This window comes from Yersinia frederiksenii ATCC 33641, from assembly GCF_000754805.1.
Taxonomy (GTDB): Bacteria; Pseudomonadota; Gammaproteobacteria; order Enterobacterales; family Enterobacteriaceae; genus Yersinia; species Yersinia frederiksenii.
Map to the genome: position 1 here is coordinate 3,719,346 of NZ_KN150731.1, position 57,671 is coordinate 3,777,016.

A 57,671-nucleotide genomic window follows, 5' to 3' on the forward strand; every position below is an offset into this window, starting at 1 on the left:
ATGCGATAGTGATGCTGATAAGGTTCAAAATGAATATCTGATGCCCGCTTCGCAATAGCTAACCTCAGTGTTTGGGTTATAAATTGAATAACAGGAATATCACTTTCATTATCCAGCAACTGTTCATCAGAATTCTGTAGTGATAGGTTTGACGATGCAGTCCCTGTCTGTTCCTGCCCTTTTATAAAAATCCCTTGATGGGTTTCCTTGAATTTAGTGTTCTCGAATAACTCCAGATTTAATGACTGTTCAATTTTGGCTTCTGGCCAATATTCCACTCTTATCTTACGGCCACAGGTAAAGCGCAGCGCTGTTAATAGCCCATCATCGACAGGATTTGATGAGGCGATAGATAAACTTTGTCCATCAAGTTTTAAGGCTATTGTTCGATGACGGCGACAAAGTGCATGTAATTCATCACTAATTGTTTGGGGTGAGGATGCCATAAATTCGGTCATTTTATTAAGGCCCTGTCATTGAAATGGAACACGTTCTTACAGTTATCAGCCAGGCTGTTATCTTTTGCTGTACATGTTCTTGTCCAGATGATATTTCCGCTCGGATTTAATTTTGGTGACATAGCCAACGTTAAACCGGTGAGAGTATGTTGACCTATCAACGTAATCACGCCCTTATCAATTGTTGTGGTGCTAACGTAACGTGACGTTTCTCCTTTAGGAATCCCATGCTTACCTGCACTACAGCTATCAAAGCTGGCATGCTCCATCGCACAAAGCTCTACTGCCATTTTGTAAGGAACGGCAGTTTGTAACATATCGGTCAGTGCTGCTTTCTGGATATAACGCTGATAGGACGGAATGCCAATGCCGCTGAGAACAGCAATGATGGCAATCGCAACCATCAATTCAATTAATGTAAAACCCTGTTGATTAGCCATATATCACTTTCCTTGTGTGTGAAAAAACGAGGTAAGAGTGAAACTTTTTGACTCATGGTGATAGGGGCATTACATTGATTTGCGGAGTGTATTGTCGAATATTTAGGCTGTTACAATGGCAGGACAGATAACTTCGGCGGGCTTCGCAAAACAGAGTCAGAGCCTGTTAATAGTTGTATTCCGCCGAAGATATTTTGCTAGGATTATTGAAAACGCATAGAAAGGTCTAAAGCAGTAATATGTTTGGTGAGTGCACCGACTGAAATGAAGTCAATGCCAGTTTCAGCATAGCTCCGCAGTGTTTCTAGTGTGACATTACCTGAAACTTCTAGTTGGGCGCTGTTCAAAGTCTTGGTAACTTCATCACGCATTTTTACCGCGTCATACATCATAGGAATGGTGAAGTTATCTAACATGATGATGTCAGCACCTGCTTCCAGTGCTTGCTGTAGTTCATCAAGGGATTCAACTTCAACCTCAACAGGGACATCAGCATGTATCCAAAATGCTTTGGCGACAGCTTCTTTGATAGACCCGGCAGCAATAATATGATTTTCTTTAATAAGAAAAGCATCGGATAAACCAAGTCGGTGGTTGCTACCACCACCACAAAGAACGGCATATTTTAACGCAGTACGCAGCCCTGGAAGTGTTTTTCGAGTATCGAGTAATTGAGTATTTAGCCCAGAGAGCAGTGCAACATAGCGGCTCACTTCAGTGGCAACACCTGATAGCGTTTGCAGGAAGTTAAGAGCAGTACGTTCACCTGTTAATAGGATACGGGCAGGTCCTGCCAGGTGGCAAAGCACCTGATTCGCAGTCAGTTTGTCGCCATCGTTAACGAGCCATTCAACTGATACCTGAGCTCCAAGTTGGATGAACACTTCATTCAACCAGCGTTGACCACAAAAAATACCGTCTTCGCGGGTAATAATCGTGGCCTTTGCGTGCTTATCTGCTGGCAGTAATTGTGCGGTGAGGTCACGGTCTGGATTGACCTCGCCGCCGAGGTCTTCACTCAAAGCCTGGGCAACAGTAGAAGGTATATCATATTGAATTCGTTCCAATAGCTCGGCGCGGCGGCTGTCGGCATTATAGCTGCGGGTCGGCATAGAAAACTCCGAAATGGCGGATGGATAGTTATCCAAACATGCTACTCTGTTGCAGACAGAAGTGCCATACACCCTTTGTACTTGCCGTCGCTGGCATTGACTTAGCTGGGTAAATTTATCGAGATGAGCGAGTTACTGGCTTATCTTTAAAACCAAGCCCTTTGGGGTTAAAAGAGCCGGTTGAAGTCTATGATTAGAGGGTTTAGATAAACAATGCAGTTAGATAATGGCTGGATTTCAGGGGTTAAACGAGTGGTTTCTCCCCATTTTGATCAGCGACCCGAAGGTGAAGACCCTTCTTTGTTGGTGATCCATAATATTAGTTTGCCTCCTGGTGAGTTCGGTGGCCCGTATATCGACCAACTATTTACCGGCACACTCAATGCTAACGAACACCCTTATTTTGCCGATATTGTTCACTTACGTGTTTCGGCTCACTGCCTGATTCGCCGAGATGGTGAAGTTATTCAATATGTTCCTTTTGATAAACGAGCCTGGCATGCCGGAGTATCAGCTTTTGCTGGGCGTGAGCGGTGTAACGATTTCTCTATTGGTATCGAGTTGGAAGGGACAGATGTGTTACCGTTTACGTCTGCACAATATCGCCGCCTAACCGAGATAAGTGCATTACTCTTTGCCCACTATCCAATAACCGCAGAACGGGTGACGGGCCATAGCGATATTGCGCCAGGCCGTAAAACTGATCCAGGTCCCGCTTTTGACTGGATATTGTATCAACAGCGTTTGGCAGCATTATCTCAGCCATTGTAATGAGCTGATAACTCAGTATTAACCAGAGGTTTATTGTCGAGTGCTTATTGGTTTTTAGCCTCGCCTAATATTGTTGTTTATGCATGCCGGGAGGCATACGCCCTGTTTCAGGGTTGGTTAAGTGCAAAGGGAGAATAAGAGCTAATGACACTGTTTACGCTGTTGCTGGTGCTTGCATGGGAGCGCTTATTTAAACTGGGCGAACATTGGCAGTTAGATCACCGCCTTGAAGTCGTATTTACGCGTTTACGTCACTTTTCGTTGGTACAAACGATTTTACTGACAGTGGTGTGGATGGCGGTGGTATGGCTGGTTTTACGGTTAGTGCAAAACATCTTGTTTGGTTTCCCTCTTTTACTGCTCTGGATATTGATTTGCCTATTGTGCATTGGGGCGGGGGGAATTCGTAGACATTACCGCGCTTATTTGAAAGCAGCCCGTCAGGGTGATGCTCATGCCACTGATAAAATGGCGGATGAACTCGCGCTTATCCATGGCTTACCGATGGATAGTGGTGAAAAGGTCAGATTGCAATCTCTGCAAAATGCCTTGCTATGGATAAACTTTCGTTATTATTTAGCACCTATTTTCTGGTTTGTGGTTTGCGCTAGCTACGGTCCGGTGGCGCTAGCGGGCTACGCAATGTTACGCGGATACCAAACCTGGCTGGCACGCCATCACACACCTTTACAGCGCTCTCAATCCGGTATTGATAGTATCTTGCATTGGCTGGACTGGATCCCCGTGCGGTTAGTGGGAGTCGCTTATGCATTATTGGGCCATGGTGAAAGGGCGCTACCGGCCTGGTTTGCTTCATTAGGGGATTTTCGTTCCCAACAATATCAGGTACTGACTCGCCTCGCCCAATATTCGTTAGCGCGAGAACCTCATTTAGATCCCGTACAAACACCGAGAGCCGCTGTTTCTATGGCGCGAAAAGTCACTCTGGCGGTGATTGTGGTTGTGGCGTTACTGACAATTTATGGTGCTTTGATATAACCGGTTGACTCACTGTACTGGCTGGAGTGCTTGCTTCCGGCCAGTACTATATCAATCACTCGGTCAAATGATGACAGCCAGTAACCCTGTATTTTAAACGATAGTAGCTGTATCTGCTGGTGGCTCACCGAATATCGGCATACCTTGTTCATCCCAACTTATAGTCTTGATTCGAGTATGGCGATTAGGGTCATAAAGTGGGTCGCCCTCAATTTCAGTGTAGTTGCGGGCGTGATAGACCAACATATCTTCACCGTGTTCATTGCGGGTAAAACTATTGTGACCAGGGCCAAATTGGCGATTCTGGTATTGAGTCCGAAATACAGGTTCTGGTGATTTATGCCATTGCGTCGCATCCAAAATATTACTGTTGATATCAGCCCAGAGCAGCCCAATACAGTAATTTTCATCGGTAGCACTGGCTGAATAACTAATAAAAATACGTTCTCCATGCTTAATAACTGCCGGGCCTTCATTGACCCAAAAACCGATGGTTTCCCAAGGTAGTTCAGGCTTACTCAGCATGACCGGCTCGCCTTTTAGTGTCCATGGGTTCTCCATTTCGGCAAGATACAAGTTTGAATTCCCTTGAATCTCCGGATCTTTTTGAGCCCATAAATAATAGTGTTTTCCGTTATGTTCAAAGTGTGTTGCATCCAACGAAAAACTGTCCAATGGTGTCGCGATACGCCCTTTTTCTATCCACTTGCCAGTGAGCGGATTGGTGGCATCACACTCTAGTGCAAACATACGATGCTGGAATAAACCCCCAGCGATTTCCGGTGAATGCGCTGCGGCAAAATAGAGATACCATTTGCCCTCAATGAAATGCAGTTCAGGTGCCCAAATTAATGCACTCATTGAGCCTTGTTGTGGCTTATTCCACACCGTTACTGCTTCAGCTTGAGCAAGTCCTGTTAGTGATTCTGCACGGCGTAATTCCAGACGGTCATATTCTGGTACTGAAGCAGTGAAATAATAATAACCATCAGTGTGCCGATAGATAAATGGATCTGCTCGCTGCTCAATCAATGGGTTAGGGTAGTTATACTCAGTCATACTGACTCCTTAGCTTCCAGTTGCTTACCAGTGCGATAGTCACTGAGTTCTTGATAGTTATGGCGGCGTTTTTCCAGATCGATTTGAATTTGTTTCATCAGATTACGGTCAACTTTCAATAAACGAACCACACCTGCGGTAATCAAATAGCCAATTCCAGGGATCACGGTGAACAGTAATACAATACTGTTTAATGCGCTTGGTGCCTGATTGATAGCATCCGCCTGATAACCCGTTGCTGATAATAGAAAACCGACCATAGCACCTGCGACAGCTAACCCGACTTTTAGGAAGAACAGGTTACCGGAGAAGCTGATGCCGGTGATGCGCTTACCGGTTTTCCATTCGCCGTAGTCATCAACATCAGCCATTAATGACCAGTGCAGTGGGGAAGGGATTTGATGCAGTATATTCAGCAGGAAGTAAGCCACCACAATCAATGAAGTCAGGTGTGGGTTGAGGAAATAGAAACTGCATGAGAAAATTGCCAGTATGATATTGGTCCAGAAAAAGACTTTTAATTTACAGAACTTATCTGTGAGAGGTTTCGCCAGTGCGCTGCCTATCATCATGCCGATAACGCCGAGGCTGATAAACAAACTGGCAAAGGAGAATGACTGTTGCATGACATAGGTGACGTAATACATCGTAGCAGCCATGCGGATAAAACCAGGGCATACGTTGCAGAATGTCAGCAGTAAAATACGAACCCATTGGTCATTTTTCCACACGTCGCGCAGGTCAGCTTTTAGGGCATCATTGGTTGGGATCGCGGGTTTAATTCGCTCCTTCACGGTGGCAAAGCAGAATAAGAACATGAAAAAGGCGATTGTCGCCAATACACCCATTGCCATTTGATATCCGCGAGCTTTATCCTCCCCACCAAACCATTCAGCCATTGGCAATAATGTCATTGATAATATCAAAGTGGCGATCCCAACCATAATAAAGCGATATGACTGGCAAGATACGCGCTCTTTAGGATCGGATGTAATCACGCCACCTAATGAGCAGTAAGGAATATTAATTGCGGTATAAGCAAGTGACATCAAAAAGTAAGTAGCGAAAGCATAGATAACTTTGCTGTTATAGGTCCATTCAGGTGTGGTAAACATTAGGACGCTGAATAAGACATAGGGCAGGGACATCCAAAGCAGATAGGGGCGAAAACGACCATAACGACTTTGTGTGCGGTCGGCGATAGCACCCATAATTGGATCAGTCACGGCATCGAGAACCCGGACTGAAAGCAGCAGAACACCCACTAATGCAGGTGCAAGACCGAAAATATCGGTATAGAAATAGTTGAGGAAAAGCATGATTGCGCCGCCAATCATATTGCAGCCAGCATCCCCCATCCCATACCCGATTTTTTCCTTCACTGTTAATGCGGTGTTCATGGATATTCTCTCCGTAATGGATCAAAAACAGTCATTGGGGATGGATTATTGCTGCATAACTGGCTGAGGCATCAGAAGTTTATGGTTATAGAGATGGACAAATGTGTCATCGCCATCGAAGTGTGAGCCAAATAGCAAAAAATAGATGCAAAAAATTGAACAGATAAGCAGTATCGAACTTGATTCTGTTTCAAATCCACAATTTACATTTGTCATGTAGAAAGATCAGTAAGTTATGAGGGGCTAGTCCCGGTCACAGAGAGATAGGTTTATTTTTGCTAAATAATAAAATAAATGAGCCAGCGCTGAAGGCTGGCTCATTAGAGACTATATGGTCAAATTTCCATGACTAGCAGGCGAATTTCTGCTATTAGGATTTTGCCCGTTGCTGGCGGTTTTTAAGGATATAACCGATAGCTAGAAGTAATACCCAGGCAGGGATCAATAAGACAGAAATCTGGATGCCTGGAGTCAAGTACATGATGACCAAGATACCGGTCAGGAACAGTAAGCATAAATAGTTACTGAACGGATACCAGAATGCTTTGAATTGTGGGATTACACCCTGACGATTCTTGGCTGCACGGAATTTAAGGTGCGCCAGACTAATCATTGCCCAGTTGATCACCAGTGCTGAAACCACTAATGCCATCAGCAATTCAAAAGCACGGCCCGGTAGCAGGTAGTTAATCAGGACACAGAACGCGGTGGCAAATGCAGAGACGGCGATAGCAATCACCGGGACCCCACGCCCATCAACTTTCAGCAGTATTTTCGGGCCATTACCTTGCTTGGCTAAACCGAACAACATGCGGCTGTTACAGTAAACACAGCTATTGTAAACCGACAATGCCGCAGTCAGTACCACGATATTCAATACCGTTGCGACCACGTTACTGTTCAATGCGTGGAAGATCAGAACAAACGGGCTGCCGCCTTCAACTACCTTACCCCATGGGTAAAGTGACAATAAGATAGCCAGGGAACCGATATAGAACAGTAGGATGCGGTAGATAACCTGATTGGTGGCCTTCGGGATACTTTTGGCTGGATTTTCTGCTTCTGCGGCGGTGATACCAACTAATTCAAGCCCACCGAAGGAGAACATAATGACCGCCATGGCCATCACCAGACCCATAATACCATTTGGGAAGAATCCTCCCTGCGCCCATAAGTTGGTTACAGTAGCCTCTGGGCCGCCTTGGCCACTCAGAAGCAGATAACCACCGAACAGGATCATCGCGATGATGGCAACCACTTTGATGATGGCAAACCAGAACTCCATCTCACCATAGACTTTGACGTTCGCCAGATTGATGGCATTGATGGCAAGGAAGAAGACGGCAGCAGATACCCATGTTGGGATCTCAGGCCACCAATATTGCACATAGATACCCACGGCAGTTAGTTCAGCCATGGCAACTAATACGTAGAGTACCCAGTAATTCCAGCCGGAAGCAAAACCGGCAAAGTTCCCCCAGTATTTATAAGCAAAGTGGCTGAAAGAACCTGCTACAGGCTCCTCGACCACCATTTCCCCCAATTGGCGCATGATCAGAAACGCGATAAAACCACCTATTGCATACCCCAGTAAGACTGAAGGTCCCGCCATTTTGATGGTTTGTGCAATACCAAGAAATAGTCCGGTACCAATAGCACCACCTAAGGCAATAAGCTGAATGTGGCGGTTTTTAAGCCCCCTCTTTAGCTCCGCACCTTCCTGTTGAACACTCATCGTTGCATCCTCTGTCGTTGTCACTTATTAGCTGGCTAAACGGGTGCCTTTTGCTATGTGTAATGTTTTGATTACATTATTGTATTATTTTATTTACGGTCGCTTTGTATGGAATTTACTGCCTTGGCTACCGTTTAAAAGAGAATAGTGGTAGGCGAGAATTATTGCATCTGGTTTTTATTTTAAACGGCGAATTTTTGGTCAAAATGCGAAGAAAAATGTTGATGCGTGATCAAGCGGTTGTTTTCCAGAAAAGGACTAATAAGCAGTTGTTGCACAAAAAGTCGCCAGTTAGCCATTTTTATAATGGTCATACCAGTGTTTTGCAGGGACTAAGGAGGAATAAGGAGTTTTCTTGTTTTTTAATGAATTTAAATTCGTAAAAATTGACTTTAAATTCATAAATAAAATGACTATAACGCTTCAGCTTGCCTAATTATCCGTTTCATAAAAGTTAAAACTCATTTATGTCAGGTAATGGTATTACCATCGCTACGTTATCACTTTGCACTGCTTTTTTAGTAAAGTTGTTAAAATGTGCTGGGTTTCATGATTTCGGTCAAGGTCCGTATGGACAGGTAGTGAATACTTTGTTACTTTATCGTCACGTTTTTGAAATTGGTATTACCAATTGACTCCGCGCTACTCGCAGAGACGATTCACTCAATACGGCTTACAGCGCGACTGACAATAAATTATGGCCTACAACAAAATCCGCCAACCCAAATTATCAGATGTTATTGAGCAGCAGCTCGAATACCTGATCTTGGAAGGGACGCTACGTCCAGGTGAGAAATTACTGCCTGAGCGCGAGTTGGCGAAGCAATTTGATGTTTCCCGACCTTCTCTGCGAGAAGCCATTCAGCGCTTAGAAGCTAAGGGATTGCTGCTGCGCCGTCAGGGTGGTGGTACTTTCGTGCAAACCAATCTGTGGCAAAGCTTTAGCGATCCGCTAGCCGAACTGCTGGCCGACCATCCAGAATCACAATTCGACCTGTTAGAAACTCGTCATGCCCTCGAAGGTGTTGCTGCTTATTATGCGGCCCTGCGGGGTACTGATGAAGATCTACAGCGTATTCGTGAATGCCATACCGTTATTCAGCAAGCACAGGACAGCGGTGATTTGGATGCCGAGGCTGATGCTGTCATGCAGTATCAAGTTGCGGTCACAGAGGCTGCACATAATGTGGTTTTACTGCATTTATTGCGTTGCATGGGGCCGATGCTGGAACAAAACGTTAAACAAAACTTTGAATTGCTTTACTCGCGCCGTGAAATGCTGGCAACGGTGAGCAGTCACCGCGCCAGGATTTTTGAGGCGATTGTGGCCCGCGAGCCAGAAAAAGCCCGCGAAGCTTCACACCGTCACTTGGCGTTTATTGAGGAGATTCTGTTGGACCTCAGTCGGGAGCACAGTCGCCGTGAGCGATCTTTGCGTCGGCTCCAACAGCGCAAGGACTAGAAACGAATCATTCAGGTTGCGCCTCTGCAAGACCTCAATAACTCGTTTTGTACCCTTTGTACTTGAAGATGCAGGGTTGTTAGCTGCGTGAACCCCCCGAATCACTTACTTGAGTAAGCCTATCGGGATTCGTTCTCTTGCTGTCTATCTGCAACTCCACTTCCTGTGGGTATAGGTTCTCATTTGAGAATCATTAGCGGCAACTAAACTGATGGGCCTATCTTCCGGTGTTTTCACCAGGGCACGTGCTTTAGCCCCGGGTTAAAGCACAGGAAGATAGGCTCCAAATAAACCATTAGAAACAGATAAGGAATACCACCATGTCAGAACGTTTAAATAATGACGTGGATCCGATCGAAACCCGCGACTGGCTACAGGCGATCGAATCGGTCATCCGTGAAGAGGGTGTTGAGCGTGCTCAGTATCTGATTGATCAGGTTTTGGGCGAAGCCCGTAAAGGTGGTGTGAGTGTTGCAGCAGGTTCTGCCAGCCGTGATTACATCAACACTATCGCAGTAGAAGACGAACCCGCTTACCCTGGCAACCTGGATCTGGAACGTCGCATTCGTTCTGCCATCCGTTGGAATGCTGTGATGACCGTGTTGCGTGCGTCGAAGAAAGATCTGGATTTGGGCGGTCATATGGCATCCTTCCAGTCTTCCGCTACCTTCTACGAGGTTTGCTTCAACCACTTCTTCCGTGCTCGTAACCAAAAAGACGGCGGCGATCTGGTTTACTTCCAGGGCCACATCTCTCCGGGCGTTTACGCACGTGCCTTCCTTGAAGGCCGCCTGACTCAAGAGCAAATGGATAACTTCCGCCAGGAAGTTCACGGTAAGGGGCTGTCTTCTTACCCGCATCCTAAACTGATGCCTGAGTTCTGGCAGTTCCCGACTGTCTCTATGGGCCTGGGCCCAATCAGTGCAATTTATCAGGCCAAGTTCCTGAAATACCTCTCTCACCGTGGTCTGAAAGACACTTCAGCACAGACCGTGTATGCCTTCTTGGGCGACGGCGAGATGGATGAGCCAGAATCTAAAGGTGCGATCACCATCGCGACCCGTGAAAAACTGGATAACTTGGTCTTCGTTATCAACTGTAACTTGCAGCGCCTTGATGGCCCGGTTACAGGTAACGGCAAAATCATTAATGAGCTGGAAGGTATCTTTAGTGGTGCTGGCTGGCAGGTGCTGAAAGTCATCTGGGGTAGTCGTTGGGATGAGCTGCTGCGTAAAGATACCAGCGGTAAACTGATCCAATTGATGAACGAAACTCTGGACGGCGACTACCAGACCTTCAAATCCAAAGATGGCGCTTATGTGCGTGAACACTTCTTCGGCCGTTTCCCAGAAACTGCTGCATTAGTGAAAGACATGAGCGACGACGAGATCTGGTCCCTGAACCGTGGTGGTCATGATCCGAAGAAAGTCTTTGCTGCACTGAAAAAAGCGCAAGAAACCACTGGCAAACCTACTGTTATCCTGGCCCACACCATTAAAGGTTACGGCATGGGCGAAACAGCTGAAGGTAAAAACATCGCTCACCAGGTGAAGAAAATGAACATGGAAGGGGTTCACCACTTCCGCGATCGTTTCAATGTGCCTGTTGCTGATGCTGATATCGAAAAACTGCCATACATCACCTTCGAGAAAGATTCCGAAGAGTACAAATATCTGCATGAACGTCGTCAGGCGCTGGAAGGCTATGTGCCAACTCGTATGCCTAAGTTCACTGAGAAGCTGGAAATCCCAGCATTGTCAGATTTCAGCTCATTGCTGGAAGAGCAGAATAAAGAAATCTCTACCACTATCGCTTTCGTCCGTGTGCTGAACGTGATGCTGAAGAATAAATCGATTAAAGATCGCATTGTTCCAATCATCGCCGATGAAGCCCGTACTTTCGGTATGGAAGGTCTGTTCCGTCAGATTGGTATTTACAGCCCGAATGGTCAGCAGTACACCCCGCAAGACCGTGAGCAGGTTGCATACTACAAAGAAGACGAAAAAGGCCAGATCCTGCAAGAAGGGATCAACGAACTGGGTGCTGCTTCATCATGGCTGGCTGCTGCGACTTCTTACAGCACCAATGATTTGCCAATGATTCCGTTCTACATCTACTACTCTATGTTCGGTTTCCAACGTATCGGCGACTTGTGCTGGGCAGCGGGTGACCAACAGGCACGTGGCTTCTTGATCGGCGGTACTTCAGGTCGTACAACACTGAATGGCGAAGGTCTGCAACATGAAGATGGTCATAGCCATATTCAGTCACTGACTATCCCGAACTGTATCTCTTATGATCCAGCCTATGCTTACGAAGTTGCTGTCATCATGCATGATGGTCTGGAACGTATGTACGGCGAAGCGCAGGAAAACGTTTATTACTACCTGACCACGCTGAACGAAAACTATCACATGCCAGCAATGCCACAGGGCGCAGAAGAAGGTATCCGTAAAGGTATCTACAAACTGGAAACTGTTGCAGGTAGCAAAGGCAAAGTGCAGTTGATGAGTTCAGGTGCGATCCTGCGCCACGTTCGTGAAGCGGCTCAGATTCTGGCTAACGACTACGGCGTAGGTTCTGATGTATACAGCGTAACTTCATTCACTGAACTGGCCCGTGATGGTCAAGATTGTGAGCGTTGGAATATGCTGCACCCAACAGAAACTCCACGTGTTCCTTATGTTGCTCAGGTGATGAACGACGCGCCAGCGGTTGCTTCAACTGACTACATGAAGTTGTTCGCTGAACAGATTCGTAACTTTATTCCTGCCAGCGAGTTCCGCGTTCTGGGTACAGATGGTTTCGGCCGCTCTGACAGCCGTGAGAACCTGCGTCACCACTTCGAAGTTGATTCTTCTTACGTTGTGGTTGCAGCTCTGGGTGAATTGGCTAAACGCGGTGACATCGACACCAGCGTAGTTGCACAAGCAATTACTAAGTTTGGTATCGACGCCGATAAAGTTAACCCGCGTCTGGCATAAGAGGTAAAGAACAAATGGCTATTGAAATTAACGTACCAGACATCGGTGCAGATGAAGTGGAAGTCACCGAAATTATGGTGAAAGTAGGCGATACCGTTGAAGCGGAACAATCGCTGATCACCGTTGAAGGTGATAAAGCTTCCATGGAAGTTCCTTCACCGCAGGCGGGTGTAGTTAAAGAAATCAAAATTGCAGTGGGCGATAAAGTCGCGACTGGCAAATTGATTATGGTCTTCGAAGCTGCGGGTAGCGAAGCCGCCCCAGCTAAAGCAGAAGAGAAACCAGCGGCCCCTGTTCAAGCAGCGGCTCCTGCGGCATCTGCTGTGAAAAATGTTGAAGTGCCTGACATTGGTAGTGATGAAGTTGAAGTCACTGAGGTGATGGTTAAAGTGGGCGATACTGTTGCCGCTGAACAATCTCTGATCACCGTAGAGGGCGATAAAGCTTCTATGGAAGTACCCGCACCATTTGCCGGTATAGTGAAAGAGATCAAAATCAATACTGGCGATAAAGTCAGTACCGGTTCTTTGATTATGGTCTTTGAAGTTGCCGGTGCTGCGGCACCAGCGGCGACTCCTGCTCCAACAGCAGCACCAACTGCGCCAGCAGCTCTTGCAGCTAAAAACGTTGAAGTGCCAGATATCGGCGGTGACGAAGTTGAAGTGACCGAAGTGATGGTTAAAGTGGGCGATAAAGTTGCCGCTGAACAATCACTGATTACCGTTGAAGGCGACAAAGCCTCAATGGAAGTACCAGCACCATTCGCCGGTACTGTAAAAGAGATCAAAATCAGCACCGGCGATAAAGTAAAAACCGGCTCTCTGATCATGGTGTTCGAAGTAGAAGGCGCCGCTCCTGCGGCCGCATCTACCGCGGCACCAGCCCAGCAAGCGGCTCCTGCTGCTACATCTGCCAAAGCGGCCGCAGCACCAGCAGCAAGCAAAGGTGAATTTGCTGAGAATGATGCCTACGTGCATGCCACGCCGGTTATCCGTCGTCTGGCCCGTGAATTCGGTGTGAATCTGGCGAAAGTGAAAGGGACTGGCCGTAAGGGTCGTATCCTGCGCGAAGACGTTCAGGCATACGTAAAAGATGCGGTTAAACGTGCTGAAGCGGCGCCAACTGCTGCTACCGGCGGCGCTTTGCCAGGCATGCTGCCGTGGCCGAAGGTTGATTTCAGTAAGTTCGGCGAAATCGAAGAAGTGGAATTGGGTCGTATCCAGAAAATCTCTGGTGCTAACCTGAGCCGTAACTGGGTCATGATCCCACATGTGACTCAATTCGATGAAGCGGATATCACTGAAGTTGAAGCATTCCGTAAGCAACAAAACATCGAAGCGGAGAAGAAGAAACAAGACCTGAAAATCACTCCGCTGGTATTCTTGATGAAGGCTGCAGCTAAGGCGTTGGAAGAGTTCCCTCGCTTTAACAGCTCCATTTCTGAAGATGGTCAGAAACTGACACTGAAGAAATACATCAATATCGGTGTTGCGGTTGATACGCCTAACGGTCTGGTTGTTCCGGTATTCCGCGACGTGAACAAAAAAGGTATTGTCGAGTTGTCTCGCGAGCTGTCTGTTATTTCCAAGAAAGCACGTGATGGCAAACTGACGGCATCTGACATGCAAGGTGGCTGTTTCACTATCTCCAGCCTGGGCGGCATCGGCGGTACAGCGTTTACGCCAATCGTTAATGCGCCAGAAGTGGCTATCTTGGGTGTATCAAAATCATCCATGAAGCCGGTTTGGAATGGTAAAGAGTTTGCTCCGCGTCTGATGCTACCTCTGTCTCTGTCCTTCGACCACCGGGTGATCGATGGCGCAGCTGGTGCTCGTTTCGCCGCGTATATCGCGACCATTATGGCTGATATTCGCCGTCTGGTCATGTAATCTCCTGGGCCGGCCTTGTGCCGGCCTCGTTGTTATACAGGCAGATACCGACAGATAAAGACACTTATATACCGAGTTTGTCGGGCTGTTACATTAGTCGACAAGGTTGTTGAGACACTCGTCACGCGATGCGGCTTTTCAGTTTGTTAACAATTCTGTAAACTTGCCGCGTGTCAGTATCCCTGAAAGTGTCTGTATCCAGGAATAGGCAAGAACGTCACGGTGGATGAGGGCGTTATGAAATTAATTAGCCTAAAAAATGACGTCAGACCCGCCGGACAAACAATTAAGAGGTCATGATGAGTACTGAAATTAAAACTCAGGTCGTGGTACTTGGGGCAGGCCCAGCAGGGTACTCTGCTGCTTTTCGTTGCGCGGATTTAGGTTTAGAAACCATTCTGGTTGAGCGTTATGCTACCCTCGGTGGTGTTTGCCTGAATGTGGGTTGTATCCCTTCTAAGGCATTGTTGCACGTTGCTAAAGTTATCGAAGAAGCCAAAGCACTGGCTGAACACGGTATCGTTTTTGGCGAGCCTAAGACTGACATTGATAAAGTTCGTGTCTGGAAAGAAAAAGTAATCAATCAGTTAACCGGTGGTTTGGCAGGTATGGCTAAAGGCCGTAAAGTCAAAGTGGTTAACGGTTTGGGTAAATTTACTGGCGCGAATACCTTGGTTGTTGAAGGTGAAAATGGCCCAACGACCATCACTTTCGATAATGCGATTATCGCAGCGGGTTCTCGTCCTATCCAACTGCCGTTTATTCCTCATGAAGACCCACGTGTTTGGGATTCAACTGACGCACTGGCACTGAAAACTGTTCCAGAACGCCTGCTGGTCATGGGTGGCGGTATCATCGGTCTGGAAATGGGGACGGTTTACCATGCCCTGGGTTCAAAAATCGATGTAGTGGAAATGGCTGATCAGGTTATTCCAGCAGCTGACAAAGACGTCGTGAAAGTCTTTACCAAACGCATTAGCAAGCAATTCAACCTGATGCTGGAAACCAAAGTGACAGCGGTAGAAGCCAAAGAAGACGGCATCTATGTCACAATGGAAGGCAAAAAAGCACCAGCAGAACCACAGCGCTATGATGCAGTATTGGTTGCTATTGGCCGCGTACCTAACGGTAAATTGTTGGATGCAGGTCAGGCTGGTGTTGAAGTTGACGAACGCGGCTTTATCCACGTTGATAAACAACTGCGCACTAACGTGCCGCACATCTTTGCCATCGGCGATATCGTCGGTCAGCCAATGCTGGCACACAAAGGTGTTCACGAAGGTCATGTTGCCGCTGAAGTTATTTCTGGCATGAAGCATTACTTCGATCCGAAAGTTATTCCATCCATTGCGTACACTGAACCAGAAGTCGCATGGGTTGGTTTGACCGAGAAAGAAGCAAAAGAAAAAGGCATTAGCTACGAAACCTCCACCTTCCCGTGGGCGGCATCGGGCCGTGCTATCGCTTCTGATTGTGCCGATGGTATGACTAAACTGATTTTCGACAAAGAGACTCACCGTATTATTGGTGGTGCTATTGTTGGCACTAACGGAGGCGAACTGTTAGGTGAAATCGGTCTGGCAATCGAGATGGGTTGTGATGCTGAAGATATCGCATTGACTATCCATGCTCACCCGACGCTGCACGAATCTGTTGGTTTGGCTGCCGAGATTTATGAAGGTAGCATTACCGACCTACCAAACCCAAAAGCGAAAAAGAAATAATTTCTTCTCGCTAATGTGTTTACTGAAATGGCTCCTGAAAAGGGGCCGTTTTTTTGTGCCGGAGTTGAGATGTCTCTCTGACTCTGAATAGGTACAAATTTACGACGCTGCTGGCGTATACAATGCGGACGAAGTGTTTTCTGGCGAGATAGCAAACATTCTGACTTTAACACTTTCGCCGTCGTCTGATTTTTTCACACTAACAACCAAGAAACGGCTTTTGGGTAAAAAAACCCTCTCCTCTTCAGTATCACCCAGTATCCGGGTTATATCGGTACTGTTAGTCCGCCCGTGTTGATATTTTATTGTATATATTACGTTGATTTGTTCATCAGTCAGTTCGTCAGTATTAAATTCGACAATGACTTCTTCGTCAGAAGTGGTGCTAAAAAAAGAATCTATTTCAATAACTGACTCGGCTACTACCTGAGAAAAAAATTCATCGCGATTTCTAACCTCACCCCGATATAGCTTACTCACGGTGCTTTCTCTTTCAGAAATAATTTCACCATTATCTCTAAGTGAAATGCTAATATCTGAATTCTGATTTAAGGCACTATATACCTCAGCTATTTCTATTTTTACCTCGTTGCTGATTTCCCCTGTGCGCATTGCCTTGTTTATTTCCAAATACCCATTCTCTTTATAGTTCCTGAGAGCATAGTACTCTCTAAAACTCACCTTTTCACAGGCGGATGAGGAATTGTAGTTTTCTATTTCCTCACTAATATCTAGTTGATTATTTTCCAGCGTTTTTTCATCATACAGACTTTTTATTTCGTCTATTATATCGTCAATATCGTCAGTATCTATGGATTCAGTTCTATTAATCAATCTAATATCGGCGTTGGTAGTTGATTCTGATTCTGCTGAATTTCCATTAGTATTAAAATTCTCTAGTTTAATTCGTTTAGCTGAGGGACCCGCATCTAATATTGGAGGGTCCGTATCCCCGAGTAGATAACCAATTTTTCCATTGACTCTTTGTAATCTCCCCGAGACTTTGGATTTAGGTTTAGGACTTGGGGGCAACAGTGGAGTGCGTTCAGAGTTTGGGTTTATACGAGGTGATGGTTTTGATACCGCAACTCTTGGTTTGGTAGCACTGATGCCAGGTCTGGTACCACTTGGGCTAGGTTTTCCAATACCGACTTTGAATCCTCTGGGCTGTGGTGTTGGCCCCATCGTCAATACACCCGTGCTGACTTCAAGAGCAATTTCTTCAGCTGATTTTGGCGGTGTATTTCCTTGATCCTTGGGGACCTTTTTACAAGGAACCCCCTGTTCCCATTTACAGTGTCGAGATTGATAAGTTGACCAACTCTCTTTATTAGACTGCCATATAGGTTGGGCTTCGCGTGAATTAGCCGTGTTGAGAAATAATAATGTGAGCAGCATTGTTAGTGACTTTGTTTTTGAGCTCATATTCACTCCGCGTGTGTTTAAATAACCCATTAGTTACATAAGAGACTGACTATTTGTAGCCGACATCTAATGGTAATTTAAATCAAGGCAGTAAACGTATTCTATTTTATATAATAGTTGCTGCTATTTCTGGATGATAAATAGCTATTGGTGCGGTTAATTAAGGGGGTTGTTAATTAAGGATAGATTCCTTCACGAATTTGGCTGGGGGTAAGATTAAATGTCCGACGCAGTGCCGTCGCAAAGTTGGCCGAGCTGGTATAGCCCGCAATGGTGGCGGCTTGATCAATACTAATACCTTCTTTTTGGAGTGCCAGCATGGCGCGTTTTAAGCGGCAATGGCGCAGGTATTCAAATACCGTGATGTTGTAGCTTTCCCGAAAACGCCGCTGCAAAGTACTTTGGCTCATATTGATCCTGCGGGCCAGCTCACTCATTGATAGATGGTCAGCCTCGCCACTTTCCAGCCAATCACGCACCTGTTGAATGCGATTTAATCCGCGCAGTGACATTTTTTTTTGCTGTTTTGTCTGCTGTTCCAGTGAGCTAAATGCTTCAATAATCAGGCCGATGCATTGTGTCTCGCAATGCAGTCGTTCCAAGGGGGTTGAGAAAGGGGGAGCGCTTGCTATTTTTTGAGCAATGGCTTGGGCATGGACTGATGGTTGCCATAAATGAATCGCCAGATGTTGTTGAGTAAAGTTGTATAACGCATCCCACGAGCCAGCTTGTGGTAGTAAATCGCCATACAGCCATTCACGGTCAAAGGTGAGTGTCAGGGTGCGTTCATGGCTGTTGTTCTTACCGTGACGAGTAAATAGGGTACTTTCAGTCAGTGATACCAGAGAGGCATTGCCTTTTTCTTGCAAATGCAGTTGCTGACCACCAAATGAGATATGCGCGCTGCCGCTGACGACAATCGCCAGTTTTAGCGCCGGATTGAGCTGATTCTGGGTTTTGATCTCAATGAGGTTAGTCACATTAGCAGTATGTAAAATCAGATGTGGATTCAGGCGCAATACCTGAAAATCACCAAATAGTACCGGGTCAGTCGACCATGATTTAGCGCCACTCATCTGGTAGTCACTAGCCACCAGATTCGATTGCTGCACAATTTGGTCGCGGTAAATGGGTTTGGCGGAGGGAGAAGCATTGCGTACCTTATCGTTTCCCTTTTCCAAACCCATACTGCGCAAATTATTTCTTTTCCCGGTAGACATGTTTTTATTCACCGCTGACATTGACGAACTCTCCACTGACATTGACGTTCTAACAAAGAGCTTTGCTGTTTACTCAAACCTTTTTTCTGATTGCAAATGTAACAATTAGCAAGATGAATTGATAATGAAAATAATTATCAATCTTGTTCGTTTTTGTTGCCCCATTAATAGATTGGTAGAGATTTTCCTCTGCTGACAGTTGCTGTGGGCTTTTGCATCGGGGAAAGTGTAATGAAACTAAAATGGCAGCGGCGCTCTCTGACGGCCTTGGCGAGCTTGATGGGTATCTGTATTGCGGCCCCGCTTTGGGCGCAGACACAAGATACTACTCCGGCAGGGTCTGATACAGCCGCGACAGAAAAAACACAAACTATACAGCAATCAGAATCCTCAGCAGCACAGGGCAAGGCGGCAACTGGCGATACCTTGGTTGTGACGGCGCAACAGCAAGTTCGTCAGGCTCTGGGGGCATCAACGATTACGGCGGAAGATATCCGCAAACGCCCTCCAGCGAATGATCTGTCCGAAATTATCCGTACCATGCCGGGGGTTAACCTGTCCGGTAACTCTGCCAGTGGTCAGCGCGGGAATAACCGTCAGATTGATATTCGCGGCATGGGGCCAGAAAATACACTGATTATGATCGACGGCATTCCAGTTTCGAGCCGCAATGCGGTGCGTTATGGTTGGCGTGGTGAGCGCGATACCCGTGGTGACACCAACTGGGTTCCTGCCAATATGGTAGAAAAAATCGAAGTGTTACGCGGCCCAGCGGCGGCTCGCTATGGTAATGGTGCTGCCGGTGGGGTGGTAAACATCATCACCAAACAGCCAGATAATGAGCTGCACGGTAGCTGGAATGCTTACATGAACCTGCCGCAGCACAGTGAAGAAGGGGCCACTCGCCGTACTGACTTCAGTCTTATGGGGCCATTAAGTGACACCTTCAGTTTCCGTTTATACGGTGGATACAATAAAACTGATGCTGATGATTGGGATATCAACTCTGGCCATGAGTCGGCCCGAACGGGTAATCAGGTCGGGACATTACCGGCAGGGCGTGAAGGGGTACGCAATAAAGATATCAATGGGTTACTGCGTTGGGATTTTGCAGTAGGTCAATCCTTGGAGTTTGAGGCAGGTTATAGCCGCCAGGGGAATATTTACGCGGGTGATACGCAAAACACCAACAGCAATGCCATTGTGCGCAGTTTATATGGTGCAGAAACCAACGTGATGTACCGCGATAACTTCTCACTCACACACCGTGGTTTTTGGGATAACGGCGTCAGCACTACCTCCTACGTTCGATATGAAGAGACGCGTAACTCGCGCATTAATGAGGGACTGGCGGGAGGGACGGAAGGTATCTTCTCAAATAGTCATTTCAGTACTATCAAGCTGGACAACTATTTGGCCCACTCCGAAGTTAACCTGCCATTTGATTGGGGTGTTAATCAGGTGCTGACTGTGGGTGCCGAATGGAATGATCAGAAAATGAATGACCCGACTTCCAATACTCAGACGACGGCGGAAGGTGGCAGTGTCAGTGGATTAACGGGCACAGGACGCAATACTCGCGCGTCAGCGCAGATAGCCTCGGTATTTGTTGAGAACAATATTGAGTTGACGGATACCACTATGCTCACCCCAGCGCTGCGTTTTGACCATCATAGTACTGCGGGCAGTAATTGGAGTCCGGGACTGAATTTGTCACAAGAATTGGGCGATTACTTCACCATGAAAATGGGTATCGCACGTTCTTATAAAGCGCCAAACCTCTACCAAACTAACCCTAACTATCTGTTATATAGCCGTGGTCAGGGTTGCTATGGCGGTGGCGGCAGCTGTTATCTGATGGGGAATGACTCTCTGTCGGCTGAAACCAGTGTCAACAAAGAGATTGGGTTTGAATTCCACAATGACGGCATTATTGCTGGTATCACTTACTTCCGTAATGATTATCGCAATAAGATTGAGCCGGGCTTGGTCTCGCTGGGTACAGCCAGTGGCGGGACCGGAGCTTATGCTAACTCCGATATCTTCCAGTGGGAGAATGTGCCGAAAGCATTGGTTGAAGGTCTGGAGGGGAACCTGACCGTGCCATTCACCGATACAGTGCAATGGAGCAGTAACCTGACTTACATGCTGGAATCAAAGAACAAAACTACCGGGGATTACTTATCCATCACCCCTGAGTTCACGTTGAACAGCTCACTTAGTTGGCAGGCGACGGATGATTTGTCCTTCCTGTCGACGGTGACATGGTATGGGCGTCAAAAACCAAAGAAATATGATTATCAGGGCCTGCCAGTTACCGGTACAGCACTCAATGAAGTCAGTCCATATGCGGTCTTTGGTCTGAGCACCAGCTACACCGTGACAAAAAATGTCAGTGTTACCACGGGTATCGAAAACCTGTTTGATAAACGCCAGTTCCGCGCGGGTAATGCTCAGAACGTGGCAAATATCGCCGGTGCTGGGGCTGCAACCTACAATGAGCCGGGTCGGACATTCTTTGTGAGTTTAAATACTCAATTCTAAAATTACCGCTCTACCAAGTGCAGAAACAGTCATTTTCGGCTGTTTCTGCTCTCTTTATCTCCACAATATTTTCCATTTGCTATTCACCACCGTAAAAATCCTATCAACAGCACGAGACAATCAGAGAGCGATGGTATCCATTCATTAGTTATGGTTATTATACCTGTCATCTTGCAATCAGCAGGTGTTTTTGCCTTTAGTGATGGGCTAACTGAGATCAGTTATCAATATGTAAGATGATTACACTGCGCTCAACGATTCAGCAAAAATTTAATGTTGCTTTTATGTGAACGAATTAACACTGAGTTTAAATACTGGTATGCTGGCTGAGCGAAACTGGGCATCTTACCTTACACCTACTGCATCAGTGATGATGGCTGGTGGTAACAATAAGCCTGGCAAAATAAATGATAATTAAAGCGAGGAGAGAGTCGTGCTAGAAGAATACCGTAAGCACGTAGCCGAGCGTGCTGCTGAGGGTATCGTCCCCAAGCCATTAGATGCGTCACAAATGGCAGCGCTGGTTGAGTCATTAAAAAATCCGCCTGCGGGCGAAGAAGAATTCTTGTTAGACCTGCTGATTAACCGTGTGCCACCTGGTGTTGATGAAGCAGCCTACGTTAAAGCCGGTTTTCTGGCTGCAATCGTTAAGGGCGAAGCCCACTCTCCCTTGATTACCGCAGAGAAAGCTATCGAACTGCTTGGTACCATGCAGGGCGGCTATAACATTCATCCGCTAATTGATGCATTAGATAATGAAAAGCTGGCACCGATTGCGGGCAAAGCGTTATCTCATACCTTGCTGATGTTTGATAACTTCTATGATGTAGAAGAAAAAGCCAAAGCCGGTAACCCGCACGCCAAGAAAGTGATGCAATCCTGGGCTGATGCCGAATGGTATCTTTCCCGCCCAGCCTTAGCTGAGAAAATCACCGTAACTGTGTTTAAAGTAACCGGTGAAACCAACACTGATGACTTGTCCCCGGCTCCTGATGCCTGGTCTCGTCCAGATATTCCATTGCATGCTTTGGCAATGCTCAAGAATGAGCGCGAAGGTATTCATCCGGACCAACCCGGTAGTGTTGGCCCAATCAAACAGATTGAAGAACTGAACAAAAAAGGCTTCCCGCTGGCTTATGTCGGTGATGTGGTCGGTACCGGTTCTTCCCGTAAATCCGCCACTAACTCTGTGCTGTGGTTTATGGGCGACGACATCCCTTACGTGCCGAACAAGCGCGGCGGCGGTGTGGTGCTGGGCAGCAAAATTGCGCCAATCTTCTTTAACACCATGGAAGACGCCGGTGCTCTGCCGATTGAAGTTGATGTTGCCAACATGAACATGGGCGATGTCATTGATATCTTCCCGTATCTGGGTGAAGTCCGTCGCCATGATACCGGTGAAATCTTAGCAACCTTCGAGCTTAAAACCGATGTATTGCTGGATGAAGTCCGTGCCGGTGGCCGTATTCCATTGATCGTGGGCCGTGGTTTGACCACGAAAGCGCGCGAATCTTTGGGCCTGCCTGTCAGTGAAGTATTCCGTGTGGCGAAGCCGGTTGCGAAAAGCAATAAAGGTTTCTCACTGGCACAGAAAATGGTGGGCCGCGCCTGTGGTGTTACCGGCGTGCGTCCGGGTGAATACTGTGAACCTAAAATGACCTCGGTCGGTTCGCAAGATACCACCGGGCCGATGACCCGTGACGAGCTGAAAGATTTGGCGTGTCTGGGCTTTTCCGCTGACTTGGTGATGCAGTCATTCTGTCATACTGCGGCTTATCCAAAGCCAGTTGACGTGACCACTCATCATACATTGCCAGACTTCATTATGAACCGTGGCGGTGTCTCTCTGCGCCCAGGCGACGGTATCATTCACTCATGGCTGAACCGTATGCTGTTGCCAGATACTGTTGGCACCGGCGGTGACTCCCATACTCGTTTCCCTATCGGGATTTCCTTCCCGGCGGGTTCAGGTTTGGTGGCGTTTGCGGCGGCAACAGGCGTAATGCCTCTGGACATGCCTGAATCGGTGTTGGTGCGCTTTAAAGGTGAAATGCAACCGGGTATTACCCTACGTGATTTGGTGCATGCTATCCCTTACTACGCGATTCAGGAAGGCCTGTTGACCGTTGAGAAGCAAGGCAAGAAGAACATATTCTCTGGCCGGATTCTGGAAATTGAAGGTCTGCCGGAGCTGAAAGTCGAGCAAGCGTTCGAACTGGCTGATGCTTCTGCCGAGCGCTCTGCTGCCGGTTGTACCATTAAATTGGATAAAGCGCCGATTATTGAATATCTTCAATCCAACATTGTCCTGTTGAAGTGGATGATTGCTGAAGGTTACGGCGACCGCCGGACACTGGAGCGTCGTGTTAATGGCATGGAAAGCTGGCTGGCGAATCCAAATCTGCTGGAAGGTGACGCCGATGCGGAATATGCCGCAGTGATCGAAATCGATCTGGCGCAGATAACCCAGCCGATTCTGTGCGCACCGAACGATCCAGATGATGCTCGTTTGTTGTCTGATGTTGCCAACAGCAAGATTGATGAAGTCTTTATCGGCTCATGCATGACCAACATTGGTCACTTCCGTGCCGCCGGTAAATTATTGGATCAACATAAAGGTCAGTTGCCAACCCGTCTGTGGGTTGCGCCACCAACCAAAATGGATGCCGCGCAGCTTACTGAAGAGGGCTATTACAGCGTCTTTGGCAAGAGTGGCGCACGTATCGAGATCCCTGGTTGTTCACTGTGCATGGGGAACCAGGCACGGGTTGCGGATGGCGCGACGGTTGTTTCTACTTCAACTCGTAACTTCCCGAACCGCTTAGGGACAGGGGCGAATGTTTATCTGGCTTCGGCTGAACTGGCGGCGATTGCATCACTGCTTGGGCGTCTGCCGACTCCTGATGAATATCAAACTTATATGGCTCAGGTTGATAAGACGGCGGCAGATACTTACCGCTATCTGAATTTTGATCAGTTGAGCCAATATACCGATAAAGCGGATGGCGTGATCTTCCAAACCGCCGTGTAAATCGCTATATTTCGCACCTGCTAAAAAGGAGGCCATTGGCCTCCTTTTTTTATGTTAAAAAAACGTTTTTAACCACATGTCTGATTGGAATTTTGCAGGTATTTACCGGCTTTGCGAGTTTGCGCCAAGTCAGGCTGCCAATAACGATTAAACTCATTAAAAGAGCATTAGGAGGGCGTGCTATGGATTATGAATTCTTGCGTGATTTAACAGGGCAAGTGCTCGTCAGATTCTCCATGGGGCATGAAGTGATCGGCCACTGGCTCAATGAAGAGATTAAAGGCGACTTGGCCAAACTAGACCAAATTGAAGCCGCCGCACATGAAGTTAAAGGCAGTGAACGCCAATGGCAACTGACCGGTCATGAATACACCTTGTGGCTGGACGGCGAAGAAGTGATGGTGCGAGCCAATCAACTGGACCTTGAAGGCGACGAGATGGAAGAAGGCATGAATTACTATGATGAAGAGAGCCTTTGCCTGTGTGGTCTGGAGGATTTCCTGTTAGTCCTAAAAGGCTATCGCAATTTTATTACATCCAATTAAGACAATTTATCCCCAAAGAACTTGGTGCCTTCCTGCGGCTTCAAGTTCGAAGGGGATTGCGGCTGGCAGACCAGCATAATAGTGAGCCGACCACCACCATCGCCACACCCGGCCAGAATGCGGGCGAGGGTAGGGTATTGAGCCATAAACTGGCAATCAGTATCGACAGCAATGGTGTGAAGTAAGAGAGGGCAGCGACCAGTGTGGCGTTGCCTTTTTTCATGGCGATATCCCAACACAGGTAGGCCAGTGCGGTGTTCGCCCCCATCAGCAGCAGCTCAAAAGTTGCGCGCGAGGTGAAATGCAACTTACCGGGTGTCAGCATGAAGAACATCACCCATAAGCACAGGGCGCAGGCGAGTAAAAAGAGCGGCAATGCGCCCGGTCCTTGGCTGTAGATCCGCACTAAATTGGAATAACCGGCCCAGGTAAAGGCGGCAATCAGTGCCAGACTGTAGGCCAGCGGGTTGCTACTAACATTAGCGCGCAGGACGTCAATATCCAGCCCATCGCCACCACTCACTACCCAGATAACGCCAAACAGCGCCAGAGCCGCCCCCGGCCACAGCCACCAACGCGCCTTAAGTTTGAGCAATGGTACCGCCAATAGCAGAGTCAGACTGGGCCACAGATAGTTAATCAAGCCAATCTCCAGTGTTTGTTGGCGGTCATTTGCCATGCCGATGGCTAAAGCAAAGGCCACCATATACACCACAAACAATAAACCACAGCCATACAGATAAGCGGGATGCTGCCCACGTAGCGTCGGTTTACCGGCGACCAACCACACCAATATCCCACTGACGGTATAAATTGCTGCACCCGCACCAAATGGCCCTAGCGTTTCAGATAATCCGCGCGTCAACGCGACACTCATGCTCCAAAGCAGGATTGCAATAATGCCATATAAGGTGGGAAGGCGGTTCATGAGTGGGAGATCGTCCTTGTGCAGCATTAGATTGAAAAATAGGATCTTCTTATACATCGTCTATCTGGATGATGGGAATAGCAACGTACAATTATTGATAAACCAGATCAGAGATTTGACACAATTTTATTAATTGCGGCTTCCTCTTAACAAGACGATATAAACATTATGGTTATCATGTTTTAGTCCATGATTGATGATTATTGTTTTAATAAACAACGGATTAAATAAGTAAATCAGCCAAACTACTCTAAGAATTCCACGTTGAATTGTGTAGCTTAGTCAGTGAGTTGTTCTCTCTGACAGATTCGCCGTTTTGTTATTCAACAGATTGCGAATTTGCTGCTAACCAACACAACACCAGGATGGTGATTTTATGGCTGGATTTGCTTATCGACTCAGGCGTATCGTCAGTTGGCCGTTGATATATATCATAGGTTTACAACCTTTACACCCGGCTATTGCTGCTGGTATTGAATCAGCACAGTCCCAAACTAAAGTCCAAATTCACAATCAGATTCCAGTGGTTAATATTGCTAGGCCAAATGCCTCCGGCGTCTCTCATAATCGCTACAGTGACTTTAATGTCCCCCCAGCACTGGCAAGAGCAGCAGGCGCAACTTAGCCGTGTGGCTGGGGCTTTAGCCGGAGCACTGGCGAGTGGTAAAGCTGAGGGTGCATATAGTGGCGCGGGTGCTGCCGAAGTTGTCGAGAGATTTAACCGCCAGTTGCATCTGGAAGAAATCAAGGCGATTAATGAACTGGCTCAAGGTAACAACATTAAGCAAGAACGCTTTATGGCCGCATCCTGCCGTCAGGTAAACTGTAGTGCGCAGGAGTCGCTCAATTCCAGTGAGCGTATTCGGGCTGAAGCGCTAATGGCGAAGTATCCTGAAACACCAGAAGAAGACAATATTCTGGCACGTTATTGGATACAAAAAGAAAAACAGCGTTTTGGCAATTACCCAGCTCTCACGGGTTTTGAACAAATCCAGTTATTTACTTATACTGATGCGGATAAACTTTCTGACAGCCAAGTTTTCGCGAAAAATCAGTGGGTTGAAGAAGTTCATAATTCTACCGGTTGGTCTAAAGAGACGATAGAAACCCTTGGGTTGTCAGTGTCTCTGGCAGCATCGTTACGAGGAAAAAGATTTGAGCAGAGAGCGTCGGTTTATCCAGCAGGAATTAGCTTTAGTATAAATCAGAAGCATCACTTAGCTAAGTTTGATGGGTTCTCTCAGAGAAAAGGTATTCACGGAACACACAATGCCAATGCTTTTAATCAGGCGGTATCTGTTAACGGAGTAAAGGTAATCAGCCGAGCATTTGGGCAAGTAAAAGGTATTACTCATGTCAAATATCAAATCCCAGCAAAAGATAGAACAGGAAATACCGTTGGATACAAAGCTGATATATTTGAAAAAACCCTCTATGATCCTAAGGTTTTTTCTGATGAGAAGATGTTAATGCTTGGGCAACAAGCAGCAGCAAATGGCTATCATTCAGCTAGAGATTCAGGTGTTAGAGAGTATAGAGCGGAATCTAGTGGTATAAAATTTCAAGTTTTTTTAGATCAACACTCTGGCACTGTGATTAACTTTTTTCCGGTAATTAAATGATGAACGAATATATTTTTAATAAAATAGATTGTGATAATGATAAATATTGGGTAATAAAAAGTTTTTTTAACTCACTTAATCTCTCTGAAAAATTACTTGATGGTGTAAGTAATATAATCAACAGAACTGGGTTTGTAATAAATGAGATGTATTGTCATTTCCCTGACTTGAATAACTATGATCCTGAATGGCACTTTGAGGGAATAATGTTTGGTGTTTGTGAGGATGAAATTGTTGTTCCTGAATCAGTTGGTTTCAGTTATGTCAGATTAGCCTGTGAAAAATATCTGCAACTTCATCCTGAGGATAGCGCTAAAGTTAGCACTCTACTTGCCCAACTGCCTTAACCTAAAATCCCGGCTAAAAACCGGGATTTCAAGTTGGATATCGCCCCTACCACATCACACTTCTGGCACATTACGGCCATAGTAGATTTCCTGCATTTCTTTATATAGCAGGCGGGTAATTCGCTCTCTTTCTTCCGGGCTTAGCTCTTCTGGCTTGGCATTAAACAGATAGTGCTTCAAATCGAAATCTTTCAGCATCATCTTGGTATGGAAGATATTTTCTTGATAAACATTCACATCCATCATGTGATAAAGCGACTTCATATCGTCAGACATAAAGTTCTGAATCGAGTTGATTTTGTGATCGATAAAATGTTTAACACCATTGATATCACGGGTAAAACCGCGCACACGGTAATCCATGGTGACGATATCAGATTCCAACTGATGGATAAGATAATTCAGTGCTTTCAGCGGTGAAATAACACCACAGGTAGAAACTTCAATATCTGCACGGAAAGTACATAACCCTTCCTCTGGGTGGCTTTCCGGGTAGGTATGGACGCAGATATGGCTCTTGTCCAGATGAGCAACCACCGCATTGGGCAATGGGCCTGGGTGCTCGGAGGTATCGACATCGCGCGGATCAACCGGCTCCTCGCTGACCAAAATGGTGACGCTAGCACCTTGAGGATCGTAATCCTGACGGGCGATATTCAAAATATTCGCACCAATGATCGAGCAGGTTTCGCTCAAGATCTCGGTCAGGCGATTGGCATTATACTGTTCGTCAATGTAGGCGATATAGCCATCGCGATCGTCTGCGGTTTTGGCATAACAAATATCGTAAATACAAAAACTCAGGCTTTTGGTCAGGTTGTTGAAGCCGTGTAGTTTAAGCTTGGACAATTTAGTTCACCTCCTTACGGATTATGCTCAACGAGTGGTCGTTAAGGCATCCAGCAGATACTGTGGCAAAGCAAAGCTGCCGACATGAATGGCTGGGTTATAGTAGCGGCAGGTCAGGCCGGCTTCTGCAAAACGTTGTTGCAGCGTGGTGATATCCAATTGACGCAACTGTGGGTTTTGTGTCGCCCAAGCGAAGGTCATGATACCACCGTAATATGTCGGAATTGCTGCCTGATAAAAACTGACATCTTTGAAATAGTGACTAAGCTTGTTATGGCTATCGACGGCTTCATCTTGTTGCAGGAAACATACTCCGTTTTGTGCCACAAAAATGCCGCCTTCGTTTAGGCTGCGGGCACATCCCTCGTAGAAAGCTGATGTGAACAAGCTTTCTCCTGGGCCAATAGGGTCGGTACAGTCAGAGATAATGACATCAAATTTTTCAGTGGTCTGGTTAACGAAATTGACGCCATCATCGATAACTAACTTGAAGCGGGGATCGTCATAGGCTCCGGCGCTATGATTTGGTAAATATTGGCGACAGAACTCGACGACACCAGCATCAATTTCTACCATGGTGATTTGGTCAATATTCTTATGGCGACTAACTTCACGCAGCATCGCGCCGTCACCGCCGCCGATGATAAGCACTTTCTTCGCCTGGCCATGGGCCAGCAAAGGGACGTGCGTCATCATTTCGTGATAGATAAATTCATCACGTTCAGTGGTTTGCACGACGCCGTCCAGAGCCATTACCCGACCCAGCACCGGGTTTTCAAAAATCACCAGATCCTGATGCTCGGTTTTTTCGCGGTACAGTATATTTTCTACTGAAAAATACTGGCCGAAGTTGGCATGTAATGTTTCATACCATAGTTCTTTCTGTGACATGTTCGGGGCTTCTCCTTCGCAGTAACAGCCATGAAAAATGGGGGCAACATAATAGCCAACTCTGCCAGAGGTTGCACGGCAGAATTTCAGGCTGAAAGGGTAAATGTGGGATCGTTAGTTAGCGTATGCCAATAAACTTAAAGAGTCACGGGCGAGAGACTTGCATTTAGTCGGAACGGGGATCGCGATACCACGCAAATCACGATAGCTCTCTTCACCCAAGGCTTTCATATTAAAGCTATTGTAATTACGCAGATCCCAGCGATTTTGCTGAGCAAAATAGACAATTGCCCGCTTGATTTCATTATTGGGTAACTCGTTATAACCGCAGTCATTTTTTAGATACACGAATACCGCAGTCAGATCCGCAAGATCTTCTGCTTCAGATTCACTTAATGCAGAACTGGCAGATGAGAATCCGCACAGAGTAAGCAGCAGCATAACTAACGTTGTTCTTTTCATAGCGGAAACAGGCTTGTTCATTGTAAACAGACGTTATCACACTGTGATGCGACAAAGTAAATTTTATTATCCTCCGTAATATAGATTGTTTCACCGAGTGATGGATTGTGCCTTGACCTTCCTGTTAGGGGAGGGTTTATGCTGATGCGTAATGCTGTTTCTGTGCCATATAGGCATCTACTGATAATCAAGAATGGAGACGACCATGCATCGCCGTGATTTTATCAAGTTAACGGCAGCTCTTGGAGCCGCCACTTCACTGCCTTTATGGAGCCGTGCGGCACTCGCCGCAGACTTTTCACCTTTACCTATCCCACCATTACTTCAGCCAGATGCTAACGGCAACATTAATCTGAATATCCAAACCGGCACCATGGCCTGGTTACCTGCTGCGGCAACACAGACTTGGGGTTATAACGGTAATTTACTGGGGCCAGCGATTCGTTTGCAACGTGGTAGACCGGTAACTATCCACGTGACTAACTCTTTGCCAGAGGCAACTACCGTGCATTGGCATGGTTTGGAGATCCCCGGTGAAGTCGACGGCGGGCCGCAAGCACTGATTCAGCCGGGAGCCAAACGTCAGGTCGCATTTACAGTAGAGCAACCGGCAGCGACCTGCTGGTTCCACCCACATACTCACGGTAAAACCGGCCATCAGGTAGCCATGGGTTTGGGGGGACTGGTATTGATTGATGATAGTGATAGCGAGAAATTACCTCTGCCGAAGCAGTGGGGCGTCGATGATATCCCGGTCATTTTGCAAGATAAACTCTTGGATAAAGATGGCCAGATTGATTATCAACTGGATGTGATGACCGCCGCCGTTGGCTGGTTTGGCGACCGGATGCTCACCAATGGTGCGAGTTACCCACAGCAAGTTACCCCGCGCGGCTGGGTGCGTCTGCGACTACTTAATGGCTGCAATGCGCGTTCGTTGAATCTGGCTCTCAGTGATGGTCGTCCGATGTATGTCATTGGTAGCGACGGTGGGTTATTGGCGGAGCCGGTAGCAGTGCGCGAGTTGCCGATATTGATGGGGGAGCGTTTTGAGGTGCTGGTGGATACTTCAGACGGCAAAGCGCTCGATTTGGTCACGTTACCGGTGACACAAATGGGGATGACATTGGCGCCATTTGATAAGCCGCTACCGGTATTGCGCATCCAACCCTCACTGGCTGCCGGCAGCAAAACTTTGCCAGACTCTTTGGTGGTGGTACCGGCGTTGGCGGATGCTACCGGCCTACAAGAGCGCTGGTTCCAGCTGATGATGGACCCGAAATTGGATATGCTGGGAATGCAAGCACTGATGAGCCGTTATGGTATGCAGGCCATGGCGGGAATGAATATGGATCACGGTGCTATGCAGGGCATGGATAGTGGTCATATGGCCGGTATGGCAAATATGAAAGGTATGGATCATGGCGCGATGAAAACTGCGCCAGCGTTTGATTTCAGCCATGCTAATACTATCAATGGCAAAGCCTTCTCAATGACTGAACCAGCATTTGATGCAAAACTTGGGCAATACGAGAAGTGGACCATTTCGGGTGAAGGCGACATGATGCTCCATCCCTTCCATGTTCATGGTACGCAGTTCCGTATTTTGAGCGAAAACGGCAAACCTCCAGCAGAGCATCGCCGTGGTTGGAAAGATACCGTGCGGGTAGAAGGTGCGCGCAGCGAGATATTGGTGTGCTTTAATCATTTGGCTCCTACCAATATGCCTTACATGGCCCACTGTCATCTGTTGGAACATGAAGATACGGGCATGATGTTGGGCTTTACCGTCAGCGCCTAGGGTTATCCACGGGTTTGGCGTTGCAGAGTGGTTAGCTGCGACGCCGACGTGGTGAGTCCGTCGCAACATGGTTTGGGCTATGGTAAACTCAGCGGCTTTCTTCCGGCAACCAACGTAAAAAAGCGACGTTAATACCTATGAAACACACTGTAGAAGTCATGATTTCCGAGCAGGAAGTCAAAATCCGAATTGCCGAATTAGGCCGCCAAATATCTGAACATTACCGCGAGAGTGGCAGTGAAATGGTGTTGGTCGGGTTGCTCCGTGGTTCATTTATGTTTATGGCTGACTTATGCCGCGCTATTGATGTTTCGCATGAAGTTGATTTTATGACGGCCTCCAGTTATGGCAATGGCATGAGCACCACCCGTGATGTCAAAATCCTCAAAGATCTGGATGAAGATATCCGTGGTAAAGATGTGCTTATCGTCGAAGATATAATCGATTCGGGTAATACATTAAGTAAAGTTCGTGAAATTTTGCAACTGCGTGGGCCGAAGTCATTGGCTATTTGCACACTGTTGGATAAACCAGAGCGCCGTGAAGTACAGGTGCCAGTAGAGTGGGTTGGTTTCGCCATTCCTGATGAGTTTGTAGTGGGCTATGGTATCGATTACGCGCAGCGTTATAGACATTTACCTTATGTTGGTAAAGTTGTGATGTTGGATGAGTAATTTGGGCTCGGCTACTGCGCGCTGGTACTTTAAGATTTTGATTTATCGGTGATATTCACTGGGAGAGGGCGCGTTTTAACGTACCCTCCCATAGCGATTAGCTTAGTCTTCTTTAGGGTCTTTAGGCAATAACTCAGCCATGGCTTTGCGATACACCTGTTCAAGTGCTTCCATGCTGGTAGCGGAGACTTCCAAATCCGTCAGTAGGCCGTCTTCAATACCATAGACCCAGCCGTGAATCATGGCTTTCTGCCCACGTTTCCAAGCGGAGCGGACAATAGTTGAATGACCCAAGTTATACACTTGCTCCACGACGTTGAGTTTACATAACATATTGCTACGTTCTTCAGCGGGCAGCCGGCCTAGTAGTGAGCTGTGTTTAAACCAAAGATCACGGATATGCAGTAGCCAGTTATCAATCAGCCCTAATTCGAGGTCTTTCTTGGTTGCCGCTTCAACACCGCCGCAACCGAGGTGACCACAGATAATGATATGCTCAACCTGTAGAACATCGATGGCGTATTGAACCACGGACAGGCAGTTTAGATCCGTATGGATAACCAGATTGGCAACGTTACGGTGAACAAATAATTCACCGGCTTTCAGGCCCGTCAGCTCTTCTGCCGGGACGCGGCTATCTGAACAGCCTATCCACAGGAAGCGAGGTTTCTGTGCTAGCGCCAGGTGCTCAAAAAAACCGGGGTCATCTTTACTGATAGCATTTGACCAAGTCCGGTTGTTCGCGATGAGCTTTTCTATTTCTTTCATAAATGTAAATAGCCTGTAATGAACGGATTGCGATAGGGTAATATACGGCAAGGATGACGATTTTGAAATCGGAACAGTTGTTCCTTTGGTAGCGCAATGTTGTCTGCGTAACATCTTCTCGGTATCGACCCAGACTCTCTTCTGCCCTCGTAACTTGCTCTGAAAAGGGTGGGTTAAGCCAGATATGGGTATGCTGTAACCACTGGGAAACTCATAGAATAAGGTTGTTTTTTACTTATGACATATGCACTGGAAATAACGCAGCTGACCAAAACCTATGCCGGTGGCGTTCAGGCACTGCGTGGTATTGATCTGCACGTAGAGGCAGGCGATTTTTATGCTTTGCTCGGGCCTAATGGGGCGGGGAAATCCACCACCATTGGCATTATCAGTTCATTGGTGAATAAAACCTCTGGCAAGGTGAAGGTTTTTGGTTACGACATCGATCAAGATATCGTCAACGCCAAGCGCCAGCTCGGATTAGTGCCACAAGAATTTAACTTCAACCCGTTTGAAACGGTGTTGCAGATTGTGATTACCCAAGCTGGGTATTACGGTGTTACGCGGCGTGAAGCGATACAACGAGCAGAGAAATATCTCAGCCAGTTAGATTTGTGGAGCAAACGTAATGAGCGCGCCATCCGTTTATCCGGCGGGATGAAACGCCGCTTAATGATAGCTCGCGCGCTGATGCATGAACCTAAGTTACTGATTCTGGATGAGCCAACCGCTGGGGTTGATATTGAACTACGTCGCTCTATGTGGGGGTTCTTAAAAGAGCTGAACGCGCAGGGAACGACGATTATTCTGACCACCCACTATCTGGAAGAGGCAGAAATGCTGTGCCGTAACATTGGTATTATCCAAAATGGTGAGTTGGTGGAAAATACCACTATGAAACAGTTGCTTGGCAAGCTAGAGTCAGAAACCTTCATCTTTGACTTGGGTATTAAAAGCCCGCTGCCGAAGCTGGAAGGGTATAGCTATCGCCTGACGGATACCTCAACACTGGAAGTCGATGTAAAGCGCGAGCAGGGCCTGAATGGTTTATTCAGTCAATTAAATGCTCAGGGAATTCAGGTACAGAGTATGCGCAACAAGGCCAACCGTCTGGAAGAGCTATTTGTCACCTTGGTTAATAGTAACGGGGGAGAAAAAGCATGAGCCGCCTGTATTGGGTAGCATTACAGAGTATCTGGATCAAAGAAATTACGCGTTTTGCCCGTATCTGGATTCAAACGCTGGTACCGCCAGTGATTACCATGTCGCTCTATTTCGTCATTTTCGGTAACCTGATTGGGTCGCGAATTGGTGATATGGGCGGTTTTAATTATATGCAGTTTATTGTTCCCGGCCTGATTATGATGGCGGTGATAACGAACTCATATGCCAACGTTGCGGCATCTTTCTTCGGGGCAAAATTCCAGCGCAGTATTGAAGAGCTGCTAGTGGCTCCAGTGCCCACCCACATTGTGATTATCGGTTATGTTGGTGGTGGCGTGGCGCGTGGGCTCTGTGTCGGTATTCTGGTTACCATTATTTCACTGTTCTTTGTGCCACTGCATGTTCACTCTTGGTCAATGATTGCACTGACATTAATGTTGACGGCGATTCTCTTCTCCCTTGGAGGGTTATTGAATGCTGTTTTTGCCAAAACCTTTGATGACATCAGTTTGGTGCCCACTTTTGTGCTGACACCGTTGACGTATCTGGGCGGGGTGTTTTACTCGTTAGCCTTACTGCCACCTTTTTGGCAGGCGGTCTCAAAACTTAACCCTATCGTGTACATGATTAGTGGCTTCCGTTACGGCTTCCTTGGCATTACTGATGTGCCACTGGTATTTACCATTGGCGTGTTAGTGGTATTTATCGCGGTATTTTATGCTTGGGCGTGGTATTTGATCGAGCGCGGGCGCGGTTTACGTACCTAGTTTTTTTGGTAATTGACGTTGCAGATGGGCCATGCTGCAACGTCAATTACCCGTGTTATTGGTCGGGATAGTAAATTATTAGTTAGTTAATTGTTGTTAATGCTGGAATTTAATCGTAATAAATAATGTCCTCGTCTAATATCAGCTTTCTCAAGTCTAATAGTCTCGTGCTATGCTGGCGCACCCGATTTTCTCCTTTTCAATTCAGCGCCGAATGCGCATAAGTAGAACGATAATGTGGCATAAAAACAGAATAGCTATTGGGATGCTACTCGGTGTTGTCATGTCGGTAATGATACCGGCAACGCATGCAGACCTTCTGCCAGATGAAGCAGCACTTACCCCTAAATATATGATTGCAGACCGTGATAGCGAAATATATTCATTGGTTGGCGATAAGGTCATTCCGGTCGGTGAGATTCAAGAAGACCAGATTCTTCAAGTTCTACCTGCGGCTGCGGAATACTATGAATTTAAATTTGGTAACGGCATTGGTTTTATTGATAAAGATGATCTGCGTGATATCAAGAAAGAAAGAAAAAACAATGACATATTGGGGGATCTAAATAAGCCTTTACCGAACCAAAATATCATTATCAAGCGTGAAACGCCGGTTTATCTTGCTGCAGATGTAGACAGTGAGCAATTTGCTACATTGGTTGAGAACTTGCGCTACCCGATAGTTGGTAAACTGAAAGACCGATTAAGTAATACTTGGTATCAGGTTAATATTGGCGATAGTTTGGGATATATCAGTAGCGCGGATGCCGAAATAGATAACGGCATTCCTATCCTGACTTATCACCATATGTTGAGAAATGAAGAAAATAAACGTTTTCTGAACACATCAACGACGACTTCGGATGCGGCGTTTAGTAACCAAATGACCTATCTCAAAGAGACGGGCTACGACACGATTTCTCTCTATCAGCTTGAAGGTTATCTCAATAATAAAATTAATCTGCCAGCGAAAGTGGTGGTATTGACATTCGATGATGGCCTTAAATCGGTCAATCGTTACGCGTATCCGATATTAAAAGAAAAGGGCTTCCGGGCAACGGCATTTATTATTTCTTCGCGTATTAAACGTCATCCACAGAAATGGAATCCTGACTCATTGCAGTTTATGAGTATTTCTGAATTAAAAGAGATCCAGGATGTATTTGATATTCAGTCTCATACCCATTTTTTACATCGCACAGATAATAAACGTAACCCCATTTTATTGAGCCGTTCTTATCATAATATTGTTTTTGATTTTGAGCATTCGCGCCGGGCATTATCTCAGTTTAATCCGCATGTGATTTTTCTGTCTTACCCCTTTGGCGGCTTTAATCAGATCGCTATTGATGCTGCAAAAAATGCAGGCTTCCATTTAGCGGTCACGACGGTACGGGGTAAGGTAAAGCCGGGTGATAATCCGTTTACTCTTAAGCGGCTTTATATTCTGCGTACAGATTCAATCCCGACCATGGCCGAGCGCATTGCTAATGAGCCAGGTCAGGTTCCAGCCCCAGCAGCACCGGCGGTGATGGAGTCTGATTAGCTGTTGCGTGGTTTTAGGGTATGAAAAAAGGCGCTTTAATTAAGCGCCTTTTTTATGGTGTAATTTCAAGCATGACTTGCGATTAGGCGACTTGAACCGGCACGGCCTTCGCTTTACGCTGCAACTGATTTTCACCTTCAAAATACGCCACTTTTGGGTGGTGCAGGCGGGCATCAGTATCAGACATCTGAACATAAGAGCAGATGATCAGTTTATCGCCGACGCAGGCACAACGTGCTGCGGCACCATTCACAGAGATAATCCGTGAACCGCGCTCGGCGGCAATCGCGTAAGTTGAAAAACGCTGACCATTATCAACGTTATAAATATCAATAGCTTCGTATTCTAGAATACCTGCAGCTTCCAAAAAATCCTGGTCAATAGCGCAGGAACCTTCATAGTGCAAATCAGCTTGAGTGACTTTGACCCGATGCAGTTTGCCTTGCAACATAGTGCGTATCATAACTCTTACCTTTGACCCCAGTTATTGCCCAGAATAAGTCTGGCAACCCATCCCCTCACCGACTGATTTAGGGAGAAGCACCCAGTTTTGCTGATTTTATATCACTTGTCTATGACTGACTTTATTGTATTGGCCCTAGGCCGATGCCTGTGTCGGGCCAGATAATCAGCTACACAAATCAACTTGTTGGTTATCAATCAGTCGTGCTTTACCCAACCAGGCGGCCATGAGAATAACCGCTTGCTCACTCTTGGCAGTCAACGGTAACAACGTTTGAGCATCGCGAATAAAAAGCTCATCAGGTGTAAAGCCAGCCTGGCGTAACTGCTCTGCGGTATCGGCCAGTAAATCATCAATATGCCGTTCACCCGCGGTTAGCTTCTCGGCTAATGCCTGCATTATTTTATAGAGCCGTGGTGCAATTTTCCGCTCTTCAGTCGTCAGATAACCATTGCGAGAGCTTAGCGCCAGGCCATCTTTTGCCCGCACAATGGGGACGCCAATAACATTGATGTCATAGCCCATATCCGCCACCATTTTGCGGATTAATGCCAGTTGCTGATAATCTTTTTCGCCAAAACAGGCCACATTTGGTTGAACCAGATTGAACAACTTACTGACGATTGTCGAGACGCCACGGAAATGGCCGGGGCGGCTGGCACCTTCCAAAATAGTAGATAGAGCGGGGACGTCAACATAGGTCTGGGCTTCCAATCCTGCCGGGTAAACATCGGCCGCCGCCGGAGCGAACACTAAGTCAACGCCGTGGCGGGTCAGCTTCTCGCAATCTTCTTGCAAAGTGCGCGGGTAGCGGGCTAAATCATCCGGGCGTTCAAATTGCAGTGGATTGACAAAAATACTCACGACCACAACATCGGCACGCATTTTGGCATCTTCGACCAAAGTCATATGCCCTTGGTGCAGGTTGCCCATGGTTGGCACCAGTGCAACTCGCTTGCCTTCATGACGCCAGCGATGGATTTGCTGGCGCAACAATGGCAAGGTTTCGATAATTAGCATCCTTTTCTCCGGTATACCCGTCATCTTTCAAGTTGCAGGTGTGTTGGCTGCACTCATTCACCCGAATCACTTACTGATGTAAGCTCATCGGGATTTTCTTGCTTGCCGCCTTCCTGCACCACGAAGTCTCTAGGGTGTAATAGCCATATTTAAGCAGTAAAAATTTACTGGAATGTATGTTCTTCAGCTGGATAGACGCTGCTCTCAACTTCTTGAATATAAAGCTGAATAGCGGTGCGAATATCACCGGCACTTTGTGCCAGGAAGTTTTTGCTAAATTTAGGTGTATGACCGCCAGTAATACCTAGCGCATCATGCATAACCAGAATTTGCCCATCAGTAACATTGCCTGCGCCAATACCAATCACCGGAATAGTCAGTGCTTCAGTGACTCGCTGGGCCAATTCTACCGGTACGCATTCCAGAACGAGCAGTTGCGCCCCTGCATTTTCCAGCGCCTGAGCATCTTTCAGCAGTTTGTTCGCCGCGACTTCTTCCCGGCCTTGCACTTTATAGCCGCCGAAAATATTGACCGATTGCGGTGTTAACCCTAAGTGCCCACAGACAGGAACTGCGCGCTCTGCCAGCATACGGATGGTGTCGCACAACCAACTGCCGCCTTCCAGTTTGACCATATTGGCCCCAGCTCGCATTAATTCTGCCGCGTTAGTGAATGTTTGCTCTGGTGTGGCATAACTCATGAAGGGCATATCCGCCAATAACAGGCAATGAGGCGCACCACGACGCACTGCGCGGGTATGATAAGCTACATCCGCGGTGGTCACTGGTAGGGTAGAATCGAAGCCTTGTAGTGTCATTCCGAGCGAATCACCCACCAGCAGAACCCCAATGCCCTGCTCAGCAAATAACTGAGCAAAGCTGGCATCATAGGCCGTGAGTGTGGCGAACTTACGTTTCTCTTGTTTCCATTGACGTAAGTGGCTCATGGTGGTGGCTTTCATCACTCTTTCTCCTGAAGTCGTCAGTTTAATAACGTCATTCTACTGTAACCGTAGCACAACGGCGAGTGGTGCTATTTTATGCATTTAATCATATAGATAGAGGGCTTATCCTCGGCTGATAGCTAAGAATGCAGCATAGAATAAAGAATTAAAGATAAAGGTGATATTAGATAGGGATGCAGGTTGGTGCTGGCAGACATCAGTTACCAAGGCACCAGACCATTTTTGTCTACGAGTTTAAGGCGCTCTGATAATAATTCGCCATCAGGGAAAATCAGGTCAGGCGCAATATCTACCAGTGGATAGAGCATAAACTCACGCTCTTTTAGACCATAGTGCGGCACAGTTAGGCGATCTGTGGTTATCACCTGATCGCCATACAGCATAATATCCAGATCCAGTGTCCGTGGCCCCCAGCGCTGCTCTTTTCTCACCCGACCTTGATTGCGCTCAATGGCTTGGGTGCAGTCCAACAACTGCTCTGGTGGAAGTGATGTATCCAAGGCTACCACAGCATTGAGGAAGTCTGGCTGGTCTTGCGGGCCTAAGGGTTTGGTGCGGTAAAACGGTGAACACGCCACTAACCGGGTGCGTGGTAGATGCTCCAGCGCTTCCAGTGCTGCTTTAACCTGTTGCAGTGGCATGGACTGATTACTGCCCAACGCGATATAGACCCGGATCATGATATAAATTATGCCCCTTCTTTACGTGGTGCTGCAGGCTTACGTGGGCGGCGAGGACGAGAGCGACGCGGCGCCGGATCCGCACCTAACGTGTTTAACATATTCTTTTGCTGTAATGGCGTAGCTTCCTGGAACTCTCCCCACCACTGCGCTAAACGCTGTAACTCATGGTTATTTTCCACTTCGGCACGCAGTGCTAGCAAGTCATAGGCCGCGCGGAATTTTGGATGTTCCATCAGCTTATGTGCTCGTTTGCCCTGACGGCGTGACAACCGCAATTGCAGTAGCCAGATATCGCGCACCAGTGAAGTAATCCGTTTTGGAATGGCCAGTGAACGGCACTCTTCATCAAGTACATCATTCATTGCCAGCGCGAAAGCATCGTAATAGGCCAGGCCACTTTCTTGCGTCAGTTTCTGTGCATGTTCAATGAGCGGATACCAAAGCATAGCGGCAAATAAGAATGCCGGATTGACGCGCTTATCATTATGCAAACGATGGTCAGTATTTTTCAAAACCTGAACCAGAATACGTTCCATTGGCGAATCGTGATGCTCGGTAAAATTACGGGCAATCAGCGGGAACAATGGTTGGAAAAGCTGATATTCACACAGTTTTAAGTAAGTTTTATAGCCATAACCAGACTGCAAGAGTTTGAGCGATTCTTCGAACAGACGAGCCGGTGGGATCTCGTGCAGCAGTGACGCCAAACGCGGGATCGGTTCGGCGGTTTCCGCGCTAATAGACATGTCCAATTTAGCGGCAAAACGTACAGCACGCAGCATCCGCACCGGATCTTCACGATAGCGGGTTTCAGGATCGCCAATCAGGCGGATGATCCCTTCTTTCAGATCGCGCAAGCCGCCAGTGTAGTCACGCAGTGCAAAATCAGAAATGCCATAGTAGAGGCTATTAATGGTGAAGTCGCGGCGCTGGGCATCATCTTCAATGGTGCCGAAAATATTGTCACGCAGCAGCATGCCATTTTGTGCCTGCTGGGAAGAGTTTTTATCGCTATCTTCCGCTTGCTGTTGTTCATGATGACCACGGAAAGTGGCAACTTCAATGATTTCCGGACCAAACATCACATGAGCCAGACGGAAACGGCGGCCTACCAGACGGCAGTTACGGAATAACTTGCGCACTTGTTCTGGTGTGGCACTGGTAGTGATATCGAAATCTTTCGGCTTTTTGCCCAGTAACAGGTCACGGACGCCACCACCGACCAGATAGGCTTCATAACCTGATTTATTCAGGCGATAGAGAACCTTCAGCGCATTATCGCTGATGTCTCTACGGGAAATATTGTGCTGATCTCGTGGAATAATTGTCATCGGACTCAGTTCCGAAGCAGGCCCCGCCTGATTTTTGCGGCCAGTATTTGTTCTGGCAGACCTTCTCTCTTTGCGGGCCACGTTATCTTCACCGGGCACTTTATCTTTACGGGCACTACTATCACGGGCCGTCTCATCACGGACAGCTTTACCATCGCGAGCGGATTTATCATCGCGAATCAGTACCTTACGGCAGAAATTGGCTACTCGGGTAAAAATGGTACACCTCGATAGTGGCAATATTTAACAAAACAACAGAAAAACAGCGGCTAATCATAGCTCACCGTGCTTCCTTTGAGAATGCCGTTGTGTTTTCAGTGGCGGCTATCGCCCCCTGAAGCGGAATTGCTGCCAATGTCCAATTTTCGACTGCAAAACGTAATAATAACGGCAAATCAAGATCTTGCCAGCATTCTGGCAGAGGTTGACGCAAAAACTTCAGTGCATCGATCAAAATTGGTCGCGGATCGCCCTTTGGCAGCGGTGGCGCATGGTTTTGCTTAGATAACTTATTACCATCAGGGTTCAGCGCCAGCGGTAGATGTAAATAACCGGGTGCTGGTTGCTGTAATAGCTGGTAGAGGGCTATCTGGCGCACTGTTGGCTCAATCAAATCGGCTCCACGCACAATCTCGGTTACGCCTTGAAAGGCATCATCGACTACCACCGCCAGATTATAGGCAAACAGGCCATCGCGCCTACGAATAATAAAATCTTCTTCTGCCAGCGCTGGCACGGCATGCAACTCACCCAGTAATTTATCATAAAAGGAATAAACCGGTTGAGTCTGTCGTAAACGGATAGCCGCGCCATCAGCAGGTAAATGACGTTCACGGCAATAACCGTCATATAACCCACCAATTTGTTGAATACGGCTGCGGGTACAGGTGCAGTAATAGCTCAGCCCTTGTTGTTTCAGCCACTCTAAGGCTGCGCGATAGGCTTCATGACGCCGAGATTGGTAAATAACAGGACCATCCCACTGCAAGCCATAGTGCTCGAGTGTGGTTAAAATACGGGCGGCGGCACCGGGGATTTCACGAGGAGGGTCAATATCTTCAATGCGAACCAACCAGCTCCCACCTTGAGCGCGGGCTTGCAGGTAACTTCCGAGTGCGGCAATCAGCGAACCGAAATGCAAATCCCCGGACGGTGATGGCGCAAAACGCCCGACATAGTGGGTTGGCTTCAGAGCTGCTTGTTGGGTAATAAATCGCTGAGTATTGATAGCTTCAGGCATATAAGGAAAGGGAGGTTCAACGTGATAAATACGGCACCAGAAATCACTCTGGCACCGTATTATTGCTGTATTAGCCTGCCATCTGCTTTTCGCGGATTTCGGCTAAGGTTTTACAGTCAATGCACAAATCTGCTGTTGGTCGCGCTTCCAGACGGCGAATACCAATCTCGACGCCACAAGACTCGCAGAAACCGAAATCGTCATCTTCAACTTTTTTCAGTGTCTTCTCGATCTTTTTAATCAGCTTACGCTCACGGTCGCGGTTACGAAGTTCAAGACTAAACTCTTCTTCCTGCGCGGCACGGTCTACCGGATCGGGGAAATTAGCAGCTTCGTCTTGCATGTGCGATACAGTACGATCCACTTCATCCCTGAGCTGGTTGCGCCATGCTTCAAGAATCAGCTTGAAATGCGACAGCTGGGCGGCATTCATATACTCTTCGCCTGGCTTCTCTTGGTACGGTTCCACCCCAGCGATGGCGAGAATGCTCAAGGACGAGGTTTTACGTTTTTGCCCTTCTTGCATGATGCTTCTCCTACATTCATACGCACTATCGAAATCCCCAATGCGGGGAAAAATCAGGCCGCTATAAATAACAGAAGGAAGGTAGGTTGGCAATTATTCCTGTCGCCTGCTTGACAATGGTGTGAAGGAAGGCGTATTTGGCGAGCGGCTTTACCCAATAGTTGCTTCTTTATTAAGCATTATGGATTGAGCTTTTCGTCCAGTAATAACGGTAAACGAGCATCCAGCGCGATACCGTCAGGCGATAGTTGAAAACCGTAGCAAATCACCTCCACTCCTGCTTGCTGAGCCTGGGCCAGCAATTCTGCATAGCGATTGTCAATGTGTCGGGCCGCAGCGACTTGCTTGATGCCCGTATGCAATACGGCAAAAAAAAGTACCGCCCGGTGACCGCTGGCAACCATGCTTTGTAACTCCCTGAGATGTTTCTGACCCCGCAGGGTGACGGCATCCGGGAAATACCCACACTGTTGCTGTAATAAGGTAACCGACTTGACTTCAATATAGCAGTTAGACCTATTTTCTGCCTGCAATAACAAGTCTATACGGCTGTTCTCGTCCCCATACTTAATCTCTCTTTTGACAGAAGTGTAACCAGATAATTCAACTATGTGGTTATTATCTATCGCAGAACTGACTAACTCATTGGCACGTAAGGTATTTACGCATATCCAATCACCGGTTTGGGTCTGTGTTAATTCCCAACTATGAGGATACTTACGTTTCGGGTTATCCGAGGTCGAATACCAGACCGTATCTCCTGGAGTTGCACAACCGGTCATCGCTCCAGTATTAGCGCAATGAATAGTTAATGTTTCTCCGGCGGGCGTCACAATATCAGCTAAAAAGCGTTTATACCGCAGGATAAGTGTGGCCGGTTGTAACCGGGGATTAAACGACAGTAATTGGGGATGAGAAAATGACTGTGGGTTAGCTGCCATCTAATGTCCTTTCGCTGCTAACCAGTGGCCAGCTTTGCACGATGTTATAACGGGTACGCCCGCGCACGAATACCGATTCATATAATGAAAAATGGCTTGCACGGAAGCTTTCGTTTGCGGTTTTGGCCGGTATCGCGACCGGGCGGGTAGCGCCACGTAACAAGCTTACATGGGGATGAAAGGGTAGCGGTGATTGGTAACAGCCGCTGCGGGCCGCTTGAGAGCGCAGTAACTGAGCCAACTGCAACAGGCCGCGTGGCGGATTTTTGCACCCCAGCCAGACCACACCGGAACTGGGCCAATGGCCGATATCATCCAGTGTTACGTCAAAACCTGGCTGACTGATGCGCCCGGCTTGTTGCTGCAATACTTGAGCTTTGGCGGCACTGACCTCCCCGAGGAACGCCAGCGTCAGATGAAGATTGGCCGCAGCAATAGGATGGCCAGCCTCTGGCGGGAAGTTATCAGCTCGCCACTGTACAATGCGCCGCTGCATGGTTTTCGGCAGTGTCAGAGCAAAGAACAGGCGACGAGGACTCGCTGTCTTCGGCATGGTTTTGCTCACGATTGCTTTATCAACAACATTAATCATCAGGTTGGAATAATCACTCGGCTAAATACGCTATACGGCCATGATGTTACAATGGCTGATGATAAAAGTAGAGGGAATGGAGAAGAATGTGGTGGTGAGTCAGAGAGAAAGTGATGCGCAGATGGTCGCTTTACCAGTAGGTGAAGTGCTCAGCGAGATATTGTCTGCATTGCGCACCTCACCGCAAGTTTTGCTCCATGCTCCCACTGGGGCTGGGAAATCGACGTGGTTACCGCTGCAAATCCTGCAATGCAGTGAGTTTATTGATGGCCGCATTATCATGCTGGAACCGCGGCGGCTGGCGGCAAAAAATGTAGCATACCGGTTGGCGCAACAACTGGGTGAGCAACCGGGTCAGACCGTGGGCTATCGCATGCGAGCCGAAAGCAAAAGCGGGCCGAATACACGTCTGGAAGTGGTCACTGAAGGTATTTTGACACGCATGCTGCAGCAAGATGCGGAGCTTACGGGAGTCTCTTTGGTTATTCTCGATGAGTTTCATGAGCGCAGTTTGCAGGCCGATCTAGCGCTGGCGCTGTTGCTGGATGTGCAGCAGGGGCTTCGTGATGACCTCAAGCTGCTGATCATGTCCGCGACGTTGGATAATCAGCGTCTGTCTGCGCTATTGCCCTCGGCACCGGCCATTGTTTCCGCTGGGCGCAGTTTTCCTGTGGAACGTAGCTATCAGCCGCTGTCTAGCCATGAGCGGCTAGAAGATGGAGTCGCTAACCGGGTTAAGCGCTTATTGAACGAGCAAACTGGCTCTTTGCTGCTATTTTTACCCGGCGTCGGGGAAATTCATCGAGTCATCGAGCGGCTGGATGGTGAGGTTGCCAGTGATACCGACCTTTGCCCACTGTACGGCGCTTTACCGCTCAGTGAACAGCAAAAAGCGATTCAACCGGCCCCGGCAGGGCGGCGCAAAGTGGTGCTGGCGACCAATATTGCTGAAACCAGTCTGACCATCGAAGGGATCCGGTTGGTTGTTGATAGTGGTTTGGAACGGGTGGCGCGCTTTGATGTCAAAAATGGTCTGACCCGCTTGGTGACACAGCGGATAAGCCAGGCCTCAATGGTACAGCGCGCCGGGCGTGCCGGGCGGCTAGAGCCGGGTATCTGCTGGCATCTATTTGCTAAAGAGCAGGCCGAGCGAGCGGCGCAATACAGCGAGCCGGAAATTGTTAACAGTGATTTATGCAGTCTGTGGCTGGAGTTGTTGAACTGGGGATGTCAGGATGCAAACCAGCTCAGCTGGCTTGATCAACCGCCACTGGCAGCACTGTCCGTCGCCAGTGATTTATTGCAGCAGTTGGGGGCTATCGATGCCAATGGTCAACTAACTGGCTCCGGGCGTGCAATGGCGAACTTGGGGTGTGAACCGCGTTTGGCCGCTATGCTCTGTTTTGCTGCCGGACAAAGCCCGGATGCGCTGGCAACTGCGGCACTGCTGGCCGCCATTCTGGAGGAGCCTCCTCGCTCCGGTCAGATTAATCTTCACCACTGGCTTAGCTGCCCACAGCCCCATTGGCAGCGGCGGGCAAGGCAACTGACACAAAGAATTAATGCTCGTGTTGGAGCCGTCGATAGCGATCTTGCCGGTCAATTATTGGCGCTGGCCTATCCGGATCGCATTGCGAGTGCTCGAGGACAAGATAGCCGCTATCTATTGGCTAATGGCATGGGGGCTGTAATGGCGCAAGACGAGGCGCTGTCACGCACTCCCTGGTTGGTGGCTGCCAGCTTATTACAAAGCAACAGCGGGCCGGATGCGCGCATTTTACTGGCGCTGCCCATTGATGTTGAACAATTGGCGAAGCAATTGCCCCGTCTGGTTGAAGAACGGACAGCAGTGGAGTGGGATGAAGAAAAGGGCACATTGCGTGCCTGGCGGCGCTGGCAAATCGGGCGCTTGACCCTACGAGCACAACCGTTGGCAAAACCGAGTGATGAGGCATTGCAATCAGCTTTATTGAACTGGGTACGTGAGCAAGGATTGCAAGTGCTTAATTGGGATGAGAATGCTGAACAGTTCCGCACCCGGCTACATTGCGCTAACCTCTGGTTGTCTGAAGAGCCTTGGCCAGCTGTCGATGACGACAGTTTACTGGGCCAGCTTGAACTATGGCTACTGCCGTCATTGTCCGGAGTGCGGGATTTGCGCCGATTACGGCAAGTGAATATCTCGGAAGCACTTACTCGCTTGTTAAGCTGGCAGTTACGTCAACGGCTGGATACTGAGCTACCAACTCATTACACTGTGCCGACAGGTAGCCGCCTGCCAATCCGTTATTATGTCGACCGACCACCGGTGCTGGCGGTGCGTTTGCAAGAGGTTTTTGGTGAACAGCATAGCCCGATGTTAGCGGGTGGGCGGGTCGCGGTGGTACTTGAATTGCTTTCCCCGGCCCATCGACCACTACAGATTACTGGTGATTTGGCCGCTTTCTGGCAGGGGGCATACCGCGAGGTGCAAAAAGAGATGAAAGGGCGCTATCCCAAACATGTTTGGCCAGATGACCCTGCCAATGCTCAGCCAACTCGCAGAACCAAAAAGTATCAGGATAAGTGATACACAGGGCTAAGAGCCCATAATTTCAGATGTTTCCCCTTTCTATTTGGTTAATTGGGGGACACATTAAGCCGCAATAATCGCCAATGCGCGTGGAGAGAAATACATGTCTGGGGATGACCGCGAGCCAATAGGGCGCAAGGGCAAGAAAGCCCAACCCAAAGCTGCACCAAAACGACCATTGCGTCGGCGGCGTGATGAAGATGAATATGAAGAAGAATATTTAGATGACGATGACCAAGACGATGATGACTATGACGACGAGGAAGAACCGATGCCAAGAAAGGTAGCATCACGTCCACCCCGCAAAAAACGCCGTTGGCTTGGCCTATTTATCAAACTGTTCTTGGTTGGTGCAGTGGTATTGGCTATTTATGGTGTTTACCTCGACTCGCAAATTCGTAGCCGTATTGATGGCAAGGTGTGGCAACTGCCAGCGGCCGTATATGGCCGTATGGTTAGCCTTGAACCGGGAATGTCCTACAGCAAAAAAGAGATGATCGATTTGCTGGAAGGAATGCAATACCGCCAGGTTACACGGATGACTCGCCCAGGTGAATTCACTGTGCAGGGCGATAGCATTGATATCTTGCGGCGCCCGTTTGATTTCCCTGATGCAAAAGAGGGCCAGATCCGTGCGCGCTTGATCTTTAAAGATGATCGTCTGGCGCGGATCGAAAATTTGGATAATCAGCGTGATTTTGGCTTCCTGCGTCTCGATCCTAAGCTGATTACCATGTTGCAATCACCTAATGGTGAGCAGCGCCTGTTTGTGCCACGCGCCGGTTTCCCTGATTTACTGGTCGATACTTTGCTGGCGACAGAAGACCGTCACTTTTACGAGCACGATGGTATCAGCCCTTATTCTATTGGCCGCGCGGTCGTTGCCAACCTGACTGCTGGCAAAGCAGTGCAGGGGGGCAGTACACTGACTCAGCAGTTAGTCAAAAACCTGTTCCTGACCAACGAACGTTCACTGTGGCGTAAACTTAACGAAGCCTATATGGCGCTGTTAGTGGATTACCGTTATAGCAAAGACCGTATTTTGGAGCTGTATCTGAACGAAGTGTATCTTGGGCAGAGTGGCAGTGATCAAATTCGTGGTTTCCCGTTAGCAAGTTTGTATTACTTTGGTCGTCCGGTGAATGAGCTGAGCCTTGACCAGCAAGCTATGCTGGTGGGGATGGTGAAAGGGGCGTCGCTGTATAACCCATGGCGTAATCCGACACTGGCGCTTGAACGGCGTAATTTGGTGCTGCGTTTGCTGCAGAATCAGGGGGTCATTGACGGCGAACTCTATACCATGCTGAGCGCCCGTCCACTCGGGGTGCAGCCGAAAGGCGGGGTTATCACGCCTCAGCCTGCTTTTATGCAGATGGTGCGTCAGGAACTACAGCAGAAGCTGGGTGACAAAATCAATGATTTGTCCGGCGTGAAAATTTTCACCACGCTAGACCCGGTTTCACAAGATGCGGCAGAAAAAGCCATCGAAGATGGGATCCCGGCGCTGAAAGCAGCCCGTCATCTGGATGATTTGGAAGCGGCAATGGTGATTGTTGACCGCTTTAGTGGTGAAGTTCGTGCCATGGTTGGCGGCGCTCAGCCACAATTTGCCGGGTTTAACCGGGCCATGCAGGCTCGCCGTTTGGTGGGCTCACTTGCCAAGCCACCAACTTATCTGGCCGCCTTGAGTGAGCCGGATAAATATCGACTCAATACTTGGTTGTCGGACCAACCGTTGTCGATCAAATTACCTAACGGCTCAACATGGCAGCCGAAAAACTATGATCGCCAGTTCCGTGGTCAGGTGATGTTAATCGACGCTCTGGCGAACTCTTTGAATGTGCCAACCGTCAATCTGGGCATGTCCGTTGGGTTGGATCAAATTAGCGCTATGTTGCAACGTCTGGGTATCCCGAAAACGGCAATTAACCCGGTTCCGGCCATGTTACTGGGGGCAATTGACCTGACGCCAGTTGAAGTGGCACAGGAATACCAAACTATCGCCAGTGGCGGGAATCGCGCGCCATTATCTGCTGTGCGTTCGGTGATGGCTGAAGATGGCACGGTGCTGTATCAGAGCTTCCCACAGGCGGAGCGAATGGTTCCGGCACAGGCGGCTTATCTGACACTGTACGCCATGCAACAAGGGGTGGCTCGCGGGACATCGCGCTCATTATCAGTGAAATTCTCTAAATACAATCTGGCGGCGAAAACCGGTACCACCAATGACCTGCGTGATAGTTGGTTTGCCGGTATTGATGGCAAGGAAGTCGCCATTGCCTGGGTGGGACGTGACAACAATGGTCCGGCCAAATTGACCGGGGCTAACGGGGCACTGACCTTGTATCGCCGCTATCTTGAGAACCAAACGCCGTTGCCGCTGGTATTGCAACCACCAGAGGGGATTAGCCAGATGAGTATTGATTCGGCGGGGAACTTTGTCTGTGGCGACGGGAGCGGCATGCGTTCGATTCCGGTTTGGACTGAGAACCCGCAAGGGTTGTGTCAGGCCGCTCAGCCAGCAGAGCAAGCCAAACCTGATGGCGATGGTGTCGCGGGTTGGATCAAAGATATGTTCGGCCAGTAATCATGTTATAGGGATGGGCACCGGTATGGTGCCCATCCACATCCCAATATATTCTTCTGCTTTACCCTCCCACGGCACTATTGGCTATATCCCCCTTTAAGTCGGCAGGCTTAGCGCTTGCAGTTCGCGGTGGGTTACGCATAAACTATTCTCTTTGAGAATTATTATCGTTTCGATTCACTTTCTCGTTATTTATCGATAACGTTTGGGTTGCAATAACGACAGCATCCGTTAACAACATGAGTTAACAATGATATCCGTTAACTTTTAATCGCAGGGCACCATCTTGGACCAACAGGCAAGCCAATCCAGCATATTCACACTCCGTGAGCTGAGTTTTTCGGTTCCCGGTCGAACCTTATTACAGCCACTGTCACTCACTTTTCCACAAGGGAAAGTCTGCGGGCTTATCGGCCACAATGGTTCTGGTAAATCGACACTATTAAAAATGCTGGGCCGTCATCAACCTCCCTCCAGTGGAGAGGCTTTGCTCAATGATGTGCCACTGGCGCTGTGGGACAGTAAAGCTTTTGCCCGTGAAGTGGCTTATTTACCTCAGCAATTACCGGCGGCAGAGGGGATGACGGTGCGCGAGTTGGTGGCGATAGGCCGCTATCCTTGGCATGGCGCTTTAGGTCGTTTTCGTCAGAAAGATAGTGAGCAAGTGGAAGAGGCGATTGCGCTGGTAGATTTAAAACCACTGGCAAATCGCTTGGTGGACAGCTTATCTGGTGGTGAGCGCCAACGCGTCTGGCTGGCAATGATGGTTGCGCAAAATAGCCGTTGTCTGCTGCTTGATGAACCCACTTCGGCACTGGATATTGCTCATCAGGTTGAAGTGTTGGGGCTGATTCAGCGTCTCAGCCATGAGCGCGGTCTGACAGTTATTGCGGTATTACACGATATTAATATGGCGGCCCGTTATTGCGACTATTTGGTGGCATTGCGTGGCGGCGAGATGATAGCGCAAGGCCCGGCAGACAGTCTGATGCAATCCACAGTGCTGGAACAAATTTACGGCATTCCGATGGGAATATTACCGCATCCGGCCGGTGGTGCGCCGGTAAGTTTCGTTTATTAATGAAAGCCTATTTACCCATGGAACAGTCCCATTTGACAGCACCGGATCACACCCGGCGCAGACTACTCACCGCATTGGCATTATCGCCGTTACTCTATTCATTGCCGGGATGGGCAGTGAACCACCCTAAAGTTGATAGCCGCCGGGTGGTGGCACTGGAGTGGATGCCTGTTGAGCTACTGCTGGCTCTAGGGGTTACTCCCTACGGCGTGGCGGATATACATACTTATCGTTTATGGGTGGAAGAGCCAGAACTGCCAGCCAGTGTCATTGATGTTGGGTTGCGCACAGAACCCAATTTGGAGTTGCTCCAGCAAATGGCGCCGTCACTGATCCTGATGTCCGAAGGGTTTGGCCCCTCGCCAGAAAAACTCGCGCCTATCGCTCCTTCAATGAGTTTCTCTTTTAATAAAGAGGGCAGTTCACCGCTGATAACAGGCAAAGACTCGTTGCGTGCGTTGGGTCAGCGTTTGGGGTTGGAAGCTGCGGCAGAACAACATATCAACGATTTTAACCACTTTATGCAAGCGGCTCGGCAGCGCCTATTTGATGATGGAAAAACATCATTATTGATGTTTACGCTATTAGATACTCGCCATGCCTTGATTATTGGGCAAGGTAGCTTGTTCCAGGATGTATTAAACGAATTGAATATCAAAAACGCCTGGCAAGGTGAGACCAATCTCTGGGGCAGCACTGTAGTTGGTATTGAACGTTTAGCCACGATAAAACCGACCCGAGCAATTTGTTTTGTTCATGGTAATAGTGAAATGTTACAGCAGGTTAGCAATACGCCATTATGGCAATCAATGTCGTTTGTGCGCCAAAACCAATTGCAGATACTGCCAGCAGCTTGGTTCTATGGCGCGACATTATCAGCTATGCGATTTGTGCGCCTCTTGGAGTCGGTTTGGGGTAAAACTTCATGATGGCCACGAACCTACGTAAAAGCTGGCTTATGCCTGCCTGCTTACTTATCTTGCTGCTGATTATCGCCGTGGCGCTGACACTGCATAATTTTAATCAGGTATTACCAGCCGCGCTTTGGGGTACTGCTTTATGGCAACCCGACAGCGACGATGTGCGGCAAATGTTATTTCATTACAGCCAACTTCCCCGCTTGGCTGTAGCTCTGCTCACTGGTGCGGGATTGGGGCTGGTGGGCGTTTTGTTCCAGCAAGTATTACGTAACCCACTGGCTGAACCGGCAACTCTGGGCGTGGCTGCGGGGGCTCAGCTTGGCCTGACTGTTGCTACGTTGTGGATGTTTCCCGGTGGTGAACTGACCCGCCAACTGGCTGCTATGGCAGGCGGCATTATTATTGGCGTACTGGTATTTGGCGTGGCTTGGGGCAAACGGATGTCGCCAGTAACGCTAATTTTGGCGGGGTTGGTGCTAGGGCTTTACTGTAGCGCGGTCAGTAATCTGCTGGCGCTCTTTAATTATGACCAACTGCAAGGGCTATTCCTCTGGAGCAGTGGTGCACTGAATCAGCAGGATTGGAGTACGGTGCAGTTTTTGCTACCCCGATTGCTAATCACCAGTGTCTTAGCGGCATTATTAATTCGCCCACTCACTTTGTTGGGGCTGGATGATGGTGTTGCTCGCAATCTGGGATTAGGGTTGTCATTGGCACGATTGAGTGCTTTGGGGCTGGCTATAATTTTCAGCGCCATGTTGGTTAACGCTGTTGGTGTGATTGGTTTTATCGGTCTATTCGCTCCGCTGTTGGCGAAAATTTTGGGTGCCAGACGGCTATCGCAGCGCTTGATTTTGGCCCCAATATTAGGGGCTTTGCTGCTCTGGGTTACGGATCAAAGTATCCTCTGGCTGGCACAAGTTTGGCAAGAGATCCCGACGGGGGCAGCAACTGCGTTGATTGGCGCGCCGCTATTGCTATGGCTATTACCGCGCTTACATAGTGCAACCGCACCTAGCATGGATTTTGGCGACAATGTCCCGGCTGAGCGGCACCATTTGGTATGGTGGGTGAGCGGCGGTTTGCTGTTGCTACTGGCCGGGTTAACGCTGGCGCTGATGTTTGGTCGTGACAGCCAGGGCTGGAGTTGGATTTCTGGTGATAATGCTCAGGCGTTATTGCATTGGCGCTGGCCGCGGGTATTGGCAGCATTAGCTGCCGGTATGATGCTGGCGGTGGCAGGAACATTAATCCAAAAACTGACGGGTAATCCAATGGCGAGCCCCGAAGTACTGGGTATTAGCTCCGGGGCTTCATTTGGCGTGGTGATAATGATGTTTATCGTGCCTGGCAATGCGCTGGCATGGCTGTTACCCGCCGGGAGCTTGGGAGCCGCGACCACCTTATTACTGATTTTGGTGGTTGCTGGGCGAGGTGGGTTCTCTCCTGGCAGAATGTTATTGGCAGGGATCGCGCTGAGCACTGCCTTTACTACGGTGATTACCATGTTGCTGGCCAGTGGTGATCCTCGGATGCGTGGTTTGCTGGCATGGATCTCCGGTTCTACCTATGGCGTTGATGGCCCACAGGCACTGAGTACCGGTTTCATCGCCTTGGCACTGATGGCTCTGGCACCCCTGTGCCGTCGCTGGCTCATGATTTTGCCGTTGGGCAGTGTGACAGCCAGGGCATTAGGAGTGGCACTGGCTCCCAGCCGGTTAGCTATCTTACTGTTGGCGGCCACAATGACAGCAGCTGCCACGTTGACGGTGGGGCCGTTAAGCTTCGTCGGATTGATGGCTCCACATATGGCTCGTATGCTGGGCTTCCGCCGTGCTATTCCACAACTGTTTATCGCTGCTATTTTGGGTGGTTTGCTCATGGTCTTCGCCGATTGGTGCGGTCGGATGCTGCTATTCCCGAATCAGATCCCCGCGGGGTTGTTAGCTACTTTCATTGGCGCCCCCTATTTTGTTTATTTATTGCGTAAACAGGGGCGATAACAGCATATTATCGATAGACACTTACCCATGCGGGGTAGGTGTCTATTTAATAAGAGGTATTGCACACCTATATCTTTATGCTAATGTAAAAATAATCAACAAAATCTCTGTTGGTTATTCTTATGTTAATCACAATCTAATTTATTGAGATATTATTTAGTTAATAAATACAGCTTATTTTGCTGTTTTTCCTTGTTTATTTTATAAAGTAACTTGTGGGTGAGTTAGTGATGATTATATTAGAGGGATATAATATGACTGAAATAAATTATGAGGAACACAATTATAGATTTAATAATGTTGAAAGGAAAGGTATTACCAGAACGGTATTAATTTATAGCTTATTCGTTTTAATCTTTGGCATATTACTCAATGCCGATATATTGACTGATTTTTTAGCTATTTTTTCAAATGCTATTCAACCGGTAATCAATAGCATAGTCAATCATTGTCCAATTGAGGTTGAAATTCCATCTATTCCTATGGGGCCGAGTTGGAATGGTAGTAACGGTAATGCGTCACAATATATTGAGATACCTGAGTTGCGTAATAATATTAATCGATAGTAAATTTAATCTGTATTTTTTAGAAGGCATGATTTTATTTTTAACCATCTCCTAGATTCAGAAGATGGTTAAAATAGTCATTGATATTACAGTTGAGCGAAGCACCGACGAGCTGCATCTACAGTCTTCTGAATATCTTCTTTGCTGTGCGCAACTGACATAAAACCAGCTTCAAAAGCAGATGGTGCCAGATAAACACCTTCTTCTAGCATCAGATGGAAGAAGCGCTTGAAACGTTCAACATCACAATTCATTACATCCTGATAGCAGGTCACGGTTTCGGCATTGGTAAAGAATATACCGAACATCCCGCCGACATGATTAACCACCAATGGAATATTCTCGGCTTTTGCGGCATGTAGCAGACCACTAGCCAGTGAGTCGGTCAACTCTGTCAGGGTTTCATGAATACCTACCTGAGCGACCTCAGTTAGACAAGCAAAACCTGCAGCCATTGCGATTGGGTTACCAGAGAGAGTGCCAGCCTGATAAACCGGGCCTGTTGGTGCCAGTGCATCCATCACATCACGACGGCCACCGAACGCACCGACTGGCATACCACCACCGATGATTTTACCCAGACAGGTCAGGTCAGGGATAACGTCGTAATAGTCTTGCGCCCCGGCTAAGGCCACACGAAAACCGGTCATGACCTCATCAATGATCAGTAGCGCGCCAAATTCATCACAGAGTGCGCGCAGGCCTGAGAGGAACCCCGGCAATGGTGGCACACAATTCATATTACCGGCGACAGGCTCGACAATAATACAGGCGACTTCTTGTGGATACTGCTCAAAGGCTTCGCGCACCGAGGCAAGGTCGTTATAGGTACAGGTCAACGTGTGTTTGGCGAAATCAGCGGGTACACCCGGTGAGTTTGGTTGACCGAGGGTCAGAGCGCCGGAGCCAGCTTTAACCAGCAGGCAATCTGCATGGCCGTGGTAGCAGCCTTCAAACTTGATAATCTTATCGCGGCCAGTGAAACCGCGAGCCAGACGAATAGCACTCATGGTCGCTTCAGTGCCGGAGTTAACCATCCGTACCATATCCATGGTTGGCACTAAATTTGTGACTAACTCAGCCATTTTGACTTCCATTTCGGTTGGCGCGCCAAAGCTCAGCCCGCGCTCGACGGCTTCAATCACGGCCTGACGAATTGCCGGATGATTGTGGCCTAAGACCATCGGTCCCCAGGAGCCAACATAATCAATATAGGCTTTACCATCCACATCAAATAGATAAGCCCCATCAGCACGTTCAATAAATAGTGGCACGCCACCGACACCGGTGAATGCACGCACTGGAGAGTTAACCCCGCCTGGGATCAACTGTTTTGCCTGGGCATACAGACTTTCGGATTTACTCATAAACGGGCTCCTGAATTGGGCTTGGTGACATTAGTGTTAGTAACATCAGCCTTAGTAATAAAGAATGCGGCTTATTCTAAAGAACTGGCTGCGGTTATCAAATGATTGGGCGTATTTAACTGCAAGCTTGCGTAACGTGCCGCAAATTGGATCTATGGCGGTTTACAGGATCGGCTCGTTTTATCGGCGTTTAAGCAAGCACATTATGGCGGTGTAGGCTAGAATCAGCCTATCGCGCATTTGTATTACTTATTGTTTAACTGACAAGTATATAAACCATGACTGATTCAACGCAGAATATATCCGCTCAAAACGTTCCTGAACTTAAACGTGGCCGCTTTATTAATGCATTGGTTAACCGCGACAAAACTCCCTTAGTGATTCTTATCATGGCCGCCCTCGTCGGCGTAGTGACTGGCTTATTGGGGGTTGGATTTGATCGTGGTGTTGATTGGATTACGCAACAAAGACTGGCAACCCTGGCTAAAGTGGCGGATGTTGCCATTTTTGTTTGGCCGCTGGCTTTTATTATATCGGCTCTACTGGCAATGGTTGGGTATTTCTTAGTGCGCCGTTTTGCGCCGGAAGCCGGTGGTTCAGGGATACCGGAAATTGAGGGGGCAATGGAAGAGATGCGCCCGGTTCGTTGGTGGCGGGTCATTCCGGTTAAGTTCATTGGTGGGCTGGGTACGTTAGGGGCTGGCATGGTGTTAGGCCGAGAAGGACCGATGGTGCAAATGGGGGGGAATAGTGGGCGGATGATTGTCGATATTTTCCGTTTACGTAGCCCTGAAGCGCGCCACTCATTATTGGCAACCGGTGCTGCTGCTGGGCTCTCTGCGGCTTTTAATGCTCCGCTGGCCGGGATTTTATTCGTCATTGAAGAGATGCGCTCGCAGTTTCGCTATAGTCTGGTGTCAATCAAAGCAGTATTTGTTGGTGTTATTACCTCGACCATTGTTTACCGCTATTTTAATGGTGAAAGGGCGGTTATCGATGTGGGTAAGCTCAGTGATGTCCCACTGAATACCCTGTGGCTCTATTTGTTGCTGGGCATTATTTTCGGTGCTGTTGGTGTGATGTTCAACGCGCTGATATTTCGTACACAAGATATGTTTATGCGTTTCCACGGTGGCGATTGGCGCAAACTGGTATTGATCGGTGGCCTGCTGGGGGGAATGTGTGGTTTATTGACATTGATTCATGGCGATGCAGTGGGCGGCGGTTTTGCATTAATCCCAATTGCGGTAGCCGGTAATTTTAGTGTTGGCATGTTGCTGTTCATTTTTATTGCCAGGGTGATCACCACTTTGCTGTGCTTTGGCTCTGGTGCGCCAGGGGGAATATTTGCACCGATGCTGGCTTTAGGCACCATTTTGGGAACCGCCTTTGGCTTATCCTGCGCACATTTTTTCCCGCAATACAGTATTGATGCTGGCACTTTCGCCATTGCCGGAATGGGCGCACTGTTTGCCGCTTCGGTACGTGCTCCCCTGACAGGGATCGTGCTGGTACTGGAGATGACTGATAATTATCAGCTCATTTTGCCGATGATTGTGACTTGTCTAGGAGCAACCCTGTTAGCTCAGTTTATGGGGGGTAAGCCCTTGTATTCAGCTATTTTAGCCCGCACATTACAAAGACAAGAGCAGGCAGCAAACGAGGCTGCGGCGCAACAAGCAGTAGTTGAAAGTCCCGCTCAAACAGGTAGATAATATATAACATTGGCCAGCAATACTTGAATGAAATACTCAGGTATTAGATAATTGATAAATAGGCCCGTTATCTTTTTAAAGTATATTGGCTATAGATCAGGCTGCCATTGTAGTAACCTGCAACTCGAACACCGGTTGGGAGTAATAGTATGAGCGACGAAACAGTACTGCCCCTGCAGTTTACCGAGGCGGCGGCAAAAAAAGTTAAACTGCTGATTTCAGATGAGGAAAATCCAAATCTGAAGCTGAGGGTTTACATTACCGGTGGCGGATGCAGTGGGTTTCAGTACGGCTTTACCTTTGATGATCAAATCAACGATGGCGATATGACCATTGAAAAACAAGGTGTTGAGCTGGTTGTTGATCCAATGAGCCTACAATATCTGGTCGGCGGTGCAGTAGATTACACCGAAGGGTTAGAAGGCTCGCGTTTTATCGTGACGAACCCGAATGCGAAGAGTACCTGCGGGTGCGGCTCTTCT

At 48.0% G+C, this 57,671-nt stretch carries 46 protein-coding genes and 1 pseudogene (2 of these 47 cut by a window edge); 24 read left to right on the forward strand and 23 right to left on the reverse strand.

The genetic code is table 11. From position 1 onward, the window contains the following. From gspE to nadC, 3 genes are all read right to left on the reverse strand, one after another. Window positions 1-458, reverse strand: partial view of a type II secretion system protein GspE gene (gene gspE, locus DJ58_RS05370; RefSeq protein ID WP_032909968.1) — the 5' end (the start) only. The gene continues 1,063 nt to the left of window position 1, outside the view; 458 of the gene's 1,521 nt are visible here — the first part of the coding sequence; its start codon is at window positions 456-458; its stop codon lies beyond the left edge, outside the window. Beyond that, complete coding sequence (gene ppdD, locus DJ58_RS05365) at window positions 455-898, reverse strand: prepilin peptidase-dependent pilin (RefSeq protein ID WP_004706209.1); 444 nt, start codon at window positions 896-898, stop codon at window positions 455-457. Before ppdD ends, gspE begins: the two co-directional genes overlap by 4 nt. A gap of 203 nt (window positions 899-1,101) precedes the next feature. After that, on the reverse strand, window positions 1,102-2,010 hold the full coding sequence (gene nadC, locus DJ58_RS05360; RefSeq protein ID WP_004706210.1) for a carboxylating nicotinate-nucleotide diphosphorylase: 909 nt from the start codon (window positions 2,008-2,010) through the stop codon (window positions 1,102-1,104). Window positions 2,011-2,223: 213 nt separating this feature from the next. Between nadC and ampD the strand changes: the two genes are divergently transcribed. Together ampD and ampE are read left to right on the forward strand one after the other, a co-directional pair. Further along, on the forward strand, window positions 2,224-2,781 hold the full coding sequence (gene ampD / locus DJ58_RS05355; protein WP_004706211.1) for a 1,6-anhydro-N-acetylmuramyl-L-alanine amidase AmpD: 558 nt from the start codon (window positions 2,224-2,226) through the stop codon (window positions 2,779-2,781). A 144-nt stretch (window positions 2,782-2,925) separates the two neighbouring features. Further along, on the forward strand, window positions 2,926-3,780 hold the full coding sequence (gene ampE / locus DJ58_RS05350) for a beta-lactamase regulator AmpE (protein ID WP_004706212.1): 855 nt from the start codon (window positions 2,926-2,928) through the stop codon (window positions 3,778-3,780). 93 nt (window positions 3,781-3,873) lie between these two features. Here ampE and DJ58_RS05345 read toward each other — a convergent pair whose 3' ends face one another. The 3 genes from DJ58_RS05345 to DJ58_RS05335 form a co-directional block, all read right to left on the reverse strand. Next, window positions 3,874-4,839: a glycoside hydrolase family 43 protein gene (locus DJ58_RS05345; protein WP_032909971.1), complete on the reverse strand. Its 966-nt coding sequence runs from the start codon at window positions 4,837-4,839 to the stop codon at window positions 3,874-3,876. Next, window positions 4,836-6,239 (reverse strand): glycoside-pentoside-hexuronide (GPH):cation symporter, encoded by a 1,404-nt coding sequence (locus tag DJ58_RS05340; RefSeq protein ID WP_004706214.1) that lies wholly within the window; start codon window positions 6,237-6,239, stop codon window positions 4,836-4,838. The genes DJ58_RS05345 and DJ58_RS05340 overlap by 4 nt, the downstream gene beginning before the upstream one ends. 370 nt (window positions 6,240-6,609) lie before the next feature. Beyond that, window positions 6,610-7,974 (reverse strand): amino acid permease, encoded by a 1,365-nt coding sequence (locus DJ58_RS05335; protein ID WP_004706215.1) that lies wholly within the window; start codon window positions 7,972-7,974, stop codon window positions 6,610-6,612. 697 nt (window positions 7,975-8,671) lie between these two features. On the opposite strand from DJ58_RS05335, the gene pdhR reads away from it, so the two are divergent. The 4 genes from pdhR (at window position 8,672) to lpdA (ending at window position 16,033) form a co-directional block, all read left to right on the forward strand. Then, window positions 8,672-9,436 carry a pyruvate dehydrogenase complex transcriptional repressor PdhR gene (pdhR, locus tag DJ58_RS05330; protein ID WP_004706218.1) on the forward strand — a complete coding sequence of 255 codons (765 nt, stop codon included), beginning with the start codon at window positions 8,672-8,674 and terminating at the stop codon, window positions 9,434-9,436. 320 nt (window positions 9,437-9,756) lie between these two features. Continuing rightward, window positions 9,757-12,420, forward strand: a complete 2,664-nt coding sequence (gene aceE / locus DJ58_RS05325) for a pyruvate dehydrogenase (acetyl-transferring), homodimeric type (protein WP_004706219.1) — start codon at window positions 9,757-9,759, stop codon at window positions 12,418-12,420. A gap of 14 nt (window positions 12,421-12,434) precedes the next feature. Further along, window positions 12,435-14,309 carry a pyruvate dehydrogenase complex dihydrolipoyllysine-residue acetyltransferase gene (aceF, locus tag DJ58_RS05320; protein WP_004706220.1) on the forward strand — a complete coding sequence of 625 codons (1,875 nt, stop codon included), beginning with the start codon at window positions 12,435-12,437 and terminating at the stop codon, window positions 14,307-14,309. A gap of 299 nt (window positions 14,310-14,608) precedes the next feature. Further along, window positions 14,609-16,033, forward strand: a complete 1,425-nt coding sequence (gene lpdA, locus DJ58_RS05315) for a dihydrolipoyl dehydrogenase (RefSeq protein ID WP_005156808.1) — start codon at window positions 14,609-14,611, stop codon at window positions 16,031-16,033. Window positions 16,034-16,132: 99 nt separating this feature from the next. Here lpdA and DJ58_RS05310 read toward each other — a convergent pair whose 3' ends face one another. Next, the gene (locus tag DJ58_RS05310) at window positions 16,133-17,458 is read right to left on the reverse strand and encodes a hypothetical protein (RefSeq protein ID WP_050413865.1); all 1,326 of its coding nucleotides are present in this window, start codon (window positions 17,456-17,458) and stop codon (window positions 16,133-16,135) included. A 176-nt stretch (window positions 17,459-17,634) separates the two neighbouring features. Further along, entirely contained in the window at window positions 17,635-18,645 is a 1,011-nt protein-coding gene (locus tag DJ58_RS05305; RefSeq protein ID WP_032910060.1) for an AraC family transcriptional regulator, read from the reverse strand. 264 nt (window positions 18,646-18,909) lie between these two features. Here DJ58_RS05305 and DJ58_RS05300 point away from each other — a divergent pair, with 264 nt between their 5' ends. The 3 genes from DJ58_RS05300 (at window position 18,910) to yacL (ending at window position 24,798) form a co-directional block, all read left to right on the forward strand. Continuing rightward, complete coding sequence (locus tag DJ58_RS05300; protein WP_004706224.1) at window positions 18,910-21,222, forward strand: TonB-dependent siderophore receptor; 2,313 nt, start codon at window positions 18,910-18,912, stop codon at window positions 21,220-21,222. 433 nt (window positions 21,223-21,655) lie between these two features. Beyond that, window positions 21,656-24,253 carry a bifunctional aconitate hydratase 2/2-methylisocitrate dehydratase gene (acnB, locus tag DJ58_RS05295; RefSeq protein WP_004706226.1) on the forward strand — a complete coding sequence of 866 codons (2,598 nt, stop codon included), beginning with the start codon at window positions 21,656-21,658 and terminating at the stop codon, window positions 24,251-24,253. Window positions 24,254-24,435: 182 nt separating this feature from the next. After that, window positions 24,436-24,798 carry a protein YacL gene (yacL, locus tag DJ58_RS05290; RefSeq protein WP_004706227.1) on the forward strand — a complete coding sequence of 121 codons (363 nt, stop codon included), beginning with the start codon at window positions 24,436-24,438 and terminating at the stop codon, window positions 24,796-24,798. A 40-nt stretch (window positions 24,799-24,838) separates the two neighbouring features. Here yacL and yddG read toward each other — a convergent pair whose 3' ends face one another. Then, a complete protein-coding gene (yddG, locus tag DJ58_RS05285; RefSeq protein WP_004706228.1) occupies window positions 24,839-25,726 on the reverse strand; it encodes an aromatic amino acid DMT transporter YddG in 888 nt (295 codons plus the stop codon). A gap of 581 nt (window positions 25,727-26,307) precedes the next feature. Here yddG and DJ58_RS23210 point away from each other — a divergent pair. Beyond that, window positions 26,308-27,348, forward strand: a pseudogene (locus DJ58_RS23210) (CdiA family toxin C-terminal domain-containing protein); the annotation flags it as partial. Continuing rightward, window positions 27,345-27,695, forward strand: coding sequence for a ribonuclease toxin immunity protein CdiI (gene cdiI, locus DJ58_RS23515; RefSeq protein WP_138070086.1), 351 nt, complete (start codon window positions 27,345-27,347; stop codon window positions 27,693-27,695). The pseudogene DJ58_RS23210 and the gene cdiI, both read left to right, overlap by 4 nt. 54 nt (window positions 27,696-27,749) lie before the next feature. Here the strand turns inward: cdiI and speD are convergent, their stop codons facing one another. From speD to DJ58_RS05260, 3 genes are all read right to left on the reverse strand, one after another. After that, window positions 27,750-28,544, reverse strand: coding sequence for an adenosylmethionine decarboxylase (gene speD, locus DJ58_RS05270; RefSeq protein WP_004706230.1), 795 nt, complete (start codon window positions 28,542-28,544; stop codon window positions 27,750-27,752). Between the two features lie 27 nt (window positions 28,545-28,571). Then, window positions 28,572-29,435 carry a polyamine aminopropyltransferase gene (gene speE, locus DJ58_RS05265; RefSeq protein ID WP_004706231.1) on the reverse strand — a complete coding sequence of 288 codons (864 nt, stop codon included), beginning with the start codon at window positions 29,433-29,435 and terminating at the stop codon, window positions 28,572-28,574. Window positions 29,436-29,549: 114 nt separating this feature from the next. Further along, window positions 29,550-29,897, reverse strand: a complete 348-nt coding sequence (locus DJ58_RS05260) for a YacC family pilotin-like protein (RefSeq protein ID WP_016266377.1) — start codon at window positions 29,895-29,897, stop codon at window positions 29,550-29,552. Between the two features lie 205 nt (window positions 29,898-30,102). Between DJ58_RS05260 and cueO the strand changes: the two genes are divergently transcribed. Together cueO and hpt are read left to right on the forward strand one after the other, a co-directional pair. Then, window positions 30,103-31,698 (forward strand): multicopper oxidase CueO, encoded by a 1,596-nt coding sequence (cueO, locus tag DJ58_RS05255; protein ID WP_004706233.1) that lies wholly within the window; start codon window positions 30,103-30,105, stop codon window positions 31,696-31,698. A 137-nt stretch (window positions 31,699-31,835) separates the two neighbouring features. Then, window positions 31,836-32,372 carry a hypoxanthine phosphoribosyltransferase gene (hpt, locus tag DJ58_RS05250; protein ID WP_004706234.1) on the forward strand — a complete coding sequence of 179 codons (537 nt, stop codon included), beginning with the start codon at window positions 31,836-31,838 and terminating at the stop codon, window positions 32,370-32,372. Window positions 32,373-32,474: 102 nt separating this feature from the next. Here hpt and can read toward each other — a convergent pair whose 3' ends face one another. After that, window positions 32,475-33,140, reverse strand: coding sequence for a carbonate dehydratase (gene can / locus DJ58_RS05245; protein WP_004706235.1), 666 nt, complete (start codon window positions 33,138-33,140; stop codon window positions 32,475-32,477). A gap of 237 nt (window positions 33,141-33,377) precedes the next feature. Between can and DJ58_RS05240 the strand changes: the two genes are divergently transcribed. From DJ58_RS05240 to DJ58_RS05230, 3 genes are all read left to right on the forward strand, one after another. Next, window positions 33,378-34,304, forward strand: a complete 927-nt coding sequence (locus tag DJ58_RS05240; protein WP_004706236.1) for an ABC transporter ATP-binding protein — start codon at window positions 33,378-33,380, stop codon at window positions 34,302-34,304. Beyond that, window positions 34,301-35,071 carry an ABC transporter permease gene (locus DJ58_RS05235; protein ID WP_032909978.1) on the forward strand — a complete coding sequence of 257 codons (771 nt, stop codon included), beginning with the start codon at window positions 34,301-34,303 and terminating at the stop codon, window positions 35,069-35,071. The genes DJ58_RS05240 and DJ58_RS05235 overlap by 4 nt, the downstream gene beginning before the upstream one ends. 235 nt (window positions 35,072-35,306) lie before the next feature. Beyond that, window positions 35,307-36,617 carry a polysaccharide deacetylase family protein gene (locus tag DJ58_RS05230; protein WP_004706238.1) on the forward strand — a complete coding sequence of 437 codons (1,311 nt, stop codon included), beginning with the start codon at window positions 35,307-35,309 and terminating at the stop codon, window positions 36,615-36,617. An 82-nt stretch (window positions 36,618-36,699) separates the two neighbouring features. Here DJ58_RS05230 and panD read toward each other — a convergent pair whose 3' ends face one another. The 9 genes from panD to thpR all read right to left on the reverse strand — a co-directional run bounded on the left by panD (window position 36,700) and on the right by thpR (window position 44,378). Then, on the reverse strand, window positions 36,700-37,080 hold the full coding sequence (gene panD / locus DJ58_RS05225; protein WP_032909982.1) for an aspartate 1-decarboxylase: 381 nt from the start codon (window positions 37,078-37,080) through the stop codon (window positions 36,700-36,702). Window positions 37,081-37,245: 165 nt separating this feature from the next. Continuing rightward, window positions 37,246-38,100 (reverse strand): pantoate--beta-alanine ligase, encoded by an 855-nt coding sequence (gene panC, locus DJ58_RS05220; protein ID WP_004706240.1) that lies wholly within the window; start codon window positions 38,098-38,100, stop codon window positions 37,246-37,248. A 164-nt stretch (window positions 38,101-38,264) separates the two neighbouring features. Next, window positions 38,265-39,062: a 3-methyl-2-oxobutanoate hydroxymethyltransferase gene (gene panB, locus DJ58_RS05215; protein ID WP_032909984.1), complete on the reverse strand. Its 798-nt coding sequence runs from the start codon at window positions 39,060-39,062 to the stop codon at window positions 38,265-38,267. Window positions 39,063-39,265: 203 nt separating this feature from the next. Beyond that, on the reverse strand, window positions 39,266-39,745 hold the full coding sequence (folK, locus tag DJ58_RS05210; protein ID WP_004706242.1) for a 2-amino-4-hydroxy-6-hydroxymethyldihydropteridine diphosphokinase: 480 nt from the start codon (window positions 39,743-39,745) through the stop codon (window positions 39,266-39,268). 8 nt (window positions 39,746-39,753) lie between these two features. Then, on the reverse strand, window positions 39,754-41,298 hold the full coding sequence (gene pcnB, locus DJ58_RS05205; RefSeq protein ID WP_071985005.1) for a polynucleotide adenylyltransferase PcnB: 1,545 nt from the start codon (window positions 41,296-41,298) through the stop codon (window positions 39,754-39,756). A 61-nt stretch (window positions 41,299-41,359) separates the two neighbouring features. Next, complete coding sequence (gluQRS, locus tag DJ58_RS05200; RefSeq protein ID WP_004706244.1) at window positions 41,360-42,319, reverse strand: tRNA glutamyl-Q(34) synthetase GluQRS; 960 nt, start codon at window positions 42,317-42,319, stop codon at window positions 41,360-41,362. Window positions 42,320-42,389: 70 nt separating this feature from the next. Further along, window positions 42,390-42,845, reverse strand: coding sequence for an RNA polymerase-binding protein DksA (gene dksA, locus DJ58_RS05195; protein ID WP_002209354.1), 456 nt, complete (start codon window positions 42,843-42,845; stop codon window positions 42,390-42,392). Between the two features lie 179 nt (window positions 42,846-43,024). Next, complete coding sequence (gene sfsA, locus DJ58_RS05190) at window positions 43,025-43,786, reverse strand: DNA/RNA nuclease SfsA (RefSeq protein ID WP_032909988.1); 762 nt, start codon at window positions 43,784-43,786, stop codon at window positions 43,025-43,027. Next, window positions 43,776-44,378 carry an RNA 2',3'-cyclic phosphodiesterase gene (gene thpR, locus DJ58_RS05185; protein WP_004706246.1) on the reverse strand — a complete coding sequence of 201 codons (603 nt, stop codon included), beginning with the start codon at window positions 44,376-44,378 and terminating at the stop codon, window positions 43,776-43,778. The genes sfsA and thpR overlap by 11 nt, the downstream gene beginning before the upstream one ends. Before the next feature lie 43 nt (window positions 44,379-44,421). Here thpR and hrpB point away from each other — a divergent pair, with 43 nt between their 5' ends. The 6 genes from hrpB to DJ58_RS05155 all read left to right on the forward strand — a co-directional run bounded on the left by hrpB (window position 44,422) and on the right by DJ58_RS05155 (window position 54,107). Continuing rightward, entirely contained in the window at window positions 44,422-46,947 is a 2,526-nt protein-coding gene (gene hrpB, locus DJ58_RS05180) for an ATP-dependent helicase HrpB (RefSeq protein WP_004706247.1), read from the forward strand. Between the two features lie 106 nt (window positions 46,948-47,053). Then, a complete protein-coding gene (gene mrcB, locus DJ58_RS05175; protein ID WP_004706248.1) occupies window positions 47,054-49,537 on the forward strand; it encodes a bifunctional glycosyl transferase/transpeptidase in 2,484 nt (827 codons plus the stop codon). A gap of 286 nt (window positions 49,538-49,823) precedes the next feature. Continuing rightward, window positions 49,824-50,618, forward strand: coding sequence for a Fe3+-hydroxamate ABC transporter ATP-binding protein FhuC (gene fhuC / locus DJ58_RS05170; protein WP_032909990.1), 795 nt, complete (start codon window positions 49,824-49,826; stop codon window positions 50,616-50,618). Continuing rightward, complete coding sequence (gene fhuD, locus DJ58_RS05165; protein ID WP_032909992.1) at window positions 50,618-51,547, forward strand: Fe(3+)-hydroxamate ABC transporter substrate-binding protein FhuD; 930 nt, start codon at window positions 50,618-50,620, stop codon at window positions 51,545-51,547. The genes fhuC and fhuD overlap by 1 nt, the downstream gene beginning before the upstream one ends. After that, window positions 51,544-53,541 carry a Fe(3+)-hydroxamate ABC transporter permease FhuB gene (gene fhuB, locus DJ58_RS05160; RefSeq protein WP_080544571.1) on the forward strand — a complete coding sequence of 666 codons (1,998 nt, stop codon included), beginning with the start codon at window positions 51,544-51,546 and terminating at the stop codon, window positions 53,539-53,541. The genes fhuD and fhuB overlap by 4 nt, the downstream gene beginning before the upstream one ends. A 254-nt stretch (window positions 53,542-53,795) precedes the next feature. After that, window positions 53,796-54,107 carry an E492 group microcin gene (locus DJ58_RS05155; RefSeq protein WP_115155782.1) on the forward strand — a complete coding sequence of 104 codons (312 nt, stop codon included), beginning with the start codon at window positions 53,796-53,798 and terminating at the stop codon, window positions 54,105-54,107. An 86-nt stretch (window positions 54,108-54,193) separates the two neighbouring features. On the opposite strand, the gene hemL is transcribed toward DJ58_RS05155, so the two are convergent. Then, the gene (hemL, locus tag DJ58_RS05150; protein WP_004706251.1) at window positions 54,194-55,474 is read right to left on the reverse strand and encodes a glutamate-1-semialdehyde 2,1-aminomutase; all 1,281 of its coding nucleotides are present in this window, start codon (window positions 55,472-55,474) and stop codon (window positions 54,194-54,196) included. 278 nt (window positions 55,475-55,752) lie between these two features. On the opposite strand from hemL, the gene clcA reads away from it, so the two are divergent. Both clcA and erpA read left to right on the forward strand, forming a co-directional pair. Next, window positions 55,753-57,189, forward strand: a complete 1,437-nt coding sequence (gene clcA / locus DJ58_RS05145) for a H(+)/Cl(-) exchange transporter ClcA (protein ID WP_004706253.1) — start codon at window positions 55,753-55,755, stop codon at window positions 57,187-57,189. Between the two features lie 149 nt (window positions 57,190-57,338). Further along, window positions 57,339-57,671 carry the 5' portion of an iron-sulfur cluster insertion protein ErpA gene (erpA, locus tag DJ58_RS05140; RefSeq protein ID WP_004706254.1) on the forward strand. Its footprint extends 12 nt past the window's final position, so the window shows 333 of its 345 coding nt (coding positions 1-333); it begins with the start codon at window positions 57,339-57,341; its stop codon lies beyond the right edge, outside the window.

What these genes read in the sequence shown, in the direction of transcription:
- ppdD (WP_004706209.1), bottom strand. Translation starts at nt 898, where the DNA reads ATGGCTAATCAACAGGGTTTTACATTAATTGAATTGATGGTTGCGATT.
- nadC (WP_004706210.1), bottom strand. Translation starts at nt 2,010, where the DNA reads ATGCCGACCCGCAGCTATAATGCCGACAGCCGCCGCGCCGAGCTATTG.
- ampD (WP_004706211.1), top strand. Translation starts at nt 2,224, where the DNA reads ATGCAGTTAGATAATGGCTGGATTTCAGGGGTTAAACGAGTGGTTTCT.
- ampE (WP_004706212.1), top strand. Translation starts at nt 2,926, where the DNA reads ATGACACTGTTTACGCTGTTGCTGGTGCTTGCATGGGAGCGCTTATTT.
- DJ58_RS05345 (WP_032909971.1), bottom strand. Translation starts at nt 4,839, where the DNA reads ATGACTGAGTATAACTACCCTAACCCATTGATTGAGCAGCGAGCAGAT.
- DJ58_RS05340 (WP_004706214.1), bottom strand. Translation starts at nt 6,239, where the DNA reads ATGAACACCGCATTAACAGTGAAGGAAAAAATCGGGTATGGGATGGGG.
- DJ58_RS05335 (WP_004706215.1), bottom strand. Translation starts at nt 7,974, where the DNA reads ATGAGTGTTCAACAGGAAGGTGCGGAGCTAAAGAGGGGGCTTAAAAAC.
- pdhR (WP_004706218.1), top strand. Translation starts at nt 8,672, where the DNA reads ATGGCCTACAACAAAATCCGCCAACCCAAATTATCAGATGTTATTGAG.
- aceE (WP_004706219.1), top strand. Translation starts at nt 9,757, where the DNA reads ATGTCAGAACGTTTAAATAATGACGTGGATCCGATCGAAACCCGCGAC.
- aceF (WP_004706220.1), top strand. Translation starts at nt 12,435, where the DNA reads ATGGCTATTGAAATTAACGTACCAGACATCGGTGCAGATGAAGTGGAA.
- lpdA (WP_005156808.1), top strand. Translation starts at nt 14,609, where the DNA reads ATGAGTACTGAAATTAAAACTCAGGTCGTGGTACTTGGGGCAGGCCCA.
- DJ58_RS05310 (WP_050413865.1), bottom strand. Translation starts at nt 17,458, where the DNA reads ATGAGCTCAAAAACAAAGTCACTAACAATGCTGCTCACATTATTATTT.
- DJ58_RS05305 (WP_032910060.1), bottom strand. Translation starts at nt 18,645, where the DNA reads ATGGGTTTGGAAAAGGGAAACGATAAGGTACGCAATGCTTCTCCCTCC.
- DJ58_RS05300 (WP_004706224.1), top strand. Translation starts at nt 18,910, where the DNA reads ATGAAACTAAAATGGCAGCGGCGCTCTCTGACGGCCTTGGCGAGCTTG.
- yacL (WP_004706227.1), top strand. Translation starts at nt 24,436, where the DNA reads ATGGATTATGAATTCTTGCGTGATTTAACAGGGCAAGTGCTCGTCAGA.
- yddG (WP_004706228.1), bottom strand. Translation starts at nt 25,726, where the DNA reads ATGAACCGCCTTCCCACCTTATATGGCATTATTGCAATCCTGCTTTGG.
- cdiI (WP_138070086.1), top strand. Translation starts at nt 27,345, where the DNA reads ATGATGAACGAATATATTTTTAATAAAATAGATTGTGATAATGATAAA.
- speE (WP_004706231.1), bottom strand. Translation starts at nt 29,435, where the DNA reads ATGTCACAGAAAGAACTATGGTATGAAACATTACATGCCAACTTCGGC.
- DJ58_RS05260 (WP_016266377.1), bottom strand. Translation starts at nt 29,897, where the DNA reads ATGAAAAGAACAACGTTAGTTATGCTGCTGCTTACTCTGTGCGGATTC.
- cueO (WP_004706233.1), top strand. Translation starts at nt 30,103, where the DNA reads ATGCATCGCCGTGATTTTATCAAGTTAACGGCAGCTCTTGGAGCCGCC.
- hpt (WP_004706234.1), top strand. Translation starts at nt 31,836, where the DNA reads ATGAAACACACTGTAGAAGTCATGATTTCCGAGCAGGAAGTCAAAATC.
- can (WP_004706235.1), bottom strand. Translation starts at nt 33,140, where the DNA reads ATGAAAGAAATAGAAAAGCTCATCGCGAACAACCGGACTTGGTCAAAT.
- DJ58_RS05240 (WP_004706236.1), top strand. Translation starts at nt 33,378, where the DNA reads ATGACATATGCACTGGAAATAACGCAGCTGACCAAAACCTATGCCGGT.
- DJ58_RS05235 (WP_032909978.1), top strand. Translation starts at nt 34,301, where the DNA reads ATGAGCCGCCTGTATTGGGTAGCATTACAGAGTATCTGGATCAAAGAA.
- DJ58_RS05230 (WP_004706238.1), top strand. Translation starts at nt 35,307, where the DNA reads ATGTGGCATAAAAACAGAATAGCTATTGGGATGCTACTCGGTGTTGTC.
- panD (WP_032909982.1), bottom strand. Translation starts at nt 37,080, where the DNA reads ATGATACGCACTATGTTGCAAGGCAAACTGCATCGGGTCAAAGTCACT.
- panC (WP_004706240.1), bottom strand. Translation starts at nt 38,100, where the DNA reads ATGCTAATTATCGAAACCTTGCCATTGTTGCGCCAGCAAATCCATCGC.
- panB (WP_032909984.1), bottom strand. Translation starts at nt 39,062, where the DNA reads ATGAAAGCCACCACCATGAGCCACTTACGTCAATGGAAACAAGAGAAA.
- folK (WP_004706242.1), bottom strand. Translation starts at nt 39,745, where the DNA reads ATGATCCGGGTCTATATCGCGTTGGGCAGTAATCAGTCCATGCCACTG.
- gluQRS (WP_004706244.1), bottom strand. Translation starts at nt 42,319, where the DNA reads ATGCCTGAAGCTATCAATACTCAGCGATTTATTACCCAACAAGCAGCT.
- dksA (WP_002209354.1), bottom strand. Translation starts at nt 42,845, where the DNA reads ATGCAAGAAGGGCAAAAACGTAAAACCTCGTCCTTGAGCATTCTCGCC.
- sfsA (WP_032909988.1), bottom strand. Translation starts at nt 43,786, where the DNA reads ATGGCAGCTAACCCACAGTCATTTTCTCATCCCCAATTACTGTCGTTT.
- thpR (WP_004706246.1), bottom strand. Translation starts at nt 44,378, where the DNA reads ATGATTAATGTTGTTGATAAAGCAATCGTGAGCAAAACCATGCCGAAG.
- hrpB (WP_004706247.1), top strand. Translation starts at nt 44,422, where the DNA reads ATGTTACAATGGCTGATGATAAAAGTAGAGGGAATGGAGAAGAATGTG.
- mrcB (WP_004706248.1), top strand. Translation starts at nt 47,054, where the DNA reads ATGTCTGGGGATGACCGCGAGCCAATAGGGCGCAAGGGCAAGAAAGCC.
- fhuD (WP_032909992.1), top strand. Translation starts at nt 50,618, where the DNA reads ATGAAAGCCTATTTACCCATGGAACAGTCCCATTTGACAGCACCGGAT.
- fhuB (WP_080544571.1), top strand. Translation starts at nt 51,544, where the DNA reads ATGATGGCCACGAACCTACGTAAAAGCTGGCTTATGCCTGCCTGCTTA.
- DJ58_RS05155 (WP_115155782.1), top strand. Translation starts at nt 53,796, where the DNA reads ATGACTGAAATAAATTATGAGGAACACAATTATAGATTTAATAATGTT.
- hemL (WP_004706251.1), bottom strand. Translation starts at nt 55,474, where the DNA reads ATGAGTAAATCCGAAAGTCTGTATGCCCAGGCAAAACAGTTGATCCCA.
- clcA (WP_004706253.1), top strand. Translation starts at nt 55,753, where the DNA reads ATGACTGATTCAACGCAGAATATATCCGCTCAAAACGTTCCTGAACTT.